This is a genomic window from Gemmiger sp. (genome assembly GCF_036306485.1).
GTDB lineage: Bacteria > Bacillota > Clostridia > Oscillospirales > Ruminococcaceae > Gemmiger.
This window is the reverse complement of record NZ_JAXJZK010000034.1, coordinates 1-57671: the sequence shown is the minus strand read 5'-3', so window position 1 is coordinate 57671 and position 57671 is coordinate 1. Positions and strand designations below refer to the sequence as shown.

Sequence of the window (57671 nt, the reverse complement as noted above, 5' to 3'; positions counted from 1 at the left end):
TGTTCTGCGGTGTGCGTCAGCGCGTCGAGCATGCCAACCCGCCCGAGAGCTTCAAGGGCCTGCCCATCACGCTGGTCTCTGCCGCCATCACGGCAATGAGCTTCATGGGCTTCGGCGGCCTGGTCGAAAACATCATCGCTGCACTGATGTAAGGGGGAGAATCATATGAATAGTATTGCCTTCGCCGTCATCGTGCTGGTTCTGCTGGGCCTGGCCGGCGGTGTGATCCTGGTGCTTGCCTCCAAGTTCATGGCCGTCTACGAGGACCCGCGCATCGCGCAGGTCACCGAATGCCTGGCCGGTGCCAACTGCGGCGGCTGCGGCTATGCCGGCTGTGCCGACTACGCCAAGGCCATTGTGGAACAGGGCGCTCCCACCTTCAAGTGCGCCCCCGGCGGACAGAAATCCACCGATGCCATCAATGCCATCATGGGTACCCAGGGTGGCGAACAGATCCCGATGCGCGCCAACGTTCTGTGCAACGGCGGCGAGAACTGCGGCAAGCGGTTCGAGTATCGCGGCATCCAGACCTGTGCTGCGGCGGCTGCCGTTGCCGGTGGCCCGACGGCCTGCACCTTCGGCTGCCTCGGCCTGGGCGACTGCACCCGTGCCTGCCAGTTTGATGCCATCCATGTGAGCAGCACCGGTGTTGCGGTGGTGGACCGTGCCAAGTGCACGGGCTGCTCTGCCTGCACCACGGCCTGCCCGCGCCATATCATCGAGATGAAGCCTCTGACCAAGACGCCCGCCGTCCTCTGCTCCAACAAGGAGAAGGGCCCGGCCGTCATGAAGGCCTGCAAGACCGGCTGCATCGCCTGCGGCATGTGCGTGCGCAACTGCCCGTCCCAGGCGGTCGTCCTCAAGGACAATGTGGCCGTCATCGACTACACCAAGTGCACCGGCTGCGGCACCTGCGTTGCCAAGTGCCCCAAGAAGGTCATCCACTGGGTGGACGGCAAGCCTGCGGTTGCGGAACCTACCGAGGCCTGAGTCACCGGCTGATCCGGATTTCTGCGGCGGAGCGCCCTGTGCGCTCCGCCGCTTTTTGGTTTCCCGCCATCCATTGCGCAAAAAAGGACGGACAGCAGCGCTGTCCGTCCTTTTTGCAGTCCGGGTTCCCGGACGAGGCCATCAGAACAGGTGATCGGTGGGGTACAGTCCCTCTTCGCTCATCCGGCGCAGGGCCTGGACCAGCTCGGGTTTGTCCTCGCGGTAGGTGATGCCGTACCATTTGTCGGGGCTCGTCAGCACCTTCACCTCGGCCTTGCCGGTTTCCAGCGCCTCGGTCACGACGCTGGGCAGATAGTATTCGCATTTCAGCGGATTGACGGGCAGGTTCTTTTCCAGGAATGCCGCAAATCCGGCCCGCGCCTCGTCAATGAAGGCGGAGGTGAATCCCCAGAGGTTCATCGAAACCACCGTGTCGGCGGGCAGGTCCACCCAGCTTTCGCCGCCGTCCTCGGTGTAATGGATGCCGCCGTCATAGGTCTCGATGCGGGTCCGCTCGGTGACGGTGTCCAGATTGCCGTTGCTGTCCGTCACGCAGACGCCGCGGCTGACCGATCCGTTGGCGCTGACCGTGTTGCCCAGCATATAGCCGACCATCGCCCAGGGCTGTTTGGGGCCGGTGTGCTCGGCGCTCAGATAGTCATAGATCAGACGGAAACAGGTGGGGCCGTAGTAGTCGTCGGCGTTGATGACGGCAAACGGGGCGTCAATCACATCGGCGGCGGAGAGAATCGCGTGGGCCGTGCCCCAGGGCTTGGTACGGCCTTCGGGAACCGAGAACCCTTCGGGCAGAAGATCCAGCTCCTGGTAGGCATACCGCACTTCCAGGCCGGCTTTCTCGGCACGGATGCCGACCGTGGACCGGAAGGCATCCTCGATGGCATGCTTGATGATGAACACCACCGTCGCAAACCCTGCGCGGCGGGCGTCGTAGAGGCTGTAATCCAGGATCGCTTCCCCGGCAGGTCCGACGGCCTCGATCTGTTTGAGACCGCCGAAACGGCTGCCCATACCGGCAGCCATGATGACGAGGATCGGCTTTTTGCTGTTGTTCATGTCAGTGCGCTCCTTTTGCGGCAGCACCGGGAGAGGAATCCCCGGTTTTCCGGGATGCGGTACCGCCGTCTTGTGGTTGTTTTTCTCCTCCTTCATGATACACTGTCCTGACTGGGGTTTCAAGTTTTAAAACAAATTTGACAAAAAGGAATAGCGTTTTCCCATGGCCGATGCTATAATAAAGGAAAATCGTTTTCATCCGCATACAGGGAGGTGCAGCATATTGGCACAGCACGGCAAACCCGTCCGCGGTCTGGTACTGGCGGGCGGCGGTGCAAAGGGAAGTTATCAGGTCGGCGTCTATCAGGCGCTGCAGGAACTGAACTGGATTCCGGATGTCCTGACCGGGGCGAGCGTCGGCAGTCTGAACGGCGCGCTCCTCGTGATGGGAAAGGTCGAGCAGGCCGCCGAGCTGTGGAAAAGTCTGGACAACCACGGTGTGCTGGAACTGCCGGAGGGCAAGACCCCGGAGGAACTGTGTGACTTCCTGCTGGACACGCTGCGTGCCGGCGGGCTGAACACCGAACCGCTGGGCGAGACCATCGACAAGTACCTCGACGAGGAGGCCATCCGCAATTCCCCGATCCGGTACGGCCTGGTCATGACCGAGATGAACACCCTCAAGAGCCTGCAGTGTCCGATCGACGAGATCCCCCGCGGCAAGCTCAAAGCCTATCTGCTGGCCTCCTCGGCCTGTTTCCCGGCGCTGCGTCCCATCGAGATTGACGGCGTCAAGTACATTGACGGCGGCTGGCGGGACAACATGCCGCTGGAACTGGCCGCCCGGATGGGCGCGACCGAACTGATCGGCGTGGATGTGGACGGCGTGGGGTATATCCGCCCCAACAACACCGGCCTGCCGACCCGCATCATCCGCAGCCACTGGGACCTGGGTCCGCAGTTTGACTTCGACGGCGAGCGGGCGGCGCGGAACATCACCCTCGGGTATCTCGACACCCTGCGCGCCTTCGGCCGGCTGGGCGGCACGGCTTACGGGATGCTGCCCGCCCAGGACAGCTTCCTGACGGATTTTGCCAAGGAATACCATCACCAGCTGGAAGCGGCTGCCCTGCGCGCCCCCACCATCACCCTGACCGAGAACCTGGCCCGGCAGCGCAAGCGCTATCCGCAGGCCTTTGCCAAGGACCCCACGGCACCCACCAAGGGGGCGCTGGCGCCGCTGGAACTGGCTGCCGAGATGATGAAGGTGCCCTGCGATATGCCCTATACCCCGAGACTGCTGGCCCTGACCTTCCTGGGACAGTTTGACAAGGACCCGGCGGACCGGTACAAGGTCCTGTTGGGCATGGAGGAGGGAAACGTTCTGGGAGAAGCTGCCATGGCCGGCGCTGTGCCGGAGGACTTTGTGACGGCCCTGGTCTCCCGCACGCTGTCCGAAATGAAATTTTTCTGAGACCGGAATACCCGGAAGGGGGCGGAGTGAGTGAAAAGCTATCAGGGAATGACGGTTTCCGACGGCATTGCCATCGGACCGGTTGTCTGCATTGACCGCGGCGCGGTGGGCCTGCACCGCATTGTCTGCAATCCGTCCCGGGAGCGCGCTCTGTACGAGGCGGCCATCGTGCTGGCCAAGGACGAACTGCGCCGCCTGCAGCAGCACGCCTGCGGACAGGATGCGGATATCCTGATGTTTCAGATTGCGCTGCTGGAGGACGAGTCCTTCACCACCGAGATCGGTGATTACATAGCCGCCGGCGCGGGCAGTGCCGCCGCGGTGGAGCGCGCCGAGCAGATCTTTGCCGGACGCCTCAAGAATATGGATAACGACTATATCCGCGAGCGCAGCGTGGATGTCTGCGATGTCTGCCGCCGCGTGGTGGATATTCTGGACGGCCGGCCCCGCCGCCGTCTGCATCTGACCGAACCCAGCATCCTGGCGGCGGATTTCTTCTTCCCCAGTGATATGTTCGGCCAGGAACCCGGCATGATTCTGGGCATCGCCTCCGAGGAGGACAGCGAGACCAGCCATGCGGCCATCATGGCGCGCAGCATGGGAATTCCGGCCTTGTGCCAGATGGGCAAGGGCCGTGCCGGGGACCTGAACGGGCACCTGGCCATTCTGGATGCCGAGTCCGGCACCATCTCGATCGACCCCTCGGCGGAACAGCTCAGCCGTGCCTGGGCCAAAATGAACGAACTGCACAACCGGCAGGAACGGCCCGACTCGGTGGTATCGCTGCCCAACCTGACCCGGGACGGCACCCCCTTCACGATTCTGGCGAGCGCCAACTGTTCGACGCCGCAGAGCATCGTCAATGCGGTCAAGTGTTCCGATGTGGCGGGCATCGGCCTCGTGCGGACCGAGTCCGTCGTAGTGGAAGCCCTGGACGAGGAAAGCCAGATCGAAGTCTACCGCCAGTGCCTCGAGTATGCCGGCGGCAAACCCGTCACGGTGCGCACCTGCGACTGGGGCGCCGACGACGGCGGAATGTGGATCTACGGCGTCCAGCAGCGTGTCGAGGAGGAGGCCGTCGTGATGACCCAGCTGTCCGCCCTCATGCGGACGGCCGCCGAAGGGGAACTCCGGGTCGTGCTGCCCATGATCTCCGGCGAGGAGGCCTGGCACACCCGGATGGACCAGCTCGAACGCTGCCGCGAGGCACTGCGCGCCCGCGGCGTGCCGTTCTGCGAGACCATGATGGTGGGCTGCCTGATCGAGATTCCCGCTGCGGCCCTGCTGGCCGGCGAGATCATTGACGGCGGCGCCCAGTTCCTCGTCATTGACATTGACGACCTGACCCAGTATACCTGCGGCGTCTCGCGCAAGGAGGCGGGCCGCAGCTACCGCGCCGACAACCCGGCCGTGCTGCGGCTGGTGCGCGGCGTGCTCGAGGCCGCCAAAGCCCGCGGCGTCCAGGTCTATCTGTGCGGCATCAGCCAGACCGAACTGCCGGCCATCGCGGCGTATCTGCGCACCGGCGCCCGGAGCTTCTGTACCGAGAACGCCCTGCTCAGCCCGCTCAAGATCACGCTGCGCAGCATTGATCTGCGCTCCGCCGTGGATTGATCCCTTCAAAAAAAGCCTTACACCCCAAGGATGCCGACGGCATACGATGGGATGTAAGGCATTTTTTTATTCCAGATTGCCGGTCAGCGTCATGACGGCGGTCAGCGCGGCCAGGGGAGCGGTCTCACAGCGCAGGATGCGGGGACCGAGACCGACGGTCCGTGCGCCGGACCCGGCGGCCAGCGCGGCTTCCTCGGGGGCAAATCCGCCCTCGCTGCCCGTCACAATCGCAATGCGCCGGGCGGACAGTCCCGGCTCGCGGGCAAAAATCTGCCGCAGCGATTCGCCGCCGCCCTCGTAGAAGAACAGCACCAGATCATAGCAGGAAAACTGCGCACAGACGGCTGAAAAATCCGGCAGCGGCATCAGCACCTCGGGCAGGATACCTCGCCCGCACTGCTTGGAGGCCTCCGCCGCAATGCGGCGGTACCGCTCATTCTTGGCGTCCTCCTTCTTGGGGGCAGCCACGCAGTACCGGCTGAAAAAGGGGATGACGCGCCGCACACCCAGCTCCACGCTGTGCCGGATGACCTCCTCCAGCTTTCCCTGCTTGGGGTACCCGGCATACAGCGTCACCTCTGCGCGCGGTTCGGCGGCGCTCGGATACCCCTCGGTCACGGTGAACTCCACCCGGCCGGGTTCAATCCGGGTCACGGTGCCGATGTATTCCAGGGCGTCCGGCCCGCACAGAATGACCTGCTCGCCGGGGCGCGCCCGCATCACGTCGGCCAGATGATGGGCGTCCGACCCGGTCAGCGCCGCCTGCCCGCCGCCGATCTCGGCGGTAAAGTAGCGGTGGGGCATGGATCACTCACCCGCCTTTTTGCAGACAATGCAGACCCAGCCGCGCTTTTCCAGCACATCCACCGGCTCCAGCCCGGCTGCACACAGCCCGTCCAGCACTTCCTGGCGGCGGGTGTCAATGATGCCCGAGGCGATGAACCGTGCGCCCGGCGCCATCAGGGCGGGCAGATGGGGCGCCAGCGACAGGATGGCCGACGCCACAATGTTGGCTGTGATGATGTTGTACACGCCGGTGGCCTTGTCGGAAAGGTCGCCCACCAGCACACGGAACCGGTCCTGCACACCGTTGCGCTCGGCGTTCTCGCCGGCGGTGCGCACGCACATGGGATCAATGTCCACACCCTCGGCGGACGCCGCACCCAGCTTGAGGGCGGCGATGGCCAGAATTCCCGATCCGGTGCCGATGTCCAGCATGCGCTCGCCGCCCTGTACAAGGGAATCCAGCGTTTCCAGACACAGGGAGGTGGTTTCGTGGGTGCCGGTGCCGAAGGCCATGCCGGGGTCCATCGTGATCACGATGCGGTCGGTGTCATAGGTCTCCCAGCCCGGCACAATCGCCAGCCGGCGGCCGATTTCCATCGCATGATAGTATTTTTTCCAGGCGTTCTGCCAATCCTCCTGCTCTACGCCGCTGGTGGTCAGCGTGTAGGGAATGCCGGAAGACTCCAGCCGCTCCCGGAAGAGCGGCAGAATTTCGGCGGGGTTTTCATCCGGGGCAAGATACATATGGACGATGACGATGTCGCGGGGTTTGTCGAGCAGTTCCTGCTCAATCAGGTCCACATGAGCGATCTCCCACGCCTGCTGTTCCAGGTCGCGGTAATCTTCAATATAGATGCCGCCGTTGGACACCATCGTGGCAATCGCTTCGGCGGTCTCAGCGTACTGCTGGGGCACGGTGATCTGAATATCGGTCCATTCCATTGGGGAACCCTCCTGCTTGCATTGTTCATACTCTTTATATTATACTAGCTTCTGAAACAAATGGAAAGGGGCGTTTGCCATGAAGATCGTGCTGTTGGATGAGCAGCAGGCGGAACAGGTATATCGGGAAGAGATGATCCGGGATTTCCCGGCGGATGAGCTCAAGCCGTTTTCGGCGATCTCCCAGATGATGCGCAGCGGCATCTATGAACCGCTGGCCTTCTATGACGAGGACGGAGCCCTGGCTGCCTATGCCTGGCAGACCGTGCTGCCGGATCATGACAGTGCGCTGATTGACTATTATGCCGTTCTGCCCGACCGCCGCGGCGGCGGCATGGGCACCCGGATTCTCGGCCTGCTGGCCGGCTATTATGCGCCGCGCATCAAGAGCCTGATCATCGAATGTGAGCATCCCGCCGAGGCACCCGACCCGGCCACGGCCCGGCGGCGCATCGGCTTCTATCTGCGGGCCGGCGCCCGGGCCACGGCGATGGAAAGCCGGGTCTTCGGCGTGCGGTACCAGATTTATGCGCTGCCTGCCGGGGGCAATGCCAGCGACCGCGAAATCAACGAGGACCTCAAGGCCATCTACCGCACCATGGTGCCGGAACCCTATTACCGCGGCAATGTGATCTTTTTCGGCGAATAATCCGCCCGGCAGCGGCAACACTAACGGCAAAACGCAAGGGAGTGTTCCGCCGTGCAACTGCCGCCTAAACATTACGATGAGATGGTCCGCCGTGCCAGTCCGCCCTCGCCGCTGCTCCGCGATTGCCTGTGGGCGTTCTTTGTGGGCGGCGGCATCTGTCTTTTGGGGGAACTTCTCCGGATGACCTACTGCCGCTGGCTCGACGAGGAGGCCGCCGGTACGCTGACCAGCATCACGCTGGTCTTTCTGTCAGCCGTCGCGACGCTTCCCGGCTGGTACCACAAACTGGCCACCCACGCCGGGGCCGGAACGCTGGTCCCCATCACGGGATTTGCCAACTCGGTCGTCAGCCCGGCCCTCGAATTCAAGGCCGAAGGCTGGGTCACCGGGGTGGGGGCCCGGATCTTTTCCATCGCCGGCCCGGTGCTGGCCTACGGCACCTTTGCCTCCTGGATCTGGGGCATCCTGTACTGGGTGCTGCTGCAGCTGGGCATGGCCTGACCCACAGGCGCTGTGCTGTCCGCAGGGACGGCGCGGCGCTTTTTTGCTGTGTGCTGCGTAAACGGCGCACGCCGGGGACACACTATGCCCAAAGGGGGAAGGACCAATGGCCATCCGAAGAGGGGATACCGTGCTGTTCCCGCGTGCACCGGTGATTGTATCCTGGGCCGCGGTGGGCGGCAAGAAGGAAGGGGAAGGCCCGCTGGCATCCGGCTTTGACGAGATCATCGAGGATGCGGGCTTCACCGCGGAAGGCGCGGAAAGCTGGGAACAGGGGGAGAGCATGCTGCAGCAGCACTGCATCCGCCGCTGCCTGCGCAAGGCCGAGACCGACAAAAAGCAGGTCGAGCTGGCCTTTGCGGGGGATCTGCAGGCCCAGTGCACGGCAAGCAACTATACCATGCGGGAACTGGGCATTCCGTTTGCCGGGCTGTACGGGGCGTGCTCCACCATGGCGGAATCCCTCTGCCTGGGGGCGCTGTGCGCCGCGGCGGGGTATGCCGACCGGGTGCTGGCTTTCAGCAGCAGCCATTTCTGTGCGGCGGAGCGCCAGTTCCGCACGCCGCTCAACTACGGCGGCAAACGGACCCCGACGGCCCAGTGGACGGCTACGGCGTCGGGAGCCTGCCTGCTGCGCAAACCGGGCCGCCCGGGCATTCCGATCCTGTCCGCCACCATCGGCCGGGTGTGCGATGCCGGTGTGCGGGACATCAACAATATGGGCGCCGCCATGGCCCCGGCGGCCGCCTCGACCCTGCTGGCCTTCTTTGAGGGGACCGGCGCCCGGCCCGAGCAGTTTGACGCCGTCGTTACCGGAGACCTGGGCCGGGTGGGTTCGGAACTCCTGCACGAGATGATGCAGCAGGCGGGCTTCCCGCTGACCAACCAGCAGGACTGCGGCTGCCTGCTGTACCGCTCCGATGCCCGCGACGTGCAGGCGGGCGGCAGCGGGGCGGGGTGCAGTGCCTCGGTGCTGGCGGCGCATCTGCTGCCCCGGCTGCAGAGCGGCGAGCTGCACCGGATTCTCTTTCTCTCCACCGGGGCGCTGATGAGCCAGACAACGTTTTTGCAGGGGGAAAGCATTCCCGGCATCGCGCACTGCGTCGAGCTGGGAAGTCCCCAAGGAGGTCAACCGAGATGAATCTGTTCTGGGCATTCCTGATCGGCGGGCTGATCTGCGTGATCGGCCAGCTGCTCATCGACTGTACCGCCCTGACCCCGGCGCGGATCCTGACCGGGTATGTGGTTTCCGGCGTGATTCTCAGCGCGGTGGGATTGTACGATCCCCTCGCCGAACTGGCGGGCGCCGGCGCCAGCGTGCCGCTGCTCGGATTCGGGCACCTGCTGGCGCAGGGCGTGCAGCAGGCCGTCGAGCAGACCGGTCTGCTGGGCATCTTTACCGGCGGACTGACGGCGGCGTCGGGCGGCATCACGGCCAGCCTGGTCTTTGCATTGCTGGCGGCCGCGGTGGGCAAAAGCCGCGATCAGAGCTGAACCAAATGAAAATGCCCGTCGGGAAACCCCGGCGGGCATTGTTCATGCAATTTATTCGGCAGCAGCGGCCTTGTTGTTGCGCTTGGCCATGCGGCTGATCTTGCGGGCAGCAGTGTTCTTGTGAATGACACCCTTGCTCTTGGCAGAGTCAATAGCGGAGATCGCAGCCTTCATGACGGCGTCTTTGTCCGCGGCATTGCTGTCGATGGCAGCGTCTGCCTTCTTGACAACTGTTTTCAGGTTGGACTTGATGGCCTTGTTGTGCTCGGCCTCTTTCTTGGCCTGAACAACGCGGTCCTTCTGAGATTTGATATTAGGCATTCGTTCCACCTCCTTGATTACCCATAACAGTACAAATTATACTACCATATATTTCGCCGGGTTGCAAGCCTTTTTTTCAAAAACTTTTTTGCAGAAGGCGGTTTTTTTCCGCCTCGGCACCGCATATCCATTTCGGGAAGGGGGTGTGCGTCATGGCAATGCTGCGCCGTGCGGCGGCCGTGCTGGGCTGTGCCGCCGTTCTGGCGGGCTGTGCCGCCGCGGCCTGCCGGCTTCCGGGCTGCTGGCCGCTGACGGCAGCCGCCTTTCTGCAGGACCCCTTTGCCGCCACGGCCGCCTGGAAGACCGTGCTGACGCAGCAGCCCACCGTGCCCGCCCAGGCCGAAACCCTGTCGGTGCCCCAGCCCACCGCCGCACCGACCCCGCAGCCCACGCCCGGCCCGGCCCAGCCCACGGCGGAGCCGTCGCCTGCCGTCACGGCGCCGCCCGACCTGGAAGACGCCGGCCCCATCCTGGAACGGCAGTTCGGGCAGGGCAGCGGGGACGGCTACCTGGAACTGGGCGCGGGCAGCATCAAGAACGATACCGACCGCCCCGACAGCGAGCTGGCCGCCGCATTGCAGCAGCCGATGCCCTTCACGATTGACCCCGACAGCGACGAGCCGCAGATCCTCATTCTGCACACCCATGCGACCGAGACCTACCAGCCGTGGGACACGCTGCTCTATGACCCGACGTTCACGGCCCGCACCACCGACACGTCGCGGAATATGTGCGCGGTGGGGCAGGCGATGGCGGATGTCCTCAACGAAGCCGGCATCGTCACGCTGCACGACACGACCCTCCACGACTCGCCCAGCTATACCGAGAGCTATGCCCGCAGTGCGCAGACCGCACGGAAATACCTGGAGGAGTACCCTTCGCTGCGGGTGGTGCTGGATGTCCACCGCGACGCCATCGAGAGCGACGGCGCCCGCGTCAAGCCGGTGGCGCAGGTGGACGGCGAGGCGACGGCCCAGGTCATGATCATTGCGGGCTGCGACAACGGCACGACGGTGCAGCTGCCCGACTGGCAGCAGAATCTGCGCTTTGCGGCGGCGTGGGAAGAGCAGATGGAACAGAGCTGGCCCGGCCTGACCCGGCCCGTGCTGTGCGGGTACCGGTTCTACAACCAGGATGTCTGCCCCGGGGCGCTGCTCATTGAGATCGGCGGCCACGCCAACACCCTGTCCGAAGCCCTGCGGGCGGGCCGCCTGGCAGCGCGTGCGCTGGCGGACCTCTTTCTGGGGAGCTGAAAAGCCTTGCAACGGCGACCGAAAGCCTGTATACTGAAACCAAATTCGGAATGGAAAATCGGGATGGAACCCCATCCCCGGGAGGAACCACTATGCCCCTGCTTCAGACCCGGCCCCGGACGCGGCGGCGGACCGCGGAATCCGTGCTGGCCTTTACGGCAGTCTTTGCCCTGCTGATGCTTGCCTGGGCGGCGATCTTTGCCGCCAACGGCAGCAGCTTCATCCAGTACGGCGATACCCTCAAACAGCATTACGCTTTCCTGATGTACTACGGCCGCTGGCTGCGGCAGGCGGTGCGCTGCCTGCTGACCGGTGCGGCCATCCCCACCTGGGATGCCTCCATCGGCTACGGCGCCGATGTGGTGACCACCTTCAGCTATTACGGCCTGGGCGACCCGCTGGACCTGCTCGCCGGCCTGGTTCCGAGCAGCCTGACCGAACAGCTGCTCGAAGGCCTGATCGTGCTGCGGCTCTATCTGGCCGGGCTGACCTTCACGGCTTTCAGCCTGCACCACGGCAACAGCCGGTTCGGTACGCTGCTCGGCGCCGTCGCCTACACCTTCAGCGCCTGGCCGCTGCGGGCGGGCCTGATCGAACCGATCTTCCTCGTCCCCATGTACTGCTTCCCGCTGGTCCTGCTGGGGGCCGACCTGCTGCTCGAACAGCGCCGCCCGCTGCTCTTTGTCGTGTCGGTCGCGCTGGCGGCACTGTCCAATTTCCTGTTCTTCTACATGATCGTCGCCCTGACGGTCTGCTATGTTGCGGCACTCTATGGTAAGCGCAGCGGCCTGAAAAACCTGCGCACGCTGCCGCCCCTCCTGGGCCGGTTTGTGCTCTACGGCGCGGTGGGCACTGCCATTGCGGGGGTCACGCTGCTGCCCACCGCCCTGGAACTCTTCTCCGGCACCCGCTTCGGGGCGGACCGCTCGGTGGTCGGCTACCCGTTCCGGCGCTTCTTTGACCTCTTCGCCAACATGACCACCACGATGGAGTACGACGCCTACTCCAGCTATACCGGCATCACGGCGGTGGCCTTCCTGGGCGTGCTGGTCCTCTTCGCCCGGCCCCGCCGCCATACCATTCTCAAGGCCGCCTGGCTGGCCATGCTGGCCTTGCTGCTGGTGCCCCAGGCGGGCAGCCTGCTCAACGGCCTGTCCTATGTGTCCAACCGCTGGGTCTGGGCATTCGCCATGCTGGAAGCCTTCATCCTGGCACGGGTCTGCCCCGGCATGACCCGCTTTGCCCCGAAGGAAAAGCTCATCCTGTTTGTGCTGCTGGCCGGCTATTGTCTGGCGGCGTTCGGATACCGCGAGGCCCGCGGGGAAGCCCAGCTGTTCGGCAGCGTGCTGCTTCTGCTGCTGGCCGTCTGGCTGCTCGCTGCCGACGGCGGTGCGCCCCGCCTGACCCGCTGGGTGCTGCTGGCGGGCTGCTGCCTTGGCGTGGTGGCCAACCTGGGCTACTACTACGGCGCCGAGGAGGGCGATGCCGTCCAGGAATACTACGCGCCGGGCTATGCTTGGCAGACCAGCGTCGTCGGCAACCCCGCCGTGGCGCTGCAGGGCGTCGAGGACGGCGGATACTGGCGGTATGATTCGGCCCTCAACGAGCCGATCAACAGTGCCATGCTGTTGGGGCGGTATGGGACAGGCTTCTTCTTCAGCCTGAACAACAGCAGCCTGTCGCAGCTGTTTGCCGAACTGGGGCAGAACACCCCGACCGAGTACGACTACCGCGGCCTGCAGAACCGCACACCGCTGGAAACCCTCTTCGGCGTGGCCTATTATCTCTACGACCCCGGCAATCCGCAGACCCTGCCGCCGCTGTTTGACCGGCAGCCCGAGCTGGTCACCGATGTGGGCGGCGTCAACGTCGCGATCTCCCGCAACAAGGCGGCGCTGCCCATCGGCTACACGGCCTCGGCACGGATCACCCGGCAGACCTACGAGGCGCTGAGCCCGCTGGCCCGGCAGGATGCGCTGCTGGACGGCGTGCTGCTGGAGGACGGCGCCGGGACCTCGCTGCCCGAAGCGCAGCTCACCGGCGACACCGTCCGCCCCGAAGCCGAACGGACGCTGGACGGCGTCGAGCAGCTCGACGAAACAACCTACTATGCCCCGCGGGACGGCGGGACCATCACCTTCACGATCGGAAATCCCGTCCCGGACTGCGAGACCGCACTGGTGGTGCAGGGGATGGAATACACGGCCACCAATCCGCTCGATGCGATGGGGGAGGAGCTGCTCACGATGAGCGCCCATGACCGCCTGCAGACCCGGCGGCAGTACGCGCATTTCTGGTGCAAGGACAGCGTCTATCTGCGGCTCATCAGCAACCTCGGCGAGGGCCGGCTGGATTACAGCATGCCCAACAGCCAGTATTACTGCGGCCGCCATGACTTTGTGTACAACTTCGGCACTTCGGAGGAGGGGCTCACCACCCTGACCATCGTGCTGCCCTTTGCGGGCTATTACACCTTCACCGACCTGGCCGTCGAATGTCAGCGGCTGGACCGGATGGAATCGCGCGCCGCCGAGCTCTCCCGGACGGCACTGCAGGACGTGACGGTGGGCACCAACCGCATCAGCGGCACCGTTGAGGCCGATACGCCGCGGGTGCTGGTCCTGCAGGTGCCCTATTCGCAGGGCTGGAGCGTCACGGTGGACGGGCAGCCCGCCGAACTGCTGCGCGCCGATACCGCCTTCCTGGGCGTCGAGCTCACGGCGGGCAGCCATACGGTGGACTTCACCTACCGCACGCCGGGCCTCGGGGCAGGGGTGCTGTTCAGCACGGCGGGCCTGCTGGGCCTGCTTGCCGTCGCGGTGGCGGGCCGCAGACGCCGCCGCTGAGTCAAATACCCCATTTACATTTGAGGGGAATCACGCTATAATACATAAATACCTATCAAGAATCGGAGGAAAGGGAATCATGATGGAACGTGTTGAGATCGCATCTCTTTACAAGTCCACCCCGGCGGATGGCACCAAGGTGACCGTCTGCGGCTGGGCGAAAACGGTGCGGGATTCCAAAAAGATCGGTTTTATCTCACTGACGGACGGCAGCTGCTACAAGCCGGTGCAGATCGTATTTCAGGCGGACAAGCTGGACAATTATACCGAGATTGCCAAATCCGGCCTGTACACCAGCTTCGAGGTCACCGGCACCCTGGTGCTGACCCCGCAGGCCAAGCAGCCGTTTGAGATCAATGCCGACCGTGTCGTGGTTCTCGGCACCTGCGGCTCGGACTATCCGCTGCAGAAGAACAAGATGGGCATGGATTATCTGCGCACCCTGACCCATCTGCGCCCCCGCACCAACACCTTCAACGCGGCGTTCCGTGTGCGCGGTCAGGCTGCCTATGCACTGCATCAGTTCTTCCACGAGAACGGCTTCACCTATGTGCACACCCCGATCTTCACCGGCTCGGACTGCGAAGGCGCCGGCGAGATGTTCCAGGTCACCACGCTGGACCTCAACGATGTGCCCCGCACCGAGGACGGCGCCGTGGATTACACCCAGGACTTCTTCAAGCGCCCGGTGAACCTGACGGTTTCCGGCCAGCTGGAGGCCGAGGCCATGGCCATGGCGCTGGGCAAGGTGTACACCTTCGGCCCCACCTTCCGCGCCGAGAAGAGCTACGACACCCGCCATGCCGCCGAGTTCTGGATGATCGAACCCGAGATGGCGTTTGCCGACCTGAACACCTATATGGACACCGCCGAGGCGATGACCAAGTACGTCATCCGCTATCTGCTGGACAACTGCCCCGATGAGCTGGCCTTCTTCAACCAGTTCTTCGACAAGGGCCTGCTTGAGCGTCTGCGCCTGGTCGTGGACAGCGATTTCGCCCGCGTCAGCTACACCGACGCCATCGAACTGCTCAAGAAGAACGACGACAACTTCCAGTACAAGGTGAGCTGGGGCATCGACCTGCAGACCGAGCATGAACGGTATCTGACCGAGCAGGTCTTCAAGAAGCCTGTCTTTGTCACCGATTATCCCAAAGAGATCAAGGCCTTCTATATGCGCCTGAACGATGACGGCCGGACCGTGGCGGCGGCCGATATGCTGGTGCCCGGCATCGGCGAGCTGATCGGCGGCTCCCAGCGTGAGGAGCGCCTGGATGTGCTCACCGCCCGCATTGAGGAGACCGGCATGCGGATTGCCGACTATGACTGGTACCTCGACCTGCGCCGGTTCGGCAGCGTCAAGCATGCGGGCTACGGCCTGGGCTTTGAGCGTCTGCTGATGTATGTGACGGGTATTCCCAACATCCGCGACGTCATCCCCTTCCCGCGCACCTGCGGTGGCTTCTGATGGAGCCCATCGCCGCACCGCTGCTCCAATGGTTTGAACAAAACAGAAGGCTCCTGCCTTTCCGGCAGGAGCCTTCTGCCTATCACATCTGGGTCAGCGAGATCATGCTTCAGCAGACGCGGGTCGCGGCCGCGCTGCCCTATTACCGGCGGTTCATCGCCGAGCTGCCGACCCCCGCCGCCCTGGCGGCCTGCGACCCCGACCGGCTGCGCAAACTCTGGCAGGGACTCGGGTACTACAACCGCGCCGCCAATATGCAGAAAGCCGCCCGCATCCTCTGCGAGCGGTACGGCGGGGACCTGCCCGCCGATTACGAGGCCCTGCGCGCCCTGCCCGGCATCGGCGACTATACGGCAGGCGCCATCGCCTCCATCGCCTTCGGACTGCCCGTCCCGGCGGTGGACGGCAACGTGCTGCGGGTCTTTGCCCGGCTGTATGACGATGACCGGGACATCATGGCCCCGGCCACCCGGCGGGCCTTCACCGAGCGGGTGGTCGCCCAGATGCCCGCCGACCGTCCCGGCCCTTACAACGAGGCCCTGATGGAGCTGGGGGCGCTGGTCTGCCTGCCCAATGCGGAACCGCGCTGTCAGGACTGCCCGCTGGCCGCCCTCTGCGCCGGGCATGCGTCGGGGCGGGCGGCGTCACTGCCGAACAAACCGCCCAAACCCGCCAAGACCGTCGTGCCGGTCACGGTGGCGCTGCTGACCTCGCCCCGCGGGGTGCTGCTCCAGCGCCGCCCCGCCAAGGGCCTGCTGGCCGGACTCTGGCAGCCGCCGGCGTTTGAGGCGGACCATCCGCTGGATGCCGGGGAACTCGCCGCCCGCATCGCCGGACTGGGGCTGGCGGTGCAGTGGACCGGGCCGCTCCCGGCTTCCCGGCATGTCTTCACCCACCGGATCTGGCAGCTCAGCGGATGGCGCGGAACCGTGCCGGACCTGCCTGCGCCCGCGGGCTGCGTCTGGGCCGATGCACGGGAACTGGAACAGACCTACTCGATTCCCACGGCCTTTGCGTTCTGTTTTGAGGACGGAACACCGCACTGACCCGGCAGAAATTTTTTACAGTGCAAAGGTTGTATTCCGTCAGATGCTCGGGTATAATAGAGATAACTTTCTAAAACTATGCATGGAGGGAACCACCATGATGAAAAAGTCAACGTTCGGAGCCGTTCTCGCTTTCCTGTTTGCCGCCGCCGGTGCTCTCACCGCGGCTGCCCTCTACCTGCGCCGCCGCGAGAAGGAACTCGATGAGTACGAGCGCCTGCTGTACAGCGATATGCCCGCTGACGGCGAGGAGGAAGACGACGAAGAGACCAGCTACGAGCCCATCAGCACGGAACCCGGCAACACGGCAGAGGAAGAAAACACCGAACTCTGATCCGGTCTGCGAATTCCTGAACACCCTGCGGCCGGCCTATACACCGGCCGCTTTCTTTATTTGTGTCTGAGGGGAGATGCCCGATGAAAAAGGTCTTTCTCTGGCTGGTCATGGTGGTGGTTGTGCTGGCGCTGCTGCTGGGCGGTGCCGGCGCAGCCATGTACCTGATGACCGATACCGGAAAACTGCCCGACGAGCACCCGACCTTCGGGCAGACAACACTGGAACCCGTCGGCTATGAATGGGTGGTGCCGGTCCTGGGGGATGTGCTCACCCGGACGTTCGAGGAGCCGACAACCCTCACCGTGCAGAAACTCGGGGATCTGGGGGATACCATCCCCGCACTGGTGCTGCCCGACTGGGTGCAACGCACCTCGGTGCTGCTGACCGGGCCTTCCGGCAACACGGTGGTTCAGGGCGATGCCGATGCCCTGGCCTCCTATGTCTATACCCAGAACGGACAGTATGAACTGACATTGACGCTCTACCGTGACGAGCAGGTTCCCGGCAAGCCCTGCGGCTGGTACCGGTACCAGGCAAACTACACCGTCAATCTGCAGCCCAAGGCCGTGCTCAGCAGCGAGCGGGTCGGCCAGGGCGGGGTGGCGGCGCTGCTCATCACCGGCATCCTGGACGGCAGCGAGCCCCAGGTCGAGACCGATCTCGGTGACGTCTGGTTCCGTCCGGTCACGGGCGGTTATCTGGGCTACATTCCCGTGACCTACAATGCCGAGGGCGGCGACCATACGCTGACCGTGACCTGCGGTTCGCTGACCCAGGAACTGACGCTGACCGTCACCCAGACCACCGTCTCGACGGTGGATACCGAGGAGGACCCCGAAATTCCCGGTGCCGCGCAGGAATACCGCAACGCGATCTGGCCGCTGTATACCCGCGGCAGTTCGGAAAAACTCTGGCAGGGGCTGTTTGCAGCGCCGGTCACGGCGGGCATCAAGGCCGAATACGGCAGCCGCCTGCGCACCAACGGCAGTATCACCGGCCATGCCACCGGCATCAACTATGCGGCCCCCGCCGGTCAGACCGTCACGGCACCGCAGAACGGCACGGTGGAGTACGCCGGCACCCTGGCCCTGACGGGCGGCACCGTCGTCATCGACCATGGATGCGGTGTCAAGAGTTATCTGTTTGGCATGGATGCCGTTCAAGTGCAGAAAGGGCAGTCCGTCACCAAGGGGGACGCCCTGGGCACAACCTCCGATGTGCACACCCTGATCTGGGAACTGCGCATCGGCAGCAAATCTGTCAATCCCGACGGAGCCGTTACCGGAAAGAACGGCCTGTCGTATCAGGAAGGGCTGTGAGCCTTCCCGTTTGATCCTCTGAGATACTTTGGGTGGGAGAATTCATGGAAGAAGATAAGGTCAAAGACGCCGCAGCTTCCGAGCGGCCGGGGGAGAACGGACCGGAAAAGCCCGAAACCCCCGAAACGACGGCACAAACCGAAACCACAGAGTCCGGCGACACGGAACAGCCGGATACGCCGGCACCGTCTGAACAGCCCGAACCGGCTGAGCAGGCGGAACCGGCCGAACCGGCCGAGACTGCCGAGCCCCCGGCGGATGACGCGGAGGAACCGGCACCGCTGACCCCCGAGGAGGAAGCCGCCGAGGCGGAGCGCCGTGCCGAGATCACCCGCACCGTGCAGGTCTCCATCGAGCAGATCATGGAGGCCTCGGACGGCCAGAATCCGGCGGACGGCGCCGATGCCTCCGACGCAGAGGAGAGCGAACCCGAGGAGTCCGTGCTGCAGGTGGTGGCGCATCATCTGCTGCGCTGGCTTGCGCTGGTGGCTGTTCTCGTGCTGGTCATCGCGGTGGGCGGTGTGGTCTGGCTGTACCGCAAGGCCACGCCGGACATGATCCCCACCGTCACCGTCACGCTGGACGGCCAGACGCTCGAGGCCACCTCCTACCGGTGGAAGGTGCCGGTCATCGGCAACTTCTTCAAGCGCACCTATGCCGAGACCCTCTCCGCCAAGCCGCGCGAACTGACCGAGGAGATCGAGGACCGGAGCCCGGATCTCTCCATCAGCTCCACGGACTTCGCCTCCGAGATCACCGTGGTGGACGCCGACGGGGAGGAAGTCTTCTCCGGCACGGCGCTGGACTTCAACGTTTTCCGCTTTGCCGAGAGCGGTTCCTACTCGGCCAAACTGGTGCTCTCCACCTCGGGCGGATACCGGGGTGAACCTTCCGTGACGGGACATCAGACCTACGAATTCAATTTTACCGTCAACATTCTGCCCGTCGTGCGGCTCAACACCAACTCGGTGTCGCAGGGCGGTGTGGCAGCCATCCGGGTTTCCGGCCTGGCCGAGGACGAAAAGCCCCGCCTGGTCAGCAAACTGTCCTGCACCGGCTTCTATGAGAGCGAGGACGGCTGGGTTGCGTATCTGCCGGTGGGCCTCGATACCGCCGCTGGGGACTACGATCTCACGGTGGAGACCGGCACCACCTCCCAGACGGTCACCCTGACCGTGCGGGATCGCACGCCCTCCTACCGCGACTATACCTCCCGCAGCAGCCTGGTCACCCCCTATGTGGGTGCCGAGGATACCCCCCAGCAGGTTCTCGACCTGCTGGAGACCGCCGAACCCACGATCTACTGGGCCGCAAGCGGGTTCACGTCGCCCTTCTCCAAGAGTGTGAACATCACGCTGGCCTACGGCACTACCGAGTATGTCAACCGGACCCGGCAGGAACGCCTCAACGGCACCGGCACCGGCCGCACCAGCTGCAATGCCGTGCTGACCGGGCGCTGTGACCTCGTGGCCCCCGCCGACGGCAAGGTGCTGCTGGCACAGCAGCTCAAGGGGGTCGGCAACACGCTGGTCATCGAACACGGCGCGGGCGTCAAGACCATCTTCTACGGCCTCAAGAGCCTCTCTGTCAAGGAGGGCACCAAGGTCACCCAGGGACAGGTCATCGCCGCGACGGCCAACGCCACCGTGGTGGAAGTGCGGATCGGCAAGACGGCGGTGGAACCGCTGGCCATCCTGCGCGGCCAGTGCGATGCGCTGAAAAATTACTGAGCTGCAGGAAAAACAGAATCCTACCGACCTTTCAGGCGCTGCCGCGTTTTGCGGCAGCGCTTTTTTGTCACTCCGGTTCCGGCGCAAGCATAGCATGGAACGAAAGACGGGGTGAAGCCAATGAACTGCATTTTTTGTGTGGCGGGGCAGGATGCCCGCCAACAGGCGGCCGCAAAGGCCCTGCGCCGTGCGGGGTACGAGGTCGTCGGCGGCAAGGAGGCCGCCCGCGCGGACTGCATCCTGCTGCCCGTTCCGGCCGATGACGCGGACCCTGCGCTGGCCGCGCTGATCCGGAGCGCCCGGCCCGGCACAACGCTGATGGCCGGCCAGATCGGTCCGGCGCTGCGCCGGGCGGCCGGGGAGGCCGGGCTGGTGACGGTGAACTGCTACCAGAGTCCCGAGCTGGCCTGCCTCAACGCCGTGCCCACCGCCGAAGGCTGCCTGGAACTGCTCCTGCGGCTGCGGACCCGGACCATCTGGGAGAGCCGCTTTCTTGTCCTCGGATACGGCCGGATCGGCCGGGCGGTGGCCCGGCGTCTGCGTCTGCTGGGCGGCCGTGTGACGGTGGCGGCCCGGGCGGCGGACCAGCGTGCGAGCGCCCGCAGTGCGGATTGCCGCGCCGTGCCGCTCACGGCACTGGAACGGGTGCTGCCTTCCTTTGATGCCGTCATCAACACCATTCCGGCACCGGTGCTGGGCCGCCGGGAGCTTCTCTGCCTGCCCAAGGGGGCACTGATCCTCGACCTCGCCAGCCGCCCCGGAGGCACGGACTTTGAGGCGGCCCGGGAACTCGGCCTGCATGCCGAGCTGGCGCTGGGCCTGCCCGCACGCTGCGCGCCCGAGACCGCCGGTGAACTGACGGCCCACGCGGTGCTGGAACTTCTGCGCGAAAGGGAAGGGAGGAAGACGCCATGAAAGGGGAACCCGTATGGAAAAGGACGGTGGTCTTTGCCGTCTGCGGCAGTTTCTGTACCTTTGAGACGGTGCTGCCCCAGGTGGCCCGGCTCCGGTGCGAAGGATGGGAGGTGCTGCCGCTGCTCAGCGCCTCGGCGGCCGCGCTGGATACCCGGTTCGGCAAGGCCGAGGACTGGAAGGCGCGCCTGACTGAGATCACCGGCCATCCGCCAATGACCGATCTGCGGCAGGCCGAACCGCTCGGCCCCAGACAGATGGCCGCGGCGCTGGTCATTGCGCCCTGTACCGGCACCACGCTGTCGCTGCTGGCGGCGGGAATCAGTTCCACGCCGGTCACGCTGGCGGCCAAAAGCCTGCTGCGCAGCGGCCGGCCCGTCGTGGTGGGCATCTCCACCAACGACGGCCTGTCGGGCAGTGCTCCGGCACTCGCGGCGCTGCTGCAGCGCAAGCAGTATTATTTCATTCCCTTCGGCCAGGATGACAGCGTCGGCAAGCCCAACAGCCTCAAGGCGGACTTCCGCCTGCTGTCCGAAACGCTCACCGAAGCCCTGGCCGGCCGGCAGCTCCAGCCGCTGCTCTGCCGCAACTGAGGGAAAACGGTCAGATCCCGGCGGATGGACAAAAAACACAGCGGTTGAATCTCTTTTCCGACGGGAAAGCATATACTGGTATCGTGTGAAGAGGGGGAGGGCGATGCGGCAATGGAATATATCCGGGTGACCGGCGGACGCACACTTTGCGGAACGGTGCGGCCCGCGGCAGCCAAAAACAGTGTACTGCCCCTGCTGGCGGCGACGCTGCTCTGCGGGGAACCCTGTACACTGCGGGATGTGCCCCGGCTGAAGGATGTGGAAACCAGTCTGGCGCTGCTGGCGGCCGTGGGGGCCGACGCCGTGCGCGGCGGTCCCGGCGGCCGCCATATTGTGACCCGCCCGGGCCGCGCCCTGTGCGGCACCGTGCCGGCGGAACTGGCGGGCGCCATGCGGGGATCGGTGTTTTACCTGGCGCCGCTGCTCATCCGCACCGGCTGCGCCGTGCTGCCGCTGCCCGGCGGATGCCGCCTCGGCCCGCGCCCCATCGACATCCATCTGGCCGGGCTGGCCGCCATGGGAGCCCGGATTGAAATGTCGGGCAGCGCGGTCACGCTGCGCCGGCGCGGCAGCCTGCAGGGCACGGAGTTCACCCTCCGCCTGCCCAGTGTGGGGGCCACGCTGACCCTCATGATGGCGGCCTGCTGCGCGGCGGGCACAACCACGCTGCACGGTGCCGCCCGGGAACCCGAGATCGTGGATACCGCGGCGTTCCTGAATGCGGCCGGGGCCGAGATTTCCGGCGCAGGTACGGCCTGCATCCGCATCCGCGGCACCGGCGGCGCACTGCTCGGCGGCTGCGAGCACAGCGTCCTGCCCGACCGTATTGCGGCCGCCACCTATGCCGCAGCCGCTGCGGTGGCGGGGGGCAGCGTCACGGTGGAGGGCTGCCCGCCGGACTATCTTGCCGCCTTCCTGGACTTCCTGGACCAGACCGGATGCACGGTGCTGCGCGGAAAAAACGGATTCTCGGTTACGCGCTGCCCGTCCCGGCCGCTGCGGGGCGGCTGTGATCTCGTCGCGGCAGCCTATCCGGGTCTTGCCACCGACGCCGCCCCGCTGGCCGCCGCGGTGCTGCTCGGGGCGGAAGGGCCTTCCCGCATCTATGACGGATTGTTCCAGAACCGCTTTGCCTGCGCCGAAGGGTTTGCCGCGCTGGGAGCGGATGTCTGTACGGAGGGCCGGACCCTCGCCATTGCGGGGCGGGAGGCGGAAAACACGCCGCTCCACGGCGGGACGGTCCGCGCGCCGGACCTGCGGGGCGGAGCGGCGCTGGTGCTGGCGGCGCTGGGAGCCCGCGGCACCGTCCTTGTGGCCGATGCCGGGCATATCCGCCGCGGATACGCCGATCTTCCCGGCGATCTGGCAAGCATTGGCGCGGACTGCCGCACCCTTTGCCCCGGGGAAAATCCCGGCTGCTGACACGACCCCGGACCCCCTTGAAGGGGCGGTCCGGGGCCTTGCTTTTGAAAACTGAAAATGATGCACAATATTGCCGAAAAACCGCGTGCCGTGCAAAAGAGTTTTGGCGCAAACGCAGGTCATACCATCAAATTTTTGGCTTTTTGGCGCACGGGTATTGAAATTGTCTTGGGAATTTGGTATTCTTATAAGCAGTTATATGCGATAATTTTAGGGCCAGTGTGTCCATTGGTGGAAAACGGTCCGTCGGAATTTGCAATTGACAATTTTGTTTCTAGGGGGATACACTTATGGCGTTCGTTCTCGATGAAGAGATGCAGAATGTTACAAACATCAAGGTTATCGGTGTCGGCGGCGGCGGCGGAAACGCTGTCAACCGCATGGTCGAAGCCGGCCTCAACGGCGTCGAGTTTGTGGCAATGAATACCGACCAGCAGGCGCTGGTCAACTCCAAGGCTACCCAGAAGGTCCAGCTCGGCGCCAAGCTGACCAAGGGCCGCGGCGCAGGCGCCGACCCCGAAGTGGGCCAGCGTGCCGCTGAGGAGAGCAAGGATGAGATCGCCAATGCCCTCAAGGGCGCCCAGATGGTCTTTATCACCGCCGGCATGGGCGGCGGCACCGGCACCGGTGCGGCTCCCGTTGTGGCCGAGACGGCGCATGACCTCGGCATTCTGACCGTCGGCATCGTGACCAAGCCCTTTGCCTTTGAAGGCAAGCGCAAGATGAGCATTGCCGAGCAGGGCATCGGCAATCTGATGATGCATGTCGACAGCCTGATCGTGATCCCGAACGAGCGCCTCAAGCTCATCAGCCAGGAAAAGATCACCCTGATGAACGCCTTTGAAGCGGCCGACAACGTGCTGCGCCAGGGCGTCGAGAGCATCTCCAGCCTGATCAACGTCCCGGCCTTCATCAACCTGGACTTCGCGGATGTCCGTTCCATCATGAAGGATGCGGGCTTCGCTCACATGGGCGTCGGCGTCGCCAAGGGCGCCGGCAAGGCCGAGAACGCCGCCAAGGCTGCCATCTCCAGCCCGCTGCTGGAAACCAGCATTGCGGGTGCCCGCGGCGTCATCATCAACATCACCTCCAGCCCCGACATCGGTCTGGACGATGTGGAGACCGCCGCTTCGATGATCACCCAGAGCGCGCATCCCGATGCGAACATCATCTGGGGTACCGCGTTCGACGAGCGTCTGCAGGACGAGATGAGCATCACCGTCGTGGCCACCGGCTTCGAGAGCACGCCCGATGTGGACGAGCCCATCCAGGCCCATATCAATGCCCAGAAGGCAGCCGCCTCTGCTTCCACTTCCACGGCTGCCGCCCCGGCTCCGGCCCCGGCCGAGCAGCCCAAAGCCGCCGCTGCGGACCCTGTGATCCCCAGCCCGGTGTTCAGCAATGTCTTTAACCCCAATGTCGATACTCCGGTCTCCAGCACGCCGGTACAGCAGTCCGAGCCTGCCGAGGAGGACGACGGAGATTACTTCAACGATCTGCTCAGCATCCTGAACAAGCGTTCCTGATGCGGGCAGCCTGAATTGCGGAATTTTGCAGGCAGGGTGCGGCCCTGCCTCCAGGCGCCACCCGGCGTCTGACAGTTGAGGAGGAGCGCCATGCCCAGCCAGGAATCGGTCGTGTCAAACCAGCAGGAGAAGGGATTTCGTACAAGCCTTTGGGGGTTTGATAAAAACGATGTGCTGGCCTATATGAACGCTCTTGCCAACGAGACCCAGCAGCGGGAAAGTGAGTACGAGGAGCAGATCTCCCAGCTCAAGGCGCAGATCGACAAGATGCGCTCCGAGCAGAGTGCCGCCCGTGCCTGCGTGAACAAGCTGCAATCCGACTATGACGGTGCGTCCCAACGGGCCGAAACGGCCGAGAAGAACGCCGCCGATGCCAAAGCCCGGGCCGATGCCGCCGAGGAGCGCGCCAACAGTCTGCAGTCCCGTTTCAAGGAGACCCAGCAGGCCGCCCTGGAATGGCAGTTCCGCTGCCGTGATCTGCAGAAGCAGATTGACGAGATGGAGGCCATGATCCCCAAAGGCGGGATGCCGGCCCCCGCGCCGAAACCCGAACCCGCACCTGCCCCGGCTCCTGCCGCACAGCCCAAACCGGCCCCCGCTCCCAAACCGACGCCCGCGCCCGCATCCAAGACCCCTGCCCCCGAGGTGACCGAGGAAGCGCGCATCGAGGCCCGCCGGATTCTGATGGAAGCCCGCCTCAAGGCGGAAGCGGCCGAACAGCGGCTCAAACAGCAGGCCGAAGAGCAGAAAGCCCGGATGACCGACCATGCCCGGGACCTGGCCGCCGGCATTGCCGTGCTGCGTGACCGGGTCAGCCAGGTGGATGAACGCCTCAGCGCCGCCTCGGTGGATCTTGAGGATGCCACCGCCGCGCTGTATCAGGCACTGGACGCCACCGGTACGGATTTTGAAGCCTTCGGTGCGGAACTGCGCCGCTTCGGGGAACCGCGCCCCGCCGCACAGCCTGCGGCAGCCGCAGCCCCCGCTGCGCCGGCCCCCAAACCGACCGCCAAGGCACCGGCCAAGCCGGTCCGCTACAAGGCATCGGCACAGCCCGTCGCCAGACGCTCCCGTCCCGCCCATGCACAGCCCGCTCCCACCCCCGCGCACCGTCTGCGCCGCGCCCCGGATAACCGCCGCAGCGTCTCGCAGAGTCTCGGCGAGGATCTGAAGCGGCTGGGCGAAGAATAAACTACTTAGTTTCCCGGTCTGCGGCGCCCCGCGGACCGGGATTTTCTTTTCCGATCCGGATGATTCCGGCCCGGTTATCCATTCTGTACAATTCGAGGGAGGCCCACCATGCCGAAACTCCGCATCCCGAACCTCGCCGCTCTGCCCGCCGGCCCGCGCTGGCTGCTGCGCGGCGTGCTGCTGCTCTGCATCATCCTGGCCGGCGGCGCCGTCACCGCCTATGGCGGTATGGCCCTTGTGGTGCTGCTCTGGGCGATCTGTATGGGCGGGCTCTGCCTGCTGCTGCAGTTCACCTGGCAGACCGCCTTTCCGGGCACCCGGCTGCGGGACGACAAACCATTCCTGTACAGCTGGCTCATCGGGTCCGCCGTGGGGATTGCAGTCATGGCGGCGCTGATCCTCTACCGCCGCACCGTCTACAACGATGATGCCATCAACTACTTCGCCAAACAGACGCTGCTGTTCGGCAGCTTTTCCCAGAGCGGGTTCTACGGCGTCCATGTCCTGGCCGAAAGCCTTCTCACGGCCGATTACAAGATGTTCATGAACCTCTTCATCAGCGTGCCGTATCTCTTCACCGGCCGCACCATCCAGGCGTTCATGATCTGTTATGCGCTGACCTGCTTTGTCCCGATGTGGTTCGCGCTGCTCATGCTCGCCCGCCGGCTGGGCCAGGCGGTGCCGGGCAGCCGGCCGGCCTGGTATCTGCCCCTCGCCATGGCGTTCCTGGTGCTCTGGCCGATGTTCCTCTGGCCGGCCACCCACGGAATGCCCGACGCCTTCGGGCTGACCTTTGCCGCCGTCATTCTGCTGCTCTGCGCGGATCTTCGGTTCGACACACTGCCCCCGCTCCGCCTGGCGGCGCTCTTCGCCGCGACCTTTGCCCTGATCCTGACCCGCCGCTGGTATATGTTCTGGATTGTGGCATTCTATCTGTTCTATGCCGCCGCCGTCCTGATCGGCGCGGCCCGCCGCCGCTGCCTGGGCCGGACCTTTGCCAATCTGCTGCGGTTTGGCATCCCGAGCGTTCTCTGCATTGTGCTGCCGCTCGCACTGACCTTCCGCACCATCCTGACCACCGACTACGCGGACATCTACGGCGCCTACTACGGCGGCGGATTCCTCACCAACTGTGCGGCCCAGCTCTGCACCCAGGGCGTCATCTGGCTTGCCCTGTGTGCGGCGGGCCTGCTGATCGCCCTGCTTCGCCCCGCGCTGCGCGTTCCGGCGCTCGTCACGGCGGGGTCCGGTGTGCTGGCCATGGTGCTCTTCACCAACACCCAGTCGCTGGGGGACCATCAGAGCCTGATTCTGGCGCCGCTCTACCTCTTCGGCCTCTTTGTGCTGGGCGCGGAACTCTCCGCCCTGCGGCGCCCCGCGGCGGCCGGCTGTACCGCTGCGGCCATCGCCTTTGCGGTGCTTAACTTCGGCAATGCGCTGCGGCTGCCCGGCCTGAACTGCAGCACCCTGCTGCTCAGCTCGGAAAGCCTCGACCTGACCCGCCGCACCGACCTGGACCAGATGAAGGCGGTGACGGATTTTGTGCTGGAAAACTGCCCCGAGGACGGCACGGTCTACATCAATGTGGACTCCGACGGGTACAGCGGCACGACCTTTGCCTACAGCGACCCGGCTCATCCCGAATTGCAGAGCCGGATTCTCTGGGAGAGCAGTGTGCCCTCCACCCACGGGTTCCCGACCGGCATCTGGTCCTCCGCCTATGTGATGGTGACTGACCGGACCGATGAGGGCGGCATCGTGGGCCCGATCAATGCGGCGCTGCGCACCGATACGCCCGCCGCGGCCCATTACACCTATGTGACGGAATTCCCGCTCAACGGTCTGACGCTGTACTGCTATCAGCGCACCTCGCCGCCCGATCAGGCCGAGGCAGACTATTTCAAGCAGGTCTTTGCCGAGTATGACGCGCGCTGGCCCGAGATTTTCTCCCAGCGGATGGACGCCTACCTGAGCGGTTCCGAATAAAATACAAGCCCCCGCCTTCCGAAGAAGGCGGGGGCTTGTGCGGTTCAGTTGTGTTTGGGATGCCCGTTTTCCACGCTGCTCGTGCCCTGTTCCATCAGGTAGGTGGCGGTCAGGTCGGCAATGTGCAGCTTGACGGCCAGCGGATACCGGTTGTAGGCGTCGCTGATCGCAAAACTGCCGCCGCGCACCGCATCGTCAAATCCGCCCATGTGCCAGCGGATGGCGATGGCTTCGTCGGTTTTCAGCCGCATGAAGTGCTCGATCAGATACACGCTCTTCTCACCGTGGCCGTAGGGCAGCTGGTCCGCCACCTGATAGTAGGGGACCTTCTCCCACTGGCCGGTGGCCTCGTTTTTCACGTTGCGGGAACTGACCCGGTAGAAGTTCGCCTTGCAGACATCGTGCAGCAGCGCACAGACTGCAAAGGTCTCGGGGTTGTCACCCTCGGTGAAGAAGTGCTGCATCATCGCACGGTAGACATTGACGCTGTGCATGACCAGGCCGCCCTCGCAGGCGCCGTGAAATTTGGTGGAGGCGGGCGCCACAAAGAAGTCCGTGCCTTCCAGCCATTTCAGCAGCCGGTCGGCTCCGGGGCGGGTGATGTTCTGGTGATAGATCTCCAGAAATTCTTCGCGGTAATCGTCCATTACAGTTCCATCTCGTTCAGGATGTCCTTGAGGGCCAGAAGCTCCTCCCGGGTCATGCTGATGCCCTTGCTCATCTTGCTGCCGTCGGGGGACCAGTCACGGATGTCGTATTTGGGTTCGTGATCGTTCCAGCTGATCATGTTCAGCTGACGTTCCCAGCCGCTCGAGTTGGTGGAAAGAACGGCGATGCGTTCGGTAATTTCATACTTGAATGCCATGGATTTCAGGCTCCTTTTTTCAGTATCGTGTGTTTCATCATACCGGATTTGTCGCCAAATTGCAAGGGGTTATTGCAAAACCAGACGCAGCGTTTCGCCCTCCCCGGTCACCGCGTAGACGGCGGGCTCGCTGCCCCGGGCCGCGGCCAGCCCGTCATCGGCCAGGGCGGCATAATTGTCGGCAAACCGGTCATCCAGACCGAACAGCACAAGATACCGGATCTGATGTTCGCTGACGTTATAAAACAGATCCGCCTCGGCCTGGACCGCGGGGGTTTCCACCGCCACCAACGCCGGATAGAGCTCGTACTGGTAATACCACCGGTTCTGGACGGCAATCTCCTGGTCCGCCGTCAGCAGCCACAGGGGACCGTCGCCGGTCTTTTCGAGAATGGATTGGGCCGTGGTCCGCTGGGCGGCACGCCAGGAGGCGGCGGGCAGCGTCAGCGCATCGACCGGGCCGCCGCGCAGCGAAACCAGCCCGGCAACGGCCAGCAGACAGGCGGGCAGCCAGGAAATCCGGCGCAGTGCAAAGCCGGTGTCGGCCAGCAGTCCGGCGGCCAGCAGCAGTTCCCCGGCCAGCGCCGCAAACCATCCGATGAAAAAGCAGCAGAAATACCGGTCCCAGCTGGCCATCCGGCTGGCTTCCTCGGCGCTCATGCCGCAGATATACACATAGAACAGCACCGCATGGTAGAGCGGCCAGTAGACCGCCATGCACAGTGCCGGCAGGGCGGCCGTCAGCCCGCGGCGGCGCCCGGCCAGACGCATCAAAGCCAGGGCCAGCAGAACGGCTGCGGCGATGCACAGGCAGCCGATCTTGAAGGTGCTGCATCCGAACAGCAGGGGATAGCTGCGGATGCGGGCATAGTAGCGGCCCCAGATGTCCAGGAAATAGCTGCGGTTGTCCCGCATACAGCGCAAGAAGTACCCCGGGCCCATCGAGGTAAACTGGTCAACGCCGCGGTCCTGGGTGAAGAGCAGAATCTTCCAGGCCACCGGAACCGCTGCGGCGGGCAGCAGCGCCGCGCTCAGCGGAACAAGCTGCCGGCGCAGACCGTCTGCCGACGGCACGGCATCAGCCAGACACTGCAGGAACCAGATCCCCAGCAGACAGAGCGCAAACACCGTACCGATCTCCTTGACGGTAGTCACCGCGGCGCAGAACAGCCCCACGGCCAGCCCGCGCCGGATGCGGCTGCCGGCATCGCAGGGCAGCAGGCAGAGCAGCAGCCCGGCCGCCAGCATGGCCCCCACCGGGGCATCCATGTAGGCAGTGGTGTAGGAGGTATCCGGTGCAAAGACCCGGAACAGCGCCGGGGCGGCCAGACATCCGCAGATAGTGTGCAGCAGACGGGCCCGGCGGCCGCGCGGCACAAAGAGCTCAAACAGCGCGCCGACCGCAGCCGCCAGCGGCAGTGCCGTCACAAACAGCACGTCGGGTTCACGGTACTCCGTGACCAGCTGGGCAAACAGGGCGTAGAGGGCCGGAACGCCCTGCGGGTAGGACTGGTGTGCCAGACTGCGGGCGGTGTCCCACAGCGCAAACCGGTGTTCATAGAAAACGCTTTTGAAATAGATGCCCCAGTGACTGAATTCATCCCAGGTCTGGAATTCCGGGGTGCGCAGGGCAAAGGCGATCTGCAGCACGGCCATGCCCGCCGCAAAGGCCAGCACGCCGGGCCGCAGCAGATCGCGGACCAGACGCCGCCGGCGATGGACCATCAGCAGCACGGCACCTGCGAGCAGCAGCCGTGCCCCGAGCCACAGCAAATCCAGACTGCCCAGCAGCTGGAGCGCCGTCATTCCGAAAGCCAGCCCGGCCGCCGGTGCAAACCCGGCGGGAAGCCGCAGTTTGCCGCACAGCCAGAATCCCCACAGCACCAGACAGGCCATTCCCGTCCACTGTGCCAGTATCACCATACCATCACGCTCCGTCAGATTTCACCGCGAACACGGCCAGACGCTTGTTGGTCGTCGAGTTGGCCTCGCCGCAGGTCGAGAGGGTCAGCAGCTGGTCGCCGTACTCCGGCACCACGCCGGTGTCGTACAGCGCCAGGTCCATGATCGCATCCACCCGCTGCTGCCAGTCCTCGCGGCCGTCGGCATCAAAAAAGGTGTAATAGGGCAGTTCGTCGGCGCCCAGTTCGGTCCGGATGACCGCCGCCACCTTCCAGGTGCCCGGCTCGGTCAGGGTGTCAAAGGTAAAGGTCGGATGCTCCTGGAAAAACGCCTCATCGGTGTAGCGGCTCAGCTCGCCGAACATTGCCCCGCTCAGCATATTATGCCCGTAGATCAGGGCGTTGGCCGTGCCGCCCTCCTCCATCGGACCCAGCGTGCACCGTCCGTCCAGGAACAGCGTGCCGGTCGCCGAATACAGCCGGTCAAAGCCGCGGCGCAGATAGTAGGAGTTGTCGCCGGGAATCTGGACCACCGGATAGTCGATCTTGGTGCCGTCCACCCGCAGCCAGCCCACCATGTCGGGGTTCTGCTCATACAGTTCCCGGTAGGCGGGCAGAATCTCCTGCGAGCGGTCCGGCCGGGCCGTGGCCTGCGGGGCAGGGGAGGCGTGTGCGGCGGCGTCGGCCTCCTCGGTTCCGGCCAGCGCATCGGCGGTGGCGGCGCGGGGGTTGACGGGCACCGGCGTTGCGTCGGGCGCGGCCGATGCGGCAGCAACCCGGTCAGGGGCCGGGGGCTGCCCGCCGCGGAACAGGTTTTCCCGCAGCAGCAGGACGGCTGCCAGAACCAGCGCCGCCCCGCCCAGCACCCGCAGCACCCGCGCACGGCGCCGCTGCCGTCTGCGCAGCACCGTGCGGGCGGCAAAGGGAAAAAGCCGGCTGTCGCCGCGCAGGTGGAAAAAGCGTTTTGCCATTAGGAATCCTCCGGACAAAATAAAAAACGGGGAAGCCGCCGGGGCTCCCCCATCAAAGTTCCGATCAAAGACGTTTGAGCATCACAAGCCCTGCGGAGCAGATCAGAATCAGTCCCAGCACGGCGGCGATGTAGGCAACCGGAATGTCCCCCGTCGAGGGGGTATCCACTTCCGCCTGCCCTGCGTCGGAAGTCTGCGGCGTCTGGGTCCCGCTCACATGATCGGCATCTGCTACCGTCTCGCTCACAGCGACGGACTCGCTGCGGACATTGCGGGAAGACGAAGCAGTGGGTGCGGCGGTGGCCACACTCTGGGTGGATGCCTCCACAACGCGATTCCCGCAGGAAACACAGAACAGCAGCAGCGCGGCAACGGCCAGCGCACACAAAAAGCGTTTCAAGGGTTGGAACGCCTCCCTTTCTTGCAGAATCAACATCCCGTTTTCATGCAAAAACGGCAGACAACCTAACGATCTGCCGACAGGATTTTTATTATCATACCACGGAACGCCGTTTGCGTCAAGTAAAGAACGCACATTCTGACCAGTTGGGAACAATTTCCGCTGCGGGCCGCGAGACCCCCGCCAAAACCAAAAAATGTCTTGACAATGTCATAAAAAATCGCTACAATATTGGAGTTAGTGCGGCTCCCCATAGGGCCGCACCACTTTTTAATAGTAAGGAGATCACGACAATGGCCAAAGAAGTTGTTGTTACCCGTGAGGGCTATAAAAAGCTCGAGGACGAGCTGAACAATCTGCGCACCGTCAAGCGTAAGGAAGTCGCCGACAAGATCAAGGTGGCGCGCGGTTACGGCGACCTTTCGGAAAACGCCGAGTATGATGCCGCCAAGGAAGAGCAGGCCGTCGTCGAGGCCCGCATCGCCGACCTGGAAGCCACCCTCAAGGTGGCCCGCATCATGGAGGACAGCGATCTGAGCCTGGATACCGTCTCCATCGGTATGCACGTCCGCATCCTGGCCGAGGGCGACGACGAGGAGGATGCCGAGGAATACGACATCACCAGCTCCACCGAAGCGGACATCGACCATGGCTGCATCAGCGACGAGAGCCCGGTCGGCGCCGCGCTGGTCGGTCACAAGGCCGGCGAGACCGTGGACGTCACCCTGCCCAACGGCAACATTATGGAATACAAGATCCTGGCGGTGAGCCGTAGCTCCAAGTAAGCTCCCCCCAATTAGGATCTCGGGAAAGGAATCTGCGCAAAATGGAACAGAAAAATCAAGCCAACTCCCAGAACGCCGCGTCCGAAGCTGCGGTCCGGCGTCAGAAACTGGCTGACCTGCGGGCAGCCGGACATGACCCCTTCACCATCACCAAGTGCAAGCAGGACGCCTTCTCTGCGGATCTGCAGGCCGAATACAAAGATCTGCCCGCCGAGTCCGACACCGGCCGCATGGTCAGCCTGGCCGGCCGCATGATGTCCAAGCGGGTCATGGGCAAGGCGAGCTTTGCCCATCTGCGTGACGCCAAGGGTGACATCCAGATCTTCGTCAAGCGCGATCTGCTGGGCGATGAGGCCTATGCGGCCTTCAAAAAGATGGATGTGGGCGACCTGATTGCCTGCACCGGCGAAGTGTTCCGGACCAAGATGGGCGAACTGTCCGTCCGCGTCCATGAGCTGACGCTGCTCTCCAAGAGTCTGCTTCCGCTGCCCGAGAAATTCCATGGCCTGACCGATCGCGAAGCCCGCTATCGTCAGCGCTATGTGGACCTCATCGTCAACCCCGATGTCAAGCAGACCTTTGTCAAGCGCAGCCGCATTCTGCAGGAGCTGCGCGCCTTCCTGGACGGCAAGGGATTCCTCGAGGTGGATACCCCCATCCTGACCCCCTTCGAGATCGGTGCGTCGGCGCGTCCCTTCATCACCCATCACAATACGCTGAACATGGACATGGTCCTGCGCATCGAGACCGAGCTCTACCTCAAGCGTCTTGTCGTGGGCGGTATGGACCGCGTCTATGAGGTGGGCCGTATCTTCCGCAACGAGGGCATGGACCCCAAGCACAACCCCGAGTTCACCACGATCGAGCTCTACCAGGCCTACACCGACTACCACGGCATGATGGATCTGGTCGAAGAGATGATGAAGACGGTCGCCATGAAGGTCTGCGGCAGCCTGACCATCCCGTACCAGGGCCAGCAGATTGATCTGTCCCACTGGGAGCGGCTGACCATGGTCGAGGCCGTCAAGAAATACTCCGGCGTGGACTTCGATCAGGTGCAGTCCGACGAGGAAGCCGTCGCGCTCGCCAAGGAGCATCATGTGGAACTGCCCGAAATCCCCAGCAAGGGTGCGATCCTGGCCGAGTTCTTTGATGCCTTCGTCGAGAAGAATCTGATCCAGCCCACCTTCATCTACGACTATCCGGTCGAGAACAGCCCGCTGGCCAAGCGCAAGGCCAGCAACCCGGCCATCACCGAGCGGTTCGAGTACTTCATCAACGGCACCGAGTTCGGCAACGCCTTCAGCGAGCTCAACGATCCCATCGATCAGAAGGAGCGCTTTGAGCGCCAGGTCGCCGAGCGCAAGCAGATCGAGCCGGACAGCCGTGCCCAGGTGGACTATGACTACATTACGGCGCTTGAATACGGCCTGCCCCCGACGGGAGGCCTGGGCTTCGGTGTGGATCGCCTTGTCATGTTCCTCACCGACTCCGCCTCCATCCGCGATGTGCTGCTCTTCCCCACAATGAAGCCGCTTGACAAGGATAAGACCGAAAAGGCCGAGACCAAGGAGGAAGAAAAGCCTGTTGAAGCGGCTCCGGTCGTGGAGGAAAAAATCGATTTTTCCAATGTTCAGATCGAGCCGCTGTTTGAGGATCAGGTGGATTTTGACACCTTCTCCAAGAGCGATTTCCGTGCCGTGAAGGTCAAGGAATGCGAAGCCGTGAAGAAGTCCAAAAAGCTCTTAAAGTTCGTTTTGGATGACGGAACCGGCACAGATCGGGTCATTTTGAGTGGTATTCACGAGTATTATGAGCCGGAAGAGCTGGTTGGAAAGACCTGCATCGCCATTACGAACCTCCCGCCCCGCCCCATGATGGGTATCGACTCCTGCGGCATGCTCATCTCCGCCGTGCATCACGAAAACGGCGAGGAAAAGCTCCATTTGCTGATGGTGGATTCCCACATTCCGGCAGGCGCAAAGCTCTATTGATTGCCCCCTGATCGGGCTAAAAAAGCCTCTCGTACACCAATCCGTACACCAATTTACACCAAGGGTGCACCACGGATGCCGAGAAAAATGTGCGATTGAATTTCAGCCTCGCAGAAGCGATTCTGCGGGGCTGTTTTTTTGAAAACTATATATTCAGATATGAGACTCGGTGAGAAATCACCGGGTCTTATTTTTTGCGCTCACTACGCCTACTAAACAGGTGTAGTGGGCGCTTTTTCGTTTTCTGGAATCGGCACAAAAAATTTTTTTGAAAAAGTGTGGGAATCTCGCAAAAAAATTCGGCAAAGAGAAAGTGAGAAGGCGAAAAGCCTTCCGGGAACCTTGAAAATTTCATATACATTCATCAGATACATTCCTTGAGCCAACAGCCAAATGAAGGTACGCCAAGACCCACCTGCCGCTAACGGTATCAGCGGGACACAAGGTGGAGAGCGACCCCGAAACCATTCTGAAATATCTGGCAGCTACGGATACGGCCACGACAGGCTTAGGGTATAATGATACTTTTCTACGGAACCGGCGGAGTACCCGGCGGGGGTGAGATTCCCATGGACCCGATTCGCTATCGGGCATCTGATGACTTCCTTTTCTGCATTTAGGGTTCGAGGAAAAATGAAATGCAGCGACGAAAGCCCCAAAGGATGCTTTGAGGCTTTCGTGGATCAGCAATGATTCAATACTTTGAAAGGAGGATAACCCCATGGAAAAATGTAAGGTGATCGCCATCACAAATCAGAAGGGCGGAGTCGGTAAGACAACAACCACAGTCAACCTCGGCGTGGGTCTTGCAGCTGCCGGTAAAAAGGTTTTGCTGGTCGATGCTGACCCACAAGGTAGCTTGACGGTGAGCCTCGGAGTGAAAAATCCGGACGCTCTTGATGTGTCGCTTTCGTCCCTTATGCAGTCGCTCATGGAAGATGAACGGCTTTCGGGCAATGCGATTATCAAGCACAAAGAGGGTGTGGATTTACTCCCCTCAAACATTGAACTTTCCGGCATAGAAACAGGACTGTTCAATGTAATGAGCCGTGAGTATGTTCTGAAAAACGCCATCGAAGGTATGAAACAGAATTACGACTACATCCTCATTGACTGTATGCCATCTCTGGGAATGATGACGATCAATGCGCTCGTTGCCGCAGACAGTGTGATTATCCCATCTCAGCCGAACTTCCTGTCAACCAAAGGACTTAACTTGCTTCTGCGTTCGATATCGAAGATCAAACGGCAGATCAATCCCAGACTAAGGATTGACGGTATTTTGCTGACGATGGTAGATAATCGCACCAACAATGCAAAAACGATCATTTCATCGCTCCGTTCCACAGTCGGAGAAAACATCCGGGTGTTCCATTCCGAGATTCCGTTTTCGGTAAGAGCGGCGGAGTGCAGTCTGTATGGTGAAAGTATATTCTCTCATGACAGAAGCGGCAGGGTTGCAGCGGCGTATGCGGCGTTGACGAAGGAGGTGACTTTGATTGAAGAACGTGCCAAAAATCGATCTGGGTCTGACCGGGTACGATGAGTTATTCATGAATGACACGGAGCGAATGGAAACCAAGCTCCCCCATATTTATGATATTCCTCTTGAGCTGATTGACGATTTTCCCGACCATCCTTTTAAGGTTAGAGATGACGAGGATATGATGCAGCTTGTGGAGAGTGTCAAAGGGCGTGGAATCATTACTCCTGTCACCCTTCGACCCAAAGAAGATGGACGATACGAAATCGTATCGGGTCATCGCCGCAAAAAGGCTTGCGAACTTGCCGGGTTTGAAACCGTAAAAGCAGAGGTGCGGGAAATGACCCGTGATGAGGCCATCATCCTGATGGTCGAAAGCAATTTCCAACGGTCGCAGATACTGCCCAGCGAAAAAGCCTTTGCTTATAAGATGAGGCTGGAAGCGATGAAACGACAAGGACAGCGTACAGATTTAACTTCTGTGCCAGTGGCACAGAAGTCGAAAACAGCTCGTGAGGAACTCGGTGAGCAAGTTGGTGAAAGCCAAGACCAAGTTCGCCGGTATATCCGCCTGACAAACCTTGTGCCGGAGCTTCTTGACCTTGTGGACGAGGGCAAAATCAAAATGCGTCCTGCGGTGGAGCTTTCCTATTTGGACGAGGACAGCCAACGGGCGGTGGTTGATGAAATCGACCTGAACCAAGCCACACCTTCCCACGCACAGACCATTCGGATGCGCCAGTTCTTCACGGACGGCAAGCTCACGCCGGAGGTGGTGTCCGCCATTATGAGCGAGGAAAAACCAAATCAGCGGGAGAAGATCGTCCTGCGTGGGGACAAGGTGCGAAGTCTGATTCCGAAGAATATCCCCGTAAGCCAAACGGAGGATTATGTGGTCAAAGCACTGGAGCATTACAGCCGCTTTCTTCGTCAGCGGGCAGAGCGTGACAGCCGATAGACACACGGAGTATGTTTCCTGCCGTCCCCTTCCTCACACTCCAACCCCTGAGAACTACCAGACTATCCGAAATAAACTATCTCCTGATTTATCTCTATCTCTCTAAGCTAAATCTATCTAAGAGCAAACGGAGTTCGCACAATTCGGAAAACTGCGTTTTGGCGGTATGATGAAAAGTTGCGCTTCAAAACGCACCTTTGTCGGAGCAGTTCTCATCGGGTAGAATGTGGTCGAAGGGAGTGAAGCGTATGAAATCCAAAATCGCAGTTCTTTTTCTCATTGTCCTTTTGTGTCTGACTACGGGATGCAACAACGCCTCGCATATTGCAGAACAGCCCGCCCCGGTTTCTTCTTCGGGAAGTAACGAAGCCCCTGACCAAGCGGAAACGGCGCAGGCAACAGAGAAAACGGAGGTTGAACAGCCCCGAAGTTCAGAGCCGAAAGACGATAGCCATTCATCAGAAGCAACGGTAAGCGTATCGGAAAGTGGTATTCAAACAAAACCGGCATCCGAACAGCCTAACAGCGGCGCAACGCCACCACAGGTAAGCGAACCGTCCAAGACACCTGACGAGTCCGTGCGCCAGCCGGAAGCCTCTGCACCGTCCGAAAAGGAACAGCCCACACCTCCGGCAACGGAAGAACCAAAGCCGGCAGATCAACCACAACCCACAGAGCCACCCAAGCAGGAATCCACAGAGCCGGCATTTGACATCAGCTACTGGATCAGTTTTGCCAAGAGCTATGCCGAGAGTGTCGGTCTTACGCTGAACAGCGAAGCTGTGTACTGCTGGGACAACCCCATTGATGCGGATGCAGGATGTATCTATCTGGAACGGGACATACAATCTCGACTCAATCGCTATGCGGCAGATGCGGAAATCACCGATGTGTGGGTCTGGTATGAGCCCGTCTCCGCTGGCAGCTATCTGATCTACATCGGATACGCATAAAACAAAACACTTTGAAATCAGCATCGCAGCAATGCGGTGCTTTTTTCGTATCTACAAGGAGGTACGCAAATGAAAAAACTCTATCGCAGAAGCATTTCAGGGCTTATGGCGCTGATGATCTGCTTCACAACCATTCTCGGCGGGGGTATCACCGCCTTTGCCGCTTCTTCTTCCGGCGAAGTGGCAAAATCCTATTCCATTGGCTTCCCCCGCAGTGGGGATGCTAATCTTGATTACAGCGGCACCTGGGGTCATGATGAGCTGCATTATATGAACGGCTGGACCTCCGGTGAGGCAACATGGATGACCACACTGCACACCATCGGTTCCTTCGATGGCCCTGCCTGCTACTGCATCGAGCCGGGTGTTCCCCGTCTGCTGGAGAAAACCTATACAAGATACGGCGAGGATTATTGGAAGAACTATCCATCTGATTACAACAGCACGATTGATGCCGATACCATCAAGACACTGCTGGGTAGAATCATGCAGTATGGCTATCAGGGCGATCTATCCCTCGATTGGCGCTCGCAGAATGAATCCGATGCCGACAAAATGGCGCACATGATGGCTACGCAGGTGCTGGTATGGGAAACGGTCGTCGGAGAGCGGGACGCAAACTTCAACCATGTTGACCCCGGCAGTGCTGATGCTGTGAAATCCGTGTACCGCACTTCTCACCCGCTGTATAGTCGTTTCTCTGCTTACTATGACAGCATCGAAGCCAGCGTACAGAGCCACACGGTCATTCCCAGCTTCATGAGCAAGACTCCCAACAAGGCGCAGACGGTCGAGCTGAAATGGGACGGTAGTCAGTACACAGCTGCCTTGACCGACAGCAATCATGTGGTATCGGACTATACCTTCAGCAGCAACCTGTCCGATATTGTCTTTACGACCAATGGTGACACGCTGACCATTACCGCAAAGACTGCTCCTGCGGAACCTGTGGCCATCTCCGCCAGCAAGAACAATATTCGCAAGGGCGTTGTCGTATGGAGCGATGGTCACTACGGGCCTGACGGAACCATGCAGGATGCGGTCACTTACGCAGCCACGGTTATGGACCCTGTGCAGGCGTTCCTCAATCTGAAGGTGTCCTACGGCTCTGCCAAGATCGTCAAGACCTCGGAGGACGGCAAGGTGGATAACCTCAACTTTACCGTCACCGGCAACGGCATCAATCAGACCGTCAAGACCAACTCCAAGGGCGAAATTCAGATCGACAACCTGATGCCCGGCGTTTACACCGTGACCGAGATGGATTACGACAAGTATGAGCCGCAGGAGTCCCGCCGTGTGACAGTGGTTTCCGGTCAGGTTTCTACCGTAAACTTCAACAACAAGCTCAAGCGTGGAGATTTGCAGGTCATCAAGTCCTCAGAGGACAATCTCAATGAGGGCGTGACCTTCCATCTGTACGGTACTTCTCTTTCCGGCGTTGCCGTGGATGAATATGCCGTCACGGACGCAAACGGCGTGGCGACCTTTGAAGATGTCCTTATCTCCGGTTCCACACCTTATATCGTGGAGGAAGTGGACACTGCTGTTCGCTATGTTGTTCCCGAAGCGCAGTCTGCGCCTATCAACTGGAACGAGGTCACGAACCGTAGCTTCCTCAATATTTTGAAGAAGTTTTCCGTGACCGTTACCAAGAGCGACGCTGAAACCGGCACGGCGCAGGGTGATGCTTCTCTTGCCGGTGCTGTTTACGGCATCTATAAGGGCGAAACCCTTGTGGATACCTACACCACCGACAAAAACGGGCAGTTCGTTACCAAGGAATATATCTGCGATAACGACTGGACGGTGAGAGAAATAACTCCCTCTGAGGGCTATCTGCTTGACACCACCGTTCATAAGGTCGGTGCAGAGCCGCAGCTTTATACCGTGGAGCATAATCAGACGGCAAATGATGTGACCGAGCAGGTTGCAAAGGGCAATATCGCCATCATCAAGCACACCGATAACGTGCGTCCGTAAGGGCGTATTGATAATGCCTAAAGAGGTACTGGATTGGAGAGAAATCCAGTTGGTTAGCCGCCTAACCCGGAATCGAAAGATAAAGGGGACAAGAGCATGGCGGAAAAGCATATACGTTTGAAATCAGTGTATAAGCGGGATATGCGAGACCAAAGGCGTGGCATGGTTAAGGCTAAACTGCTTTAAATCCAGTTTCTTTGCTCTAAGTGTGGAGATGTGCGAAGACTGATTGCGCACATGGACAATTTCTATCAGTGAAACCGTTGTCGTCACTGATACTCTCTGAAAATGTCCCGGCATACAGGAAGTATGTAAAAGGAATGAACGGAAACCTAAACCACACCCAATGTATCAATACGACTAAACGGAGATTGCCTAAACCAGAACGCAGAAATGCTATGTGTAATGCCCTATGGCGATAAATCCCAAGTGTGAAAAGCGAGGGAGATGACACTGAATATCCGGCATGGCAACGGAGCCGCCATAGTAGTCCGAGTGCGGGAAAGCCGCATACATGGCGAAGGGCGGCAGGTCATTCTATTGATAATCGAATGGAGGTATGCGAAATGCAAAAAGCTGAAACGGTATTATCAATACTAAAGCAAAAATCCAAACAAGATGAATCACACCGGTATGACCGTATCTACAGAAATCTTTTCAATGAGGACTTCTTTTTGCGGGCATATCAAAAAATCCATGCTAAGCAAGGCAATATGACGCCCGGAACAGACGGGACAACCATTGACGGTTTTAGCAGGAAGCAAATTTCTCAACTGATAGAACTGCTCAAATGGGAACGCTATCAACCAAAACCTGTCCGAAGGACATATATCCCCAAGAAGAACGGTAAAATGCGACCTTTGGGTATCCCTGCCTTTGCTGACAAGCTGGTACAGGAAGTAGTACGGCAGATTTTAGAGGCAATCTACGAGCCAATTTTCAGCGATAATTCGCACGGTTTTCGGCCTAATAGAAGCTGTCACACCGCACTGTATCAAATTAAAAGCACCTGTAGGGGAACCAACTGGGTAATTGAAGGCGATATCACCGGGTGCTTCGACCATATCGACCATGAAATATTGTTAAAGATACTCTCAAAGAAGATTGATGACGGTAGATTTCTTGAGCTTATTCGGAAATTCCTGAAAGCCGGATATTTGGAATTCAACCAGAAGTACAATTCGCTGTCGGGAACACCGCAGGGCGGCATCATCAGCCCCATTTTGGCCAACATTTATCTGCACGAGTTTGATAAGTTCATGGAAGGAATATCTGCTGAATACACCAAAGGGAAACAGCGGAGACCATATCGTGAATATCAGATTCTCCAATACAAACGAAACCGTGCAAAAAAGAAAGGCAATCAGGAACAAGCGGATGAGTACCTGCGGCAAATGCAGAATATCCCTGCCTTAGACCCTATGGATAAAAACTATCAGCGTGTAAAATATGTGCGCTATGCGGACGATTTTGTGGTCTGTATCATCGGCAGCAAGGCAACAGCGAATGAAATCAAGGAAAGAATTGCAGGTTTCATGCAAAAGGAACTTCATCTTGAATTGAGCCGGGAAAAAACGAAAATCACCAATCTGTCGGATAAACGAGTGCGTTTTCTGGGATACGAAATTACAAAATCTCAAGAGAACACAAAGCAAGTGGTTGATTCAATCGGTCGAAAGAAACGCTCTGTAAACGGTACAATTCAGTTAGTTGTGCCGGGAGATGTTATTCGGGAAAAGCTCAAGCCGTTCATTAAAAAGGGAAAACCCTATCAGGTGGGGGCACGAGTTAATCTGCCCGTGATTGAAATTATCAGTCAGTACAACGCAGAAATCAGAGGGCTTTACAATTACTATTGCTTAGCAACGGATGTCAGCACGAAAATATCCACATTTCAGTATTATCACTATTTCAGCATGATTAAGACAATCGCCCGAAAGGAAAAATCATCGGTCAAAAAGGTTATTCAGAAATATGGAATTGATGTTCCCAGAAAAAATGGAACTGGCACCATGCGTATTGTTGGTATCAGATACAATACGAAAGAAGGCCCTAAAACGATGACCTACTTCAATGACAGTCTAAAAAAGGTTAGCCGACCTGCCGGAGAAATCTCCGACCAATTCGGACAGGTATTAAAGGGTGGTCAGTTAATGAAAAGGCTCAACAGTGATGTATGTGAATTATGTGGAGCAGAACATTGTGCCTTGGAGATTCATCATGTAAGGAAGCTTAAGGACATTGTGAAGAAATACCGAAAACGTGGAACGCCTATGCCTAACTGGGTATGGCTGATGAGCTATATGAAGCGCAAAACGCTCGTCTTATGCCATGACTGCCACGTCAATCTTCATAATGGAACTTTGTAAAATGCTTTAGGAATGGCTGGGGAGCCGTATACATCGAAAGGTGTACGTACGGTTCTGAGGGAGGTTCTCGGAAATCCTGTCATAGAAATATGATAAGGCGTCCGGTTCCTACCCTACGGTGAAACACAGATTGAAACACCCGAAAGCGGCGCAGAGTTTGCTGTGTACCTGAAAGCCGCAGACAGCTACGAGGTTGCCGAGGACACCGAGCGTGATTATCTCACCTGTGATGAAAACGGCTTTGCTCAGACAAAGGATATGCCTTATGGCATCTACACCGTCCATCAGGTGTCCGGCTGGGAGGGCAGCGAGCTGATGCCCGACTTTGATGTGTTCATTTCTCAGAATGGGGCGACTTATCGATACCTTATCAACAATGCACCCTTTAACAGCTTCATCAAGATCGTGAAGCAGGACGCAGAAACCGGAAAGACCATTCCTTACGCCGGCGCAGGATTCAAGATTTATGACCCGGACGGTAATCCCGTAACAATGACCTTCACTTACCCGACGCCCACCACCATTGATGTGTTCTACACCAATGCAGAAGGTTCTCTTGTCACGCCGGAAAAGCTGTCTTTTGGAAAGGGATACTCTATTGTCGAGGTACAGGCTCCCTACGGCTATGTCCTTGATGAAACGCCCGTGTACTTCGATGTCACGGAGGATAATTCCACAGAAGAAAGCGGGGTTACGGTAGTAAAAGTGGATAAGCCCAATATGGCACAGAAAGGCACCATCACCGTGGAAAAAACCGGCGAGGTGTTCTTCGGCGTTTCCGTCATCGGCGGCGTAGATGAAAGCGGAAACGAACTGCCCACCATCTATCAGCCGCAGTATGAAAAGCGTGGACTTACCGGTGCGGTCTATGAGATCATCGCCGCAGAGGATATTATCACGCAGGACGGCACTGTCCGAAATCAGAAGGGTGAGGTCGTGGACACCGTTACAACCGATGCAACCGGCACAGCCGTGAGCCGTGAACTCTATCTCGGCAAATATGAGGTTCGTGAGATCACTGCACCCCACGGGATGGTGCTAAACCCGGAACCTCACTGCGTCGAGCTTGTTTACGCCGGTCAGAATGTTGCCGTAACGGAAACGGCGACTTCGTTCGAGAACGAGCGTCAGAAGGTGGAAATCAGCCTTGTAAAGTCCATCGAGCAGAATGAGCACTTCGGCATTGGCAATAACGGTGAAATGAAGAACATTTCCTTTGGGTTGTTTGCCGCCGAGGAAATCGTATCTGCCAGCGGAACTTCCATTCCCGCAAATGGTCTTGTTGAGATCATCTCTCTGAATGAGGACGGAACGGCAAAGGTTAAGACCGACCTTCCTTTTGGAAGCTACTATGTGCAGGAGCTTGCTACCGACAATCACTACAAGCTCTCCGATACCAAGTATCCCGTAACCTTTGCGTATGTCGGTCAGGATACAGCGGCTGTAAAGATTGCTGTCAATGATGGGAATGCTGTTGAAAACAAGCTGATCTACGGTTCTGTTTCCGGCAAGAAGGTCGATGAAAACGGCAGTGCTCTCGGCGGTGCGCTGATCGGACTGTTCCGCACGGATGACGACGAGTTTACAAAGGAAAACGCTCTGATGACTACCACTTCTGCTGAAGATGGTAGTTTTTCTTTTGAGAACATTCCTTACGGCACTTGGTATGTCCGTGAGATCGAACAGCCCGCCGGCTTCGTGCTGGACGATACCATCTATCCCGTGACCATCGGCGCAGACGGTCAGGTCGTGGAGATCGAAATCGTCAATGAGTATGTCCGTGGCAACATCCATCTGACCAAGGTGGATTCCGAATATCCTGACAATAAGCTGACCGGAGCGACCTTTGAGGTCTATAAGGACAGTAACGCAAACGGCAAGCTGGACGACAGCGATGAGCTGCTCGGCACACTGACCGAAAAGGAAATCGGTGAATACGGTATGAATGACCTGTTCTACGGTCGCTACTTCGTCAAGGAAACCAAAGCCCCGGAGGGTTTTGTCCTCGATACCGGCGTGTATGAAGTGATGATCGACACCAACGGCAAGACCTACGAGGTGGAGAACAAGGCAGGTGTCGGCTTCGTCAATGATGCTATGCGTGGCAACCTGAAAATTGTCAAGACCTCCTCTGACGGCAAGGTCAAGGGCTTCGCTTTCCGCATTACCGGTGCAAATGGCTATGACATTATCCTTGAAACCAACGACAAGGGTGAGATCTTCATTGACGGGCTTCGCATCGGGGACTACACCATTTCTGAGGTAAGCAACTCGGCTTCTTCGATGTATGTCCTGCCTGCCGACAAGAAGGCAACGGTCAAGCTCGGCTCCACAACCATTGTGGAGATGCACAATGTTCTGCGTGATACTCCCAAGACCGGAGACACTACCAATCTGCCGCTGCTCTATGCCCTTGCAGGTCTGTCCGCAGTGGGCATCGCTGTGTGCGGCGTTATCGGATTTAAGAAAAAGAAGAAGGAGGATCGTAACTAATGGAACCGAAAACCATCGTGGCTATCATGCTGGTAGCCTTTATCATCGGCGGCTTTATCTTCTTGCAGATTAGATCGAAAAACAAGAAGTGAGCTGATTATCCAAGGGGCGGAGCAAAAACTCCGCCCCTTTTCTACTACCCGAAGGAGGGAACTGATGAATCAACAGAAAACCGTGGAGAGCCGTGTGCTTTCTATCTTGAAGGACTGTCCGAGAGCAAGGTTCGACGATATGATCCTTATTATGCACTACTACAACCGCTATGCGACTTATCTCAGAGCCGGCGAACTGCCTCTCAATGACCTTGCATTCAACTACAAAGTCTACGGACTGCCGTGCTTTGAAACCATCCGCAGGGCAAGGCAGCGTGTGCAGTCGCTTTTTCCGGAATACTCCCGCAATGCCGAGCAGAATGATATGGTTATCATCATCGGCATTCTCTGAGGTAACGGCTATGGAAAATGAAAAGAGAAAGGTCGGTGATTACACCGTCCTCTGTGCCGTGAATATCGGCGCCCGTGAAATCATCCTTGCCGAGAATGAGCAGAGTACCAACGGAGAACGCTTCCTCTGCTGCTACGGAGAGCGCAACGACATCTTTGAGAAGTTTACCGAATGTGCCGTTGGCGACGACTATATTGATGCGGCACTATTCTTTGCAGAGCGTATCAAGAAAGATGCCGAGCAGTTTCGGGCTGAGGTTGAAAAGCTGGATATTCCTGTGACGGTTATCACCCAAGCGGACTGCATCCCCGACCACTATAAGAACGACATCAACGGCAAAATCATCGCCATCAACCCGGCTGTCCTCAAGCCGGAGTATCAAAGAGCAGATCGACAGCTTTTCCTTGTGACCGGCGGCTTCGGCGCTTCGGCAAATGCCCGTGGCAGTGCCGTATTTTGCAAAAATCTCTATGACGGCAAGAATACCCGTTATGAGCGTATGGATGTGCTGGGGGAAGTAAAGCCGGAGCGTATGCCTGATTGGGCAAAAGAAAAAGCGGCTGCTTTTAGCCGCACAATTCAAGGAAAAGACCACGAGCGATAAGGAGGCAGATTTCTATGGCAACAAAGAAAACCGCAGCCGAACAGGGCTTGCAGCAAAAAATGAAGGTGCTGGCAAAGCTCTTTGACGCAGGCTGTAAAACCGAAAAGGATTTGAAGGCGCTGACCTTGCCGACGATTCTGAAAATCCCCGATGTGACCGTTCCGGATATGACGGTCATCACCGAGCTTCAGGAGCAGGTTGCAAAGAACCGCCTTTTCTCATACTTGGGAGGTGGAGCAGATGAGCCAAGCGACACGACCGAATGACCGCCACATCATTTGGAGCAACCAAAACCTTGATGTGGACGACTGGCGAGAGGACTACAAGGAGTTCCTTGAAGCCAACGAGCTGGACGATGACCCGAATGATGAGCAGGCACTCTATGAGTGGATGGAGGAAACCAATTACGACTACCTCTCCGATGAGCGAGTCAACCTGAATGTTCAGCTTTCCCAGCCGATCATTGTCATTGGCGACATCGGCAGATGGAACGGCAGAGTGATGGGCTACAAGGACATCCCCTCCGGCAACATCCGAGATTGTCTGTATGCCGACACCGACTATACCGAATGGTATGTAGATCAATACGGCGACCTCCGTGCCGATGCTACTCATCACGACGGCACAAATCACTATCTCTACCGTGTGTTCAAAGACGGCGTTTCCGAAACGCAGATGGAGAACCTGAGAGATAAAATCTATCACGGCAAAGCCACACGAGCCGATATTACCCGGCTGACCCGGCGACTTGGGGATGAGATCGCCGCCGTTTACGGCTTTGACATCCCGAAACAAAGAGTATCTCAAGAGAGGAGTGAGCGATAATGGTAGATTTCACACTGCGACCGCTGACCGTTCCCGAACGCAAATACACCTACGCTCAAAGCTCGCAGCTTCAAGGGCAGACAGGCAATATCGGTTATCTGCGTGGGGACTTCGGCTCAAGCGGCGATCAGTTTTATACCACTTGGTTTGATACCCGACCGCAATGGAAAAGCGATGAGTTCAAGCGGGACTTGGATGATGTAATCAACGCCCTGCGCTCCGAGGAGTACGGACTGCTTCAAAGCCGTTCTCAGTTGGTGCGTTATGGGCGTGAGAACAAGGAAAGCGAAATGCAGGGTGCTTATACCACTGAGTTCGGCTTCCGAGCAGATACCGAGAAATATGCGTTCGTGCTTCGCTGTAATCCAACGAGGGGCGACTATAACTTCTACTGCCTCTGCTATGTAAAGGAATGGCTGGACAAGCACATCGAAGAAGCCAACCGGGATATTCGCTTTATTGACAGCCACTATAAAGAGCTGTTCCGTATCCCGGACGGAGAGCGCATCATTGTGACCGACCGTGACGGTAAGACGGAAAGCTATCCCTGCCGCTATATTGACAACTATCACACAGAGGTTGGACGCAATCTCTTTCACATTTGCGAGTTTGCCGAGCGTATGGAGCAAGGCGGCTGCATCTACGCCCCAATGGAGCCGCCCTTGCCTCCGATGTGCTATTCCATACTCCCGTCTACCGGCGAAGTCATTCAAATCGACCGCTGGCAAAAGGGCTATACCGCCACAAGGTTTAATGACGGAAACCGTGCAGAGAACGAAGCAATTAAGGATAAGTTCAATGAGAAGCTGGGTGTCAGCAAGGCGCAGGAGCAGGCAATGCTTGCCGGTTCTATGATCCGGTGGGACTCCATTGCCGCCAAACCCAAGAGCTATGATGAGAACGGCAAAGCCATCAAGCCAAAAGACTATGAACGATAAGGAGGTGTCCGCCGATGGCACGAAAATACGACTTCATTTCGGAGCTGTATAACCGAACCTGCAAAACGGTCGTTGCAAACCCCGCAAGCTGGGAGGCGTTTCTGCGCTCTACCTGCTACAACTACCGTCTGCGCTTTGATGAACAGCTTTTGGTTCACGCACAGCGACCGGACGCCACCGCCGTTCTTCAGATCGACGACTGGAACCAAAAGTTCGGGCGATGGGTCAATCGTGGAGCACACGGCATTGCCGTCTTTGAGGATGCCGACCAACGCCGCCAGCGGCTTGTCCACTACTTCGATATTTCCGACACGCATCCCAGCCGCTTTTCCCGCAGAGTTCCCATTTGGCAAATGCGGGACGAATACACGGCAGAAGTGATCGACACGCTGGAAAGCACCTTCGGAGAGTTGAACGACAAGGAAACCCTTGCCGTTGCCATCGAGTCGGCGGCGAGAAATGCCGTAGAGGACAACATCCCCGACTATCTCTCTGATCTGATCTACAGCGTGAAAGACAGCTTCTTGGACGGCGTATCCGAAGAAGAAATCACCCACATTTTCAAAAAAGCGGTGAGAAACAGCGTCGCCTATATGACGATGACCCGCCTGGGCATTGAAGCCGGAGAATACTTTGAACCCGATGACCTTCGGGATGTGGTGAATTTTACGACCCCTGCCACATTGAACGCCCTCGGCTATGCCACCAGCGATATTGCGGAGATGGGACTTGCGGAGATTTCCCGCACCATTCTTGCCCTCGACCGTCAAAATCGCATAATTGCAGAGAAAACCAAAGCCGATTACAATGTAGGCAAAGAAAAAAACGAAAGGAGTCCTGACGATGAACGAGATCACTTACACGAGGCAGGGGGATTATCTGCTCCCCGATCTGACAATGCCGGAGCAGCCGGAGCTGTCGATGGGCAGGTACGCCCGGATGCGGAAGAAGTTCCTGAAGGAGCATCACAAGGTGCGCTACTACAACCTGCTGACGAGCTGCGCCCTGAACGAGCATCTGAACGACACGGAGCGCAGAGCGAACGAGCTGGAACAGATGCTGACGGAGCAGATGGCAGCGTCGGAGGGCGTGACGGAGAATCTGAAAGCGACGGATATGATGAGCTGGGTTCGGAAGATGAACAGTATCCGGAGCCGGGTTCAGGAGATCGTGATGTCGGAGGTAATCTTCGCTTAGACTATTACGACCGAAGTCACGAGGATAAAAGCCTGCCGTTCTTTGGCGGCGATGATACGATTCGTGAAATCCTCGGCACCACGCTGCACCTGAAAGCAAGCAAAGACGAGATACGGGTATTCTTTGAAGCAACCGCTGATGAGAACGCCCGTATTTCTTATATCAAGCGCATTTTCAACAACGACTACACCGAGGTCATTCTGAGAGATGGACGGCGTGTGGGCTACAAAACCTATCAGAATGTGTTGCAGCTTTGGGAGGGCAGTTATCTCTCCCGCATGGCACAGAGTTTCTATGATTGGGGCGTAATTGCCCAGCATTTTGAAGCGATGCGGCTGCTTGGGGAGTTGCAGGACACGATGAAGCCGCTGCCGTCCATTGACGGGCAGTTGAGCTTGATGACAGCAGGAGCAGAGGAACGAAAGCCCTCTGCTTTTACTTTCTCTCAGGAGATCATCGACGCTGTTCTCACCCGTGGCAGCGGCATTTCTGAGGGGAAAATGCGAATCTATGAGCAGTTCCAAAAGAGCCTGTCTGCAAAGGAAAACGCAGATTTCCTAAAAAATGAATACGGCTGGGGCGGAGCCTATCCGGCTATTGTCGGAGCCGATATTGATGAGCAGCACGACGGCAAAGGTATCCGTATTTCTAAAGGCATCGGAAGCGATAAACCTCATATCGACCTGAAATGGAGTCAGGTGGAGAAGCGTATTGCCGAGCTGATAAAACTCGACCGTTACTTGAACCCCAAGGAAAAGGCACAGTACCCTGAGTGGCTGCAAAGGCAGGAAGAACGCCGTGCAGAGCTTGCCGAGGAACGAAGGAACAGAGAAATCTTGTCTACTGCACTTTCCGAAAAGGCAGAGGCAAAAAATGAGCAATATGAGTACCATCTCGGCAGCACCATCTATCTCGGCGCAAACGAATATGAAATCCTGTCCTTTGATGACGAGCGTGTGATGCTCTATGATACGCAGTTTCCGCTTTTCAACAAGGAAATGACGAGAACTGAGTTCGACAGCAAGGTGCAGGAGAACCCGCTGAATGACCATTTGAAGGTCGCTATTAAACAGCCAGAAGAAAAGGCGGTCGAGTATGACATCGGGATGGGCTATCTCGGCAACGGACTGACCGTTTGGAACCGTGCCGTGGAGGTCAATGGGGACTATCAGAACATTGCCCATATCTCCCCCGAAGGTGAGATCACCTTCTATGTGCAGGACTTGCCGCAAAGCGTTGTGGAGCGTATCGAACAGGCGGCAGAAAGAGAAAAGCCAAAGGATGATGCTTTGCCAGAGTTCTATCAGGCGTATCTTAAAACCAAAACAGACAATCCGAGTAGCCTTTTGCTGTATCAGGTGGGCGACTTCTTTGAAGCCTATACCGAGGACGCTGAGGTCGTCGGGACAGCCCTTGACTTGACGCAGACGACCCGTGTCGTCGATCACAACACCCGTGTCCCAATGGTAGGATTTCCGCAGCACCGCTTGGAAACCTACCTTACAATGCTGACCGACAGAGGGTACGATGTAGCGGTCAACGCTTTGGAGGACGGTAAACGCATTACCCGCACCGTGGTTTCCACCACGAAGGAAGCACCCATCGAGTCCAAACCTATCGGCAGGATCGACTATCTCGGCACGGACGGCAAGGTCGGTGAAAGCATCGAGTACACCAGTCCTTATCAGTTTGAGAAGGACATCAAGGAGGAAAACTACTACGGTGTGCCGATGAGCATTGTTCTGTATAAGGACAAGGACGGCAGTACCATTCCCTATGACTTTGTTACTCGACTTGACCCACCGCCCAAGGGCTTTGAGATCATCGACAGCCCGTATCTGCCGGAAAATGCTCTGGACAAGGCGAAGCATCTCATTGATGATTTTTGCCGTGAGGAGTATCAGCGTGAGGACGGTGCGGATTACACTGACCTTACCAATGTAGGTATTGCCTACACCACCACAGAGGACGACAGGCACGAGATTCAGGCAAGGGTCAACCTTGTGGATTTCCGTATCGAAACTCTTGCAGACGGCAAGGTCGTCCGCAGTGAGCAGTATGCGTCCCTTGAAGAACTGACCGAAAAAGGACTGCAAGCACTGTCCTTTGACGACCTTGTTTATCTCTCCGAGGAAGAACTGGCACAGACAGAAGTACCCCTTACCCCTGTTTGGGAGCATCCGAAGAAAAGCCAGGTGCAGTCCTTTGACATTCATCCCGAAATCCCAATGGCAGACCGTCATACCTTTGACCTTGCTTCTCACGAGGTCGAGGAGGTCAACAAGAAAGAACGCTTCCACCGCAACTATGCGGCAATCACCGTTCTGAAAAGGTGTCAGGAAGAAAACCGCTTCGCAACACCGGACGAGCAGATCATTCTTTCCAAGTATGTTGGCTGGGGCGGTATTCCCGAAGCCTTTGATGAGCGAGCCGGTTCTTGGCAGACAGAGTTCGGGATGCTGAAAAACATCCTGTCGCCAGAGGAATACGCTTCCGCAAGAGAAAGCACTCTGACCGCTTTCTACACGCCGCCAACGGTTATCAATGCCGTGTATAAGGTGATGAAACAGCTTGGATTCCGTGAGGGCAACATCTTGGAACCGTCCTGCGGCATCGGGCATTTTATCGGTATGCTTCCCGAAGAAATGAAGGAAAGCAAGATCTACGGTGTGGAGCTGGATACGGTTTCTGCCGGTATCGCACAGCAGTTATATCAAAAGTCCTCTATCGCCGCACAGGGCTTTGAGGAAACCAACCTCCCCGACAGCTTCTTTGATGCCGTTGTGGGGAATGTACCCTTCGGGGATTTCAAGGTTCCTGACAAGCGTTACGACAAGCACAAGTTTCTCGTTCACGACTATTTCTTCGCCAAATCCTTGGACAAGCTCCGTCCGGGCGGCGTAATGGCGCTCATTACGAGCAAGGGTACGATGGATAAGGAAAACTCCGCTGTCCGAAAGTATATTGCTCAGCGAGCTGACCTGCTTGGTGCTATCCGTTTGCCGAATAACACCTTTAAGGGTAACGCCGGAACGGAGGCCGTTTCGGATATTCTTATTCTGCAAAAGCGTGACCGCATTGTGGATATAGAGCCGGATTGGGTACAGCTCGGCACAGATGAAAACGGTATCCTGATGAACAGGTACTTTGTTGAGCATCCCGAAATGATACTCGGAGAGATGAAAATGGTGTCGGGGCGTTTCGGTCCCGAAGCCACCTGCGTCCCTTACGAGGGGGCAGACCTTGCCGAGCAACTCGGCGAAGCCGTTTCCAATATTCACGGTGAGCTGACCGCATATGAGGTGGAGGATGAGCTTGCAGAGGAGGACAATTCCATTCCCGCCGACCCCACTGCCCGCAACTTCTCATACACCGTTGTGGACGACAAAATCTACTATCGAGAAAACAGCCGTATGGCTCCGGTGGAGGTATCCGCTACCGCAGAGAACCGCATAAAGGGTATGATCCGCATCCGTGATTCGGTCAGAAAGCTGATCGAATTGCAGACGGAGGATTACCCCGACTCGGAAATTAAAGCGGAGCAGGAGCGATTAAATGCTCTTTATGATGCCTTTTCCAAGCAGTACGGACTTATCAACAGCCGTGCCAACATCTCCGCCTTTTCGCAGGACAGTTCCTTTTCTCTGCTCTCGGCTCTTGAGGTCTTGGGCGATGAAGGACAGCTTGAACGCAAGGCGGATATATTCTACAAACGAACCATCAAGCCACACACCCCGGTCACTTCCGTAGATACCGCCAGCGAAGCGCTTGCTGTTTCTATGGGCGAAAAAGCCCGTGTGGATATGGATTATATGTGCGAGCTGACCGGCAAGACCGAAGAAGAAATCTTTGCAGACTTGAAGGGCGTTATCTTTCTGAATCCGATGCACGGGTACGGCAATTCCACACAGGCAAAGTACCTGATGGCGGATGAATACCTCTCCGGCAATGTCCGTGAAAAGTTGGCACTCGCCCGAAAGTCGGCGGAGCTTTACCCCGAAGATTACACCGTCAATGTGGAAGCACTGGAACGGGTGCAGCCCAAAGACCTGACTGCCAGCGAAATTGCCGTTCGGCTCGGTGCTACTTGGTTGCCGACCGAAATTGTCGAACAGTTTATGTTTGAGTTCTTGGGGACACCAAGGTACGCACAGTGGAACATCAAGGTTCACTTCTCTGCCTATACCGGCGAATGGAACATTGAGGGCAAGTCCTATGACCGCAGCAATGTGAAAGCATACAGCACCTACGGTACGGGGCGCATCAACGCCTATAAGATCATCGAGGAAACACTGAACCTGAAGGATGTCCGCATCTTCGACTATGTAGAGGACGCAGACGGCAAAAAGAAAGCCATTCTGAACAAGAAGGAAACGGCAATCGCACAGGCAAAGCAGGAGCTGATTAAGCAGGGTTTTCAGGATTGGGTTTGGTCTGACCCTGAACGCAGAGAACGGCTTTGCATCCTTTACAACGAGAAATTCAACAGCTTGCGTCCCCGTGAGTACGATGGAAGCCACATCGTTTTCAGCGGTATGAACCCGGAAATCGAGCTTCGGGAACACCAAAGAAATGCGGTGGCGCACATCCTCTACGGCGGCAATACGCTGCTTGCACACGCCGTTGGCGCAGGGAAAACCTTCGAGATGGTTTCGGCGGCGATGGAGTCCAAACGGCTCGGATTGTGCAGTAAATCCCTGTTTGTCGTACCCAACCACCTCACTGAGCAGTGGGCATCGGAGTTCTTACAGCTCTATCCCTCCGCCAACATTTTGGTGGCAACGAAGAAAGACTTTGAAACCAAGAACCGCAAAAAGTTCTGCGGCAGAATTGCCACCGGCGATTACGATGCCATCATTATCGGGCATTCGCAGTTCGAGAAAATACCGATGTCCATTGAACGGCAGCGGGCGATCCTCGAACAGCAGCTTGATGAAGTTACGGAGGGCATTACGGAACTGAAAAAGAACCGTGGAGATAACTTCTCCGTAAAACAACTGGAACGCACAAAGAAATCTGTCAAGCAGAAGCTCGATAAGCTCAACGACCAATCCAAAAAGGATGATACCGTGACCTTTGAGGAGTTGGGTGTTGACAGGCTCTTTATCGATGAGAGTCACTACTACAAGAACCTGTTTCTCTTTACCAAAATGCGAAATGTAGGCGGCATTGCTCAAACCGAAGCAATGAAGTCCAGCGACCTCTTTATGAAATGCAGGTACTTGGACGAGCTGACCGGAGGGCGTGGGACAGTGTTTGCGACAGGAACGCCGATCTCCAATTCGATGGTCGAGCTTTACACCATTCAGCGATACTTGCAGTACAACACCCTTGTTCAGAACAACTTGCAGCACTTCGATGCCTGGGCTTCCACTTTCGGAGAAACCATTACGGCAGTTGAACTTACACCCGAAGGAACGGGATACCGAGCCAAAACACGCTTTGCCCGCTTCTACAATTTACCGGAGCTGATGGCGATGTTTAAGGAAATCGCAGACATCAAAACAGCGGATATGCTTGACCTGCCAGTGCCGAAAGCGGTCTTTCACAACATCTCGGTGAAGCCCTCTGAAATCCAAAGGGATATGGTTGCGGGGCTTGCGGAAAGAGCCGAAAGGGTGCGGAACGGTATGGTTGATGCAAGAGTGGATAATATGCTCAAGATCACAAACGACGGCAGAAAGCTGGCACTTGACCAGCGGCTTATCAATCCGTTGCTCCCTGATTTTGAGGACAGCAAGCTCAACGCCTGCGTGGACGCTATGTTTGAAACTTGGGTGCGTGGCAGTGAGAAGCGGTTGACCCAGCTATTTTTCTGCGACCTGTCTACGCCGAAAAACGACGGCTCCTTCAATGTCTATGACGACATTCGACAGAAGCTGATTGCCCGTGGTGTACCCGCCGATGAGATCAAGTTTATCCACGAGGCGGATACCGAAGCAAAGAAGCTGGAGCTGTTCAAGAAGGTACGCCGAGGGGATGTCCGCATCCTGATGGGCAGTACGCAGAAGATGGGAGCCGGTACGAATGTGCAGAACAAACTTGCCGCATCCTCCGATCTCGATTGCCCGTGGCGACCCTCCGACTTGGAACAGCGGCTCGGCAGAAGTATCCGGCAAGGCAACGAAAATGCAGAGGTTCACATCTACCGTTTCGTGACGGAAGAAACCTTTGATGCCTACTTATATCAGCTCGTGGAAGGCAAGCAGAAGTTCGCTTCGCAGATAATGACCAGCAAATCACCGGTACGCTCCTGCGAAGATATTGACGAAACCGCACTGTCTTACGCTGAAATCAAAATGCTGGCGACCGGCAATCCCCACATCAAAGAGAAGATGGACTTGGACATTCAGGTTCAGAAGCTGCGGCTCTTAAAGTCCAGCTTCCTCTCCGAAAAATATGCTTTGGAGGATAAGATCATCAAGTTCTATCCGCAGGAGATCGCACGGCGGACGGATGTAATTGCGGGATTAAAATCCGATATTGAAAGAATGGCAGAGCACCCGAAGCCGTCTGATGAAACCTTTGTGGGTATGACGGTCAAGGGTGCTTTCTATTCAGAGAAAGCGGATGCCGGCAACGCCATCTTGGAGGCGTGTAAGGCAATGACGAATCCCGAACCCATTCCCCTCGGTGAGTACCGTGGTTTTACGATGGAGCTGTACTTTGAAGCAAGAGAATACAAAGTGCGGCTCAAGGGTGAGCTTGGTTATCCCGTAACCCTCGGCACGGACACCTTCGGTAATATCACCCGCTTGGATAATGCGCTGGAGGGACTTCCAAAGCGTTTGGAGATGAACGAAATGGAGCTTGATAACCTCAAAAAGCAGTTTGAAACTGCAAAGGTCGATGTGGAAAGACCGTTCCCGCAGGAGGAAGAATTGAAAGCTAAGACCGACCGGCTGAATGAACTCAACGCCCTGCTCAATGTGGATAAGCGTGAGAACGAGATCGTCGGCGGTGAACCCGATGAGGGTGAAGAACCGCCCGAAAAGAAACCGAGGGACTTGGAACGCTGACTAATGCGGTATGGGAATGATCTCATACTGCCGACACATAGCCGCTTGGTTTTCAAAAGAAATCAGGCGGCTATTTCTATTTTGAAGGAGGTGTTCGCTATGAGCGAAACAGATTACAACGCTCGCCTTTATGAGAAAATGAAAGCCGAGCAGGACAAATATCGGGACTGGCTGCTGCATCAGGAGCCGTCCGAAATCCTCAACCACACCTACGAATACACGATGCGTGAGGACATCGTAATGTGTATGGAGGAGCTGGAGCTTGAGCCGGAAAAGGCAAGGGCCTTGCTTCGTTCCCCTTGTCCTCTGAGTGATGTGTATAAGGAGTTCCGGGACAGAGAAACCGAGCATATGGATACCATCCGGGACTCCATCGAAACGGAAGCGGACAAGAGCCTGCAACGGCAGGAGAAGAAACAGCAACGGGAAAGCAGGTGATTTTATGCCGTATATCCCACCGGAGGTGGTGGAACAGGCACGGCAAATCGATCTGCTGACCTATCTGCAAAGCTGTGAGCCGCAGGAGCTTGTCCGCATTTCCGGCAACAATTATACCACCCGCACCCACGATAGCTTGAAGATTTCTAACGGCAAGTGGATGTGGTGGTCACAACGCATCGGCGGCTACAATGCCCTTGACTATCTTGTGAAAGTCAAGGGCTGTTCTTTTGTGGAGGCGATTGAAACGCTGATGGGAAAGGCGGCGGTGATGCCGACGGTGACGGTCAAGCCCAAGCAGAAAACGGAGCCGAAGATCTTGCTTCTGCCGGATAAAAGTGCTTCCACAGAAAGAATTAAAGAGTATCTTTTCGGCAGGGGCATCGACTATGCCATCATCCAATACTGTATTGACAAGGGGCTGATTTTCGAGAGCTTGCCGTATCACAATCTTGTGTGCGTAGGCTTTGATGAGAAAAATACCCCTCGCTATGCTTCCTACCGAGCGACCAATGACCGCCGTATTTTGGGTGACTGCTCCGGCAGTGACAAGCACTATTCTTTTCGGATCGCAGACAGCGACAGCGGCACGGTGCATCTCTTTGAGTGTGCCATTGACCTGCTTTCCTATGCGACGCTTGAAAAGATGGCGGGCAGAGATTGGCGAAAAGACAACCTCGTTTCCCTCGCCGGTGTGTATCTGCCCAAGGAGAGAATCGAGGACAGCACTACCCCTGCGGCTCTTGTGAAGTACCTCAATGAGAAGCCGCAAATCAAGGAAATTCTCCTGCACTTCGACAACGACAATGCCGGGAGAAAAGCCAGCCTTGCGCTGAAAACCATATTGCCGAGCAAGTATGAAGTCATTGACAGCCCTCCGCCCTGCGGCAAGGACTACAATGACTTTCTTTGTTTCCAGCTCGGTATCCACCGCAACAAAGCCAAAGAAAGGACGAATGAACGATGACTGAGTTCAGTATTTATCAGATCAATATGGACAGGGATACCGCCAATGTGTGCTTCATCGGAATGGAATCCCTCGAAAAAATCAAAGGCACTAAGGATGTCCACGCAGCCGCTTACGACAGAGTTTATGACGGCAAAATGGACTGCATCTCCCTCGAAAATATCTATCAGAAGTTCAATGTTGACCATCCTGCCGACTACAAGGGACGCTCTCTTTCCGTGTCGGATGTAGTCGAAATCAGGGAGAGCGACACCCTGAATCCCGGCTTTTACTTCGTGGACAGTATCGGGTTCAAGTCGATTTCTTTCGACAAATCACCCTGTAAAGAGCCGGTGAAAGCAAGCGACGGAAAGATTTCCGTTCTGCTTGTTGAGCCGAACAAGTATCCCAAGATGATTGAGATCGACGATACCTTGGAGGTAATGCAGACAGTGGTCGGCGGCGACATTGAGGAATATATGCCTTTTGAAGATGAGGTCGCCATTATCTGCAATGAGGAGGGCAAGGTCAATGGACTGACCCCGAATCGGGCGGTTTATGGAGAGCCACAAGCCGTTGAAATGACCTTTGCCGAGATGCGTAGCCGCTTTTGTGAAGCGGAAAATGAGGGCAAAGAACACCTTTCCGGCTATATCGTTTTCACGCAGGACAGCTTTGACAAGCCATACGA

44 protein-coding genes and 3 pseudogenes (1 of these 47 running past the window's edge) are annotated in these 57671 nt (G+C 58.6%); 38 read left to right on the top strand and 9 right to left on the bottom strand.

The annotated features are described in order from the left end of the window. A protein-coding gene (locus tag U0L91_RS07155; RefSeq protein WP_330045604.1) for an electron transport complex protein RnfA crosses the window boundary here: on the top strand, positions 1–152 show its 3' portion. It extends 490 nt beyond the left edge of the window; only the last 152 of its 642 coding nucleotides appear in the window; its start codon lies off the left edge, out of view; its stop codon occupies positions 150–152. A 13-nt stretch (positions 153–165) separates the two neighbouring features. Beyond that, positions 166–990 (top strand): RnfABCDGE type electron transport complex subunit B, encoded by an 825-nt coding sequence (locus U0L91_RS07150; RefSeq protein WP_330045603.1) that lies wholly within the window; start codon positions 166–168, stop codon positions 988–990. Positions 991–1131: 141 nt separating this feature from the next. On the opposite strand, the gene U0L91_RS07145 is transcribed toward U0L91_RS07150, so the two are convergent. Continuing rightward, the gene (locus tag U0L91_RS07145; RefSeq protein ID WP_330045602.1) at positions 1132–2064 is read right to left on the bottom strand and encodes a nucleotidyltransferase family protein; all 933 of its coding nucleotides are present in this window, start codon (positions 2062–2064) and stop codon (positions 1132–1134) included. Between the two features lie 223 nt (positions 2065–2287). Between U0L91_RS07145 and U0L91_RS07140 the strand changes: the two genes are divergently transcribed. Beyond that, on the top strand, positions 2288–3478 hold the full coding sequence (locus U0L91_RS07140) for a patatin-like phospholipase family protein (protein WP_330045600.1): 1191 nt from the start codon (positions 2288–2290) through the stop codon (positions 3476–3478). A gap of 30 nt (positions 3479–3508) precedes the next feature. Next, complete coding sequence (locus tag U0L91_RS07135; RefSeq protein ID WP_330045598.1) at positions 3509–5092, top strand: putative PEP-binding protein; 1584 nt, start codon at positions 3509–3511, stop codon at positions 5090–5092. Positions 5093–5158: 66 nt separating this feature from the next. Here the strand turns inward: U0L91_RS07135 and U0L91_RS07130 are convergent, their stop codons facing one another. Both U0L91_RS07130 and prmA read right to left on the bottom strand, forming a co-directional pair. Further along, positions 5159–5896 carry an RsmE family RNA methyltransferase gene (locus U0L91_RS07130; protein WP_330045597.1) on the bottom strand — a complete coding sequence of 246 codons (738 nt, stop codon included), beginning with the start codon at positions 5894–5896 and terminating at the stop codon, positions 5159–5161. A 3-nt stretch (positions 5897–5899) separates the two neighbouring features. Next, positions 5900–6820, bottom strand: a complete 921-nt coding sequence (gene prmA, locus U0L91_RS07125; RefSeq protein ID WP_330045595.1) for a 50S ribosomal protein L11 methyltransferase — start codon at positions 6818–6820, stop codon at positions 5900–5902. 79 nt (positions 6821–6899) lie between these two features. On the opposite strand from prmA, the gene U0L91_RS07120 reads away from it, so the two are divergent. The 4 genes from U0L91_RS07120 to spoVAE all read left to right on the top strand — a co-directional run bounded on the left by U0L91_RS07120 (position 6900) and on the right by spoVAE (position 9464). Then, positions 6900–7469 (top strand): GNAT family N-acetyltransferase, encoded by a 570-nt coding sequence (locus U0L91_RS07120; RefSeq protein ID WP_330045593.1) that lies wholly within the window; start codon positions 6900–6902, stop codon positions 7467–7469. Between the two features lie 51 nt (positions 7470–7520). Next, positions 7521–7970: a SpoVA/SpoVAEb family sporulation membrane protein gene (locus U0L91_RS07115; protein WP_330045591.1), complete on the top strand. Its 450-nt coding sequence runs from the start codon at positions 7521–7523 to the stop codon at positions 7968–7970. 106 nt (positions 7971–8076) lie between these two features. Then, entirely contained in the window at positions 8077–9111 is a 1035-nt protein-coding gene (locus U0L91_RS07110; protein WP_330045589.1) for a stage V sporulation protein AD, read from the top strand. Then, positions 9108–9464, top strand: coding sequence for a stage V sporulation protein AE (gene spoVAE / locus U0L91_RS07105; RefSeq protein ID WP_330045587.1), 357 nt, complete (start codon positions 9108–9110; stop codon positions 9462–9464). Before U0L91_RS07110 ends, spoVAE begins: the two co-directional genes overlap by 4 nt. Before the next feature lie 51 nt (positions 9465–9515). On the opposite strand, the gene rpsT is transcribed toward spoVAE, so the two are convergent. Further along, positions 9516–9785: a 30S ribosomal protein S20 gene (gene rpsT / locus U0L91_RS07100; protein ID WP_330045585.1), complete on the bottom strand. Its 270-nt coding sequence runs from the start codon at positions 9783–9785 to the stop codon at positions 9516–9518. Positions 9786–9937: 152 nt separating this feature from the next. Between rpsT and spoIIP the strand changes: the two genes are divergently transcribed. The 13 genes from spoIIP to U0L91_RS07035 all read left to right on the top strand — a co-directional run bounded on the left by spoIIP (position 9938) and on the right by U0L91_RS07035 (position 27414). Next, complete coding sequence (gene spoIIP, locus U0L91_RS07095; protein ID WP_330045583.1) at positions 9938–11038, top strand: stage II sporulation protein P; 1101 nt, start codon at positions 9938–9940, stop codon at positions 11036–11038. Positions 11039–11130: 92 nt separating this feature from the next. Next, positions 11131–13884 carry a YfhO family protein gene (locus U0L91_RS07090; RefSeq protein WP_330045582.1) on the top strand — a complete coding sequence of 918 codons (2754 nt, stop codon included), beginning with the start codon at positions 11131–11133 and terminating at the stop codon, positions 13882–13884. A gap of 82 nt (positions 13885–13966) precedes the next feature. Continuing rightward, entirely contained in the window at positions 13967–15352 is a 1386-nt protein-coding gene (gene asnS, locus U0L91_RS07085; protein ID WP_330045626.1) for an asparagine--tRNA ligase, read from the top strand. Continuing rightward, positions 15352–16398: an A/G-specific adenine glycosylase gene (locus U0L91_RS07080; protein WP_330045580.1), complete on the top strand. Its 1047-nt coding sequence runs from the start codon at positions 15352–15354 to the stop codon at positions 16396–16398. The genes asnS and U0L91_RS07080 overlap by 1 nt, the downstream gene beginning before the upstream one ends. Positions 16399–16495: 97 nt before the next feature. Next, the gene (locus U0L91_RS07075; RefSeq protein ID WP_330045578.1) at positions 16496–16732 is read left to right on the top strand and encodes a phosphatase; all 237 of its coding nucleotides are present in this window, start codon (positions 16496–16498) and stop codon (positions 16730–16732) included. An 83-nt stretch (positions 16733–16815) separates the two neighbouring features. Next, positions 16816–18054: a murein hydrolase activator EnvC family protein gene (locus U0L91_RS07070; protein WP_330045576.1), complete on the top strand. Its 1239-nt coding sequence runs from the start codon at positions 16816–16818 to the stop codon at positions 18052–18054. A gap of 44 nt (positions 18055–18098) precedes the next feature. Then, positions 18099–19784, top strand: a complete 1686-nt coding sequence (locus tag U0L91_RS07065; protein ID WP_330045574.1) for a peptidoglycan DD-metalloendopeptidase family protein — start codon at positions 18099–18101, stop codon at positions 19782–19784. Positions 19785–19904: 120 nt separating this feature from the next. Further along, positions 19905–20699, top strand: a complete 795-nt coding sequence (locus U0L91_RS07060) for an NAD(P)-dependent oxidoreductase (protein ID WP_330045572.1) — start codon at positions 19905–19907, stop codon at positions 20697–20699. Further along, positions 20696–21289, top strand: a complete 594-nt coding sequence (locus U0L91_RS07055; RefSeq protein ID WP_330045570.1) for a dipicolinate synthase subunit B — start codon at positions 20696–20698, stop codon at positions 21287–21289. Before U0L91_RS07060 ends, U0L91_RS07055 begins: the two co-directional genes overlap by 4 nt. Positions 21290–21400: 111 nt before the next feature. Continuing rightward, positions 21401–22711: a UDP-N-acetylglucosamine 1-carboxyvinyltransferase gene (locus U0L91_RS07050; RefSeq protein ID WP_330045568.1), complete on the top strand. Its 1311-nt coding sequence runs from the start codon at positions 21401–21403 to the stop codon at positions 22709–22711. A gap of 290 nt (positions 22712–23001) precedes the next feature. Further along, a complete protein-coding gene (ftsZ, locus tag U0L91_RS07045) occupies positions 23002–24237 on the top strand; it encodes a cell division protein FtsZ (protein WP_330045566.1) in 1236 nt (411 codons plus the stop codon). A 90-nt stretch (positions 24238–24327) separates the two neighbouring features. Next, entirely contained in the window at positions 24328–25428 is a 1101-nt protein-coding gene (locus U0L91_RS07040; RefSeq protein ID WP_330045564.1) for a hypothetical protein, read from the top strand. A 108-nt stretch (positions 25429–25536) separates the two neighbouring features. Then, positions 25537–27414, top strand: coding sequence for a hypothetical protein (locus tag U0L91_RS07035; RefSeq protein WP_330045562.1), 1878 nt, complete (start codon positions 25537–25539; stop codon positions 27412–27414). A gap of 44 nt (positions 27415–27458) precedes the next feature. On the opposite strand, the gene U0L91_RS07030 is transcribed toward U0L91_RS07035, so the two are convergent. The 5 genes from U0L91_RS07030 to U0L91_RS07010 all read right to left on the bottom strand — a co-directional run bounded on the left by U0L91_RS07030 (position 27459) and on the right by U0L91_RS07010 (position 31551). Then, complete coding sequence (locus tag U0L91_RS07030; RefSeq protein ID WP_330045560.1) at positions 27459–28061, bottom strand: HD domain-containing protein; 603 nt, start codon at positions 28059–28061, stop codon at positions 27459–27461. Then, positions 28061–28279, bottom strand: coding sequence for a YdbC family protein (locus tag U0L91_RS07025; protein WP_330045558.1), 219 nt, complete (start codon positions 28277–28279; stop codon positions 28061–28063). The genes U0L91_RS07030 and U0L91_RS07025 overlap by 1 nt, the downstream gene beginning before the upstream one ends. 69 nt (positions 28280–28348) lie before the next feature. Next, positions 28349–30202 (bottom strand): hypothetical protein, encoded by a 1854-nt coding sequence (locus tag U0L91_RS07020; protein WP_330045556.1) that lies wholly within the window; start codon positions 30200–30202, stop codon positions 28349–28351. A 4-nt stretch (positions 30203–30206) separates the two neighbouring features. Then, positions 30207–31151, bottom strand: coding sequence for a class B sortase (locus tag U0L91_RS07015; protein ID WP_330045554.1), 945 nt, complete (start codon positions 31149–31151; stop codon positions 30207–30209). Positions 31152–31215: 64 nt separating this feature from the next. After that, the gene (locus tag U0L91_RS07010; RefSeq protein WP_330045552.1) at positions 31216–31551 is read right to left on the bottom strand and encodes a hypothetical protein; all 336 of its coding nucleotides are present in this window, start codon (positions 31549–31551) and stop codon (positions 31216–31218) included. Between the two features lie 293 nt (positions 31552–31844). Here U0L91_RS07010 and greA point away from each other — a divergent pair, with 293 nt between their 5' ends. The 17 genes and pseudogenes from greA to U0L91_RS06915 all read left to right on the top strand — a co-directional run. Beyond that, complete coding sequence (gene greA, locus U0L91_RS07005) at positions 31845–32336, top strand: transcription elongation factor GreA (RefSeq protein WP_330045550.1); 492 nt, start codon at positions 31845–31847, stop codon at positions 32334–32336. Positions 32337–32377: 41 nt separating this feature from the next. Further along, positions 32378–34330, top strand: a complete 1953-nt coding sequence (gene lysS, locus U0L91_RS07000) for a lysine--tRNA ligase (RefSeq protein ID WP_330045548.1) — start codon at positions 32378–32380, stop codon at positions 34328–34330. A gap of 721 nt (positions 34331–35051) precedes the next feature. Next, a complete protein-coding gene (locus U0L91_RS06995; RefSeq protein ID WP_330045546.1) occupies positions 35052–35876 on the top strand; it encodes a ParA family protein in 825 nt (274 codons plus the stop codon). A 7-nt stretch (positions 35877–35883) separates the two neighbouring features. Then, entirely contained in the window at positions 35884–36771 is an 888-nt protein-coding gene (locus tag U0L91_RS06990) for a ParB/RepB/Spo0J family partition protein (RefSeq protein WP_330045625.1), read from the top strand. Between the two features lie 248 nt (positions 36772–37019). Next, the gene (locus U0L91_RS06985; RefSeq protein WP_330045544.1) at positions 37020–37724 is read left to right on the top strand and encodes a hypothetical protein; all 705 of its coding nucleotides are present in this window, start codon (positions 37020–37022) and stop codon (positions 37722–37724) included. Between the two features lie 69 nt (positions 37725–37793). Then, positions 37794–39695 (top strand): annotated as a pseudogene (locus U0L91_RS06980) (SpaA isopeptide-forming pilin-related protein); the annotation flags it as partial. Positions 39696–40273: 578 nt separating this feature from the next. Continuing rightward, entirely contained in the window at positions 40274–42076 is a 1803-nt protein-coding gene (ltrA, locus tag U0L91_RS06975) for a group II intron reverse transcriptase/maturase (RefSeq protein WP_022299210.1), read from the top strand. A 117-nt stretch (positions 42077–42193) separates the two neighbouring features. Continuing rightward, positions 42194–44569, top strand: a pseudogene (locus U0L91_RS06970) (SpaA isopeptide-forming pilin-related protein); the annotation flags it as partial. Positions 44570–44725: 156 nt separating this feature from the next. Continuing rightward, positions 44726–45013 carry a hypothetical protein gene (locus tag U0L91_RS06965; RefSeq protein ID WP_330045538.1) on the top strand — a complete coding sequence of 96 codons (288 nt, stop codon included), beginning with the start codon at positions 44726–44728 and terminating at the stop codon, positions 45011–45013. Between the two features lie 10 nt (positions 45014–45023). Beyond that, on the top strand, positions 45024–45617 hold the full coding sequence (locus tag U0L91_RS06960; protein ID WP_330045536.1) for a hypothetical protein: 594 nt from the start codon (positions 45024–45026) through the stop codon (positions 45615–45617). Between the two features lie 14 nt (positions 45618–45631). Next, positions 45632–45883 (top strand): hypothetical protein, encoded by a 252-nt coding sequence (locus tag U0L91_RS06955; RefSeq protein WP_330045534.1) that lies wholly within the window; start codon positions 45632–45634, stop codon positions 45881–45883. Then, a complete protein-coding gene (locus U0L91_RS06950) occupies positions 45858–46442 on the top strand; it encodes a hypothetical protein (RefSeq protein WP_330045533.1) in 585 nt (194 codons plus the stop codon). Before U0L91_RS06955 ends, U0L91_RS06950 begins: the two co-directional genes overlap by 26 nt. Beyond that, positions 46442–47380 (top strand): hypothetical protein, encoded by a 939-nt coding sequence (locus tag U0L91_RS06945; RefSeq protein WP_330045531.1) that lies wholly within the window; start codon positions 46442–46444, stop codon positions 47378–47380. Before U0L91_RS06950 ends, U0L91_RS06945 begins: the two co-directional genes overlap by 1 nt. Before the next feature lie 14 nt (positions 47381–47394). Beyond that, positions 47395–55596, top strand: coding sequence for a MutS N-terminal domain-containing protein (locus U0L91_RS06930; protein WP_481804522.1), 8202 nt, complete (start codon positions 47395–47397; stop codon positions 55594–55596). 99 nt (positions 55597–55695) lie between these two features. Next, positions 55696–56010: pseudogene (locus tag U0L91_RS06925) on the top strand (DUF3848 domain-containing protein); the annotation flags it as partial. A 28-nt stretch (positions 56011–56038) separates the two neighbouring features. After that, complete coding sequence (locus U0L91_RS06920) at positions 56039–57001, top strand: DUF3991 and toprim domain-containing protein (RefSeq protein WP_330045526.1); 963 nt, start codon at positions 56039–56041, stop codon at positions 56999–57001. Continuing rightward, a partial coding sequence (locus U0L91_RS06915; protein ID WP_330045524.1) for a YodL domain-containing protein occupies positions 56998–57671 on the top strand: 674 nt, incomplete at its 3' end. The genes U0L91_RS06920 and U0L91_RS06915, both read left to right, overlap by 4 nt.

Excerpts from the sequence above, each read along its gene's own strand:
- U0L91_RS07150 (WP_330045603.1), top strand. The coding sequence starts at position 166 with ATGAATAGTATTGCCTTCGCCGTCATCGTGCTGGTTCTGCTGGGCCTG.
- U0L91_RS07145 (WP_330045602.1), bottom strand. The coding sequence starts at position 2,064 with ATGAACAACAGCAAAAAGCCGATCCTCGTCATCATGGCTGCCGGTATG.
- U0L91_RS07130 (WP_330045597.1), bottom strand. The coding sequence starts at position 5,896 with ATGCCCCACCGCTACTTTACCGCCGAGATCGGCGGCGGGCAGGCGGCG.
- prmA (WP_330045595.1), bottom strand. The coding sequence starts at position 6,820 with ATGGAATGGACCGATATTCAGATCACCGTGCCCCAGCAGTACGCTGAG.
- U0L91_RS07120 (WP_330045593.1), top strand. The coding sequence starts at position 6,900 with ATGAAGATCGTGCTGTTGGATGAGCAGCAGGCGGAACAGGTATATCGG.
- U0L91_RS07110 (WP_330045589.1), top strand. The coding sequence starts at position 8,077 with ATGGCCATCCGAAGAGGGGATACCGTGCTGTTCCCGCGTGCACCGGTG.
- spoVAE (WP_330045587.1), top strand. The coding sequence starts at position 9,108 with ATGAATCTGTTCTGGGCATTCCTGATCGGCGGGCTGATCTGCGTGATC.
- rpsT (WP_330045585.1), bottom strand. The coding sequence starts at position 9,785 with ATGCCTAATATCAAATCTCAGAAGGACCGCGTTGTTCAGGCCAAGAAA.
- spoIIP (WP_330045583.1), top strand. The coding sequence starts at position 9,938 with ATGGCAATGCTGCGCCGTGCGGCGGCCGTGCTGGGCTGTGCCGCCGTT.
- U0L91_RS07090 (WP_330045582.1), top strand. The coding sequence starts at position 11,131 with ATGCCCCTGCTTCAGACCCGGCCCCGGACGCGGCGGCGGACCGCGGAA.
- asnS (WP_330045626.1), top strand. The coding sequence starts at position 13,967 with ATGGAACGTGTTGAGATCGCATCTCTTTACAAGTCCACCCCGGCGGAT.
- U0L91_RS07080 (WP_330045580.1), top strand. The coding sequence starts at position 15,352 with ATGGAGCCCATCGCCGCACCGCTGCTCCAATGGTTTGAACAAAACAGA.
- U0L91_RS07075 (WP_330045578.1), top strand. The coding sequence starts at position 16,496 with ATGATGAAAAAGTCAACGTTCGGAGCCGTTCTCGCTTTCCTGTTTGCC.
- U0L91_RS07070 (WP_330045576.1), top strand. The coding sequence starts at position 16,816 with ATGAAAAAGGTCTTTCTCTGGCTGGTCATGGTGGTGGTTGTGCTGGCG.
- U0L91_RS07065 (WP_330045574.1), top strand. The coding sequence starts at position 18,099 with ATGGAAGAAGATAAGGTCAAAGACGCCGCAGCTTCCGAGCGGCCGGGG.
- U0L91_RS07060 (WP_330045572.1), top strand. The coding sequence starts at position 19,905 with ATGAACTGCATTTTTTGTGTGGCGGGGCAGGATGCCCGCCAACAGGCG.
- U0L91_RS07055 (WP_330045570.1), top strand. The coding sequence starts at position 20,696 with ATGAAAGGGGAACCCGTATGGAAAAGGACGGTGGTCTTTGCCGTCTGC.
- U0L91_RS07050 (WP_330045568.1), top strand. The coding sequence starts at position 21,401 with ATGGAATATATCCGGGTGACCGGCGGACGCACACTTTGCGGAACGGTG.
- ftsZ (WP_330045566.1), top strand. The coding sequence starts at position 23,002 with ATGGCGTTCGTTCTCGATGAAGAGATGCAGAATGTTACAAACATCAAG.
- U0L91_RS07040 (WP_330045564.1), top strand. The coding sequence starts at position 24,328 with ATGCCCAGCCAGGAATCGGTCGTGTCAAACCAGCAGGAGAAGGGATTT.
- U0L91_RS07035 (WP_330045562.1), top strand. The coding sequence starts at position 25,537 with ATGCCGAAACTCCGCATCCCGAACCTCGCCGCTCTGCCCGCCGGCCCG.
- U0L91_RS07030 (WP_330045560.1), bottom strand. The coding sequence starts at position 28,061 with ATGGACGATTACCGCGAAGAATTTCTGGAGATCTATCACCAGAACATC.
- U0L91_RS07025 (WP_330045558.1), bottom strand. The coding sequence starts at position 28,279 with ATGGCATTCAAGTATGAAATTACCGAACGCATCGCCGTTCTTTCCACC.
- U0L91_RS07020 (WP_330045556.1), bottom strand. The coding sequence starts at position 30,202 with ATGGTGATACTGGCACAGTGGACGGGAATGGCCTGTCTGGTGCTGTGG.
- U0L91_RS07015 (WP_330045554.1), bottom strand. The coding sequence starts at position 31,151 with ATGGCAAAACGCTTTTTCCACCTGCGCGGCGACAGCCGGCTTTTTCCC.
- greA (WP_330045550.1), top strand. The coding sequence starts at position 31,845 with ATGGCCAAAGAAGTTGTTGTTACCCGTGAGGGCTATAAAAAGCTCGAG.
- lysS (WP_330045548.1), top strand. The coding sequence starts at position 32,378 with ATGGAACAGAAAAATCAAGCCAACTCCCAGAACGCCGCGTCCGAAGCT.
- U0L91_RS06995 (WP_330045546.1), top strand. The coding sequence starts at position 35,052 with ATGGAAAAATGTAAGGTGATCGCCATCACAAATCAGAAGGGCGGAGTC.
- U0L91_RS06990 (WP_330045625.1), top strand. The coding sequence starts at position 35,884 with ATGAATGACACGGAGCGAATGGAAACCAAGCTCCCCCATATTTATGAT.
- U0L91_RS06985 (WP_330045544.1), top strand. The coding sequence starts at position 37,020 with ATGAAATCCAAAATCGCAGTTCTTTTTCTCATTGTCCTTTTGTGTCTG.
- ltrA (WP_022299210.1), top strand. The coding sequence starts at position 40,274 with ATGCAAAAAGCTGAAACGGTATTATCAATACTAAAGCAAAAATCCAAA.
- U0L91_RS06965 (WP_330045538.1), top strand. The coding sequence starts at position 44,726 with ATGAATCAACAGAAAACCGTGGAGAGCCGTGTGCTTTCTATCTTGAAG.
- U0L91_RS06960 (WP_330045536.1), top strand. The coding sequence starts at position 45,024 with ATGGAAAATGAAAAGAGAAAGGTCGGTGATTACACCGTCCTCTGTGCC.
- U0L91_RS06955 (WP_330045534.1), top strand. The coding sequence starts at position 45,632 with ATGGCAACAAAGAAAACCGCAGCCGAACAGGGCTTGCAGCAAAAAATG.
- U0L91_RS06950 (WP_330045533.1), top strand. The coding sequence starts at position 45,858 with ATGAGCCAAGCGACACGACCGAATGACCGCCACATCATTTGGAGCAAC.
- U0L91_RS06945 (WP_330045531.1), top strand. The coding sequence starts at position 46,442 with ATGGTAGATTTCACACTGCGACCGCTGACCGTTCCCGAACGCAAATAC.
- U0L91_RS06930 (WP_481804522.1), top strand. The coding sequence starts at position 47,395 with ATGGCACGAAAATACGACTTCATTTCGGAGCTGTATAACCGAACCTGC.
- U0L91_RS06920 (WP_330045526.1), top strand. The coding sequence starts at position 56,039 with ATGCCGTATATCCCACCGGAGGTGGTGGAACAGGCACGGCAAATCGAT.